Origin of the sequence: Pseudomonas sp. NPDC087342, assembly GCF_044744265.1 — a bacterium.
Taxonomy (GTDB): Bacteria; Pseudomonadota; Gammaproteobacteria; order Pseudomonadales; family Pseudomonadaceae; genus Aquipseudomonas; species Aquipseudomonas nunensis.
In genome coordinates this window covers 1-57,671 of record NZ_JBIUXZ010000006.1, presented here as the reverse complement: position 1 = coordinate 57,671, position 57,671 = coordinate 1, and the positions used below count along the sequence as shown (strand labels likewise).

Genomic DNA, 57,671 nt, shown 5'->3' with positions numbered 1-57,671 from the left:
ACGGCATAGTCGGCGTATTGCACCGCCAGCGCCGGCAGTTGGCGCGGCTGGCCGATGCTGTAACCGGCGTAGAGTTCGATCAATTCATCGACCATGACCTGCATCGACCAGCCATCGGAGACGATGTGGTGCAGGGTCAGGACCAGGACGTGATCGTCGGCGGCCAGCTTCAACAACTTGACCCGCAGCAGCGGACCTTGTTGCAGGTCGAACAGCGCCAGGGTTTCTTCGGCCACCAGCACCTTGAGGCGTTCGTCGTCGAGTTCGCCATCGAGTGTTTGCACCGCGAGGGCCAGGGGCGACGGCGCGTCGATCTGCTGCCAGGTCTGTTCGTTTTGTTGAATGAAGCGAGTGCGCAGGGATTCGTGGCGAGTGATCAGCGTGTCGAAGCTGTTCTGCAACGCCGCCAGGTCCAGGCTGCCGCGCAGACGCAACGCCGCTGGCACATGGTAAGCGCTGCTGGTCGGCTCCAGTTGCCAGAGGAACCACTGGCGTTCCTGGGCATACGACAACGCCATCGGTTGCTGGCGTGGCAGCGCGACAATGGCGGGCTCGGCGTGTGCCGGCTCGACGCCGAGCGCCGCGACGAAATCCTGCAAGGTGCTGTGCTCGAACAACGTGCGCAGCGGCACTTGAACATTCAGCGCTTGGCGCACGCGAGAAATCACCTGGGTGACCAGCAGCGAGTGGCCGCCCAGTTCGAAGAAGTTGTCGCTTAAACCGACCTGCTCCAGCTTGAGCACCGCTTGCCAGATCTCGGCCACTTTGTGCTGAGTCGCGGTTTGCGGCGCGACGTAAGTGGATTGCAGCAGGCTGGCATCCGGCGACGGCAATGCCTTGCGGTCAACCTTGCCGTTCGGCGTGAGCGGCAATTGCGTGAGGAACAACAGGTGCGCGGGCACCATATAGTCCGGCAATTCTGCCTTGAGGCTGGCCTTGAGTTCGGCGCGCAACGCGGCTTCATCCTCGACAGCCGTTGCCGCGACCACGTAACCCACCAGTTGTGGCCCGGTCGGGCCGTCCTGCGCCACCACCACGGTTTCGCGCACGCTATCGAGGGCCAGCAGGCGCGCTTCGATTTCGCCGAGTTCGATGCGGAAGCCACGGATTTTCACTTGGTGGTCGATGCGGCCGATGTACTCGATCACGCCCTCGGCGCGGTAACGGGTCAGGTCGCCGGTGCGGTACAGACGTTCGCCGCTGGACGAAAAAGGGTCCGGTACAAAGCGTTCGGCGGTCAGCGCTGGACGCTCGAAATAACCGCGTGCGAGGCCGTCGCCGCCGATCAGCAGTTCACCCGGTGCGCCGATCGGGTTGAGTTCCAGGTCACTGCCGAGGATGTACAGCGCGGTGTTGTCGATCGGTTTGCCGAGGTACGGCTTGGCGTTCTCGCGCGTTAATGGATGCAGCGCCGACCAGATCGTGGTTTCGGTCGGGCCGTAGAGGTTCCAGACCTTCGGCGACAGCGCGAGCATGCGCTCGGCCAGTTCCTGCGGCAGCGCTTCACCGCCACACAGGAAGGTACGGCCAGCCAGAATCGAGGCTTGTTCGTGGTCGAGCAACATGCGCCAGGTCGAAGGCGTGGCTTGCAACACGCTCACGCCGTGACGTTCGATCAGTTCGAGCACGGCTTGCGGGTCTTGGTGCACGTCCTTGCCGGTCAGGACTACTCGGGCGCCGGCCAGCAGTGGGCCGTAGATTTCCAGGCCGAAAATATCGAACGAGAACGTGGTCAGCGACAGCATGCGATCCTGCGGATTCAGGCCCGGTTGATCGACCATGCTTTCGACGAAATTGCACAGGGCCGCGTGGCGCACCATCACGCCTTTGGGCTTGCCAGTGGAGCCCGAGGTGTAGATCACGTAGGCGAGATGTTCGCCATTCAGCGCCACCACCGGGCAGGTCTGTGGATAAGCCGCCAGCCACTCTGATGGCTGATCGAGCAACAAGGTGTTGAGCCCGGCCGGAATCGGCAACTGTGCTTGCAGATGAGACTGAGTCAGCAGCAGTTCAAGACCGCTGTCCTCGATCATGTAAGCCAGACGATCCTCGGGATACGCCGGGTCGAGTGGCACATAAGCCCCGCCCGCCTTGAGAATCGCCAACAGGCCGACAATCATTTCCACACTGCGCTCGACGGCAATGCCCACCAGTCGATCCGGGCCGACACCCGCTTCGATCAGCTTATGCGCGAGTTGATTGGCGCGGGCGTCCAGTTGCGCATAGGTCAGGCTGTGTTCGCCGACGATCAGTGCGACGGCATCCGGCGTCTGTTCCGCCTGAGCCGCGATGCGCTGCTGCACGCACGGCGCCTGCGCAGCGTGCTCAACCACACGATGCCAATCCTGCAACAGAACGCTTTGCTCGCCGCTGTCCAGCAACGGCAGCTCACCGATGCGTTGGCTCGATTGCTCGACGATGCCTTGCAGCAGGTTTTGCCAATGCCGCGCCAGACGCTCAATGGTCGCCGGCTCGAACAAATCCGTGGCGTAGGTCAGCTCAGCCGATACGCCGTCGCTCGATTCGTAAGTGCCCAGGGTCAAATCAAACTGCGCGGTGCGCCCTTCCCAGACAATGCTTTCGACGCTCAACTGCGGCAGTTGCACCCGGCTCTGTTGCTGGGCCTGGTCATTCAGCGCCTGGTGGTTGTACATCACCTGGAACACCGGGCTGTGGCTCAGGCTGCGTTCCGGTTGCAACGCTTCGATCAGTTGTTCGAACGGCAAGTCCTGATGCGCCTGGGCCGCCATCGCCGATTGCTTGACCTGGGCCAGCAATTGATTGAACGGCAACTGCCCGTACACTTGGGCATTCAGCACCTGAGTGTTGACGAAGAAGCCGATCAGGCCTTCGGTTTCCACGCGGTTGCGGTTGGCCACCGGCACGCCGACGCGGATGTCGGGCTGGCCGCTGTAGCGATGCAGCAAGGCCTGGAACGAGGCCAGCAACACCATGAACAGGCTGGCGCTTTCGCGCTGGGCCAGTTGCTTGAGCGAAGTGGCCAGGGCTGGCGACAGGTTCAGGTCCAGCCGCGCGCCGCGAAAGCTTTGCAGCGCCGGGCGCGGATGATCAATCGGCAACTCCAGCACGGTTTGCTCACCGCCCAGCGTCGCGGTCCAGTACGCCAGTTGCCGCTCACGCTCCCCGGCTTCGAGCCAGTGGCGCTGCCAGATCGCGTAGTCGGCGTATTGCACGGTCAGCTCAGGCAGGGTCAACGGTTGACCCGAGGTCTGGGCGACATAGTGCTGGATCAATTCCTTGACCATCACTTGCATCGACCAGCCATCGGAGATGATGTGGTGCTGGATCAACGCCAGGACGTGATCGTCGTCGGCGACCTTGAGCAGCGACACCCGCAGCAGCGGCCCGTGCTGCAAATCGAAGGGCCGGTGAGTTTCCTGCTCGACAAACGCCTTGATCCGCTCGTCCAGCAGTGCCGGGGCGAGGTCAGCGTCGAGGGCTTGAATCTCGATGCTGATCGGCATCTGCGCATGGATCACCTGGACGGTTTTTTCGTCCTGCTCGATGAACGTCGTGCGCAGGCTGTCATGGCGCTGCACCAGCGCATTGAAGCTGCGTTCCAGCGCCGGCACATCCAGTTCGCCCTTGAGGCGCAACGCATTGGGAATGTGATACGCGGTGCTGTGGGGGTCCATCTGCCAGAGGAACCACTGACGTTCCTGGGCGTAGGACAGCGGGATCGATTCAAACCCGGACTTGACCTCGGGAATCGGCAAGTTCGCCGGGGACACGCCCTCTTCGAGCATCTTCTCCAGGTACAACTTACGCTTGTCCAGCGGCAGAGTGATAAAGCGCTTGGCAATCCTCAAAGCAACACTCTTGTCCATTAGACTTCCTCCATTTCGTCAAGCAGGCTTTCCAGCTTGTTCAGTTTCTGTTCGTTGATAGCCCCGCCGTCGGTGTCGAGTTGCGCGACGAAATCCCTGAGGACGGGGTACTGGAATAGCAATTGCGGGGTCAGGGTGAGGCCCAGTTCGAGGGCGACCCGCGAGACCACGTTGACGGCCAGCAGCGAGTGGCCGCCGAGCTCGAAGAAGTGGTCGTTCAAACCGATGCGTTCGACGGTCAACACGTGCTGCCAGATCGCGGCGACCTGCTGCTCAAGTTCGCTGTGTGGCGCCACATAGCTGGCCTGCAACTGGCTCGCATCCACGCTCGGCAACGCCTTGCGGTCGAGCTTGCCGTTGGGTGTCAGCGGCAGTTGTTCGATGAACAGCAGATGCGCCGGGACCATGTAGTCCGGCAGGCTGGCCTTGAGCCCGGCCTTGATTTCATCGCGCAATTGACGCTGGGCGTCAGCGGCATTCAGGTCGAGTTGCGGCACGACCACGTAGGCCACCAATTGCTGACCGCCCTGGGCTTCCTGGGCGAGTACCGCCACCTCGTGAACCCCCGGTTGTTGCAGCAACCGCGCTTCGATTTCACTCAGCTCGATGCGGAAACCGCGGATCTTCACTTGATGGTCGATGCGACCGCGATACTCGAGCACACCGTCGGCCTGATAGCGGCACAGGTCACCGGTGCGGTACAGGCGTTCGCCCGTGCTGGAGAACGGGTTCGGCACGTACTTCTCGGCGGTCATGCCCGGACGTGCCAGATAACCGCGAGTGATACCGGCGCCGGCCAGGTACAACTCCGCCGACACACCGACCGGCACCGGTTGCAGATCGGCATCCAGCAAGTAACTGGCGGTGTGTTTCAGCGCACGACCGATGTTCGCCTTGCCGCCCGCCTCGCGCCGGGTCCAGGTGGAATAGGTGGTGTCTTCCGACGGGCCATACAGGTCGAAAACATGCTCGACCGTCGCCTGCCCGTAGAGCGCATCCACCAGGCTTTGTTTGAGGGGTTCACCGGCGAGATTGATGATGCGCACGCTCGGCGGAATCTGATCGGCGCCCAGCAGTGCATTGATCGCCGACGGCACAGTGTTGATCAGACACACCTGATCCCGCGCCGGCAGTTGCGCCAGTTCCAGCGCGTTACGCGCGATGATCAGCGAGCCGCCGTTGGCCAGGGTGACAAACAGCTCCCACACCGACAGGTCGAAGCACACCGAGGTCGAGGCCAACACGCCTTGAATATCGTCGCGGCTGTAAACCGACTGCGACCAGTCGATCAGCGCCAGCACGTTGCGATGCGCGATGGACACGCCTTTCGGTTTGCCGGTGGAACCGGAGGTGTAGATCACGTAGGCCAGGTTGTCCGGCGTGACGCGGGTGACCGGCGCGGTGTGCGGATAAGCCGCCAGTTGCGCTTCGACCTGATCCATCCACAGCACTTGGGTATTGGCGCTCACCGACAGGGTCGCGGCGATGGCTTGTTCAGTCAGCAGCACCAAAGCACGGCTGTCTTCAAGCATGTAGGCGACCCGCTCGGCCGGGTAATCCGGGTCCAGCGGCACGTAGGCGCCACCGGCCTTGAGCACCGCGAGCAGTGCGACCAGCAGGCTGTCGGAACGCTGCATCGCCACGCCGACCCGCACTTCCGGGCCGACGCCCAATTCGATCAACTTGTGCGCCAGACGATTGGCCCGGGCATCGAGTTCGGCATAGGTCAGTTGCTTGTTGGCAAAGGTCACCGCCAACGCGTTCGGTTGTGCGGCCACTTGTTGATCGATCAACTGGTGAATGCACAGGTCCTGGGCGAACGCTTCGTCAACCGGATTCCAGTCCAGCAACACTTGGCGTTGTTCAGCGTCGTCGAGCAATGCCAACTCACCGAGGCAACGTTCTGGCGCGGTCATCTGGCTCAGCAGATGCTGCAAATGCGCCGCCAGTTGCTCGATGGTCGCCTGGGCAAAACTGCCGCGCTGGTAGCTCATGTGCACCGACAATTGACGGTCCAGGCTCACCAGCAATGTCAGCGGGTAGTTGGTCTGTTCGTGATTCGCCACCGGACCAAAGCGCAGGCCCTGCGGTGCGCCCTGCTCCAGGGCCTGGGAAATCGGGTAGTTCTCGAACACCATGATGCTGTCGAACAGGGCTTCGCCGCCCTGCCCGGCCCAGCGCTGGATATCGAACAACGCGGTGTGCTCGAACTCGCGCAGCGCCAGGTTCTGCGCCTGCACCGCTTGCAACCAACTGCCCAGCGACTGCTGCGCCCGTGGGCTGGCGATGACCGGCAGGGTGTTGATGAACAGACCGATCTGTTGCTCGACACCCGGCAGGTCCGCAGGCCGCCCGGCCACAGTGGCGCCGAAGGCCACGGTGTCTTTGCCGGTGTAGCGTTGCAGCAACAGCAGCCACGCGGCTTGCACCAGGGTGTTGACCGTGACTTTCGAGGCGCGGGCGAACTCGCTCAGGCGCAAGGTCTGCTCGGCATCCAGCACTTGGAAGTGATCGGCATAACCTTGTTCGTCGGCGTCCGCTGGCCGGGCCACCGCTTGGGCGAGGCGCGTTGGTTCGTCGAGGTTGCGCAGCGCCGGCAGCCAGAAGGCTTCGCTGACGGCGGCGTCCTGACGTTGCAGCCAGTTGATGTAGTCGCGATAGCGTCCGCCATGGGTCGCCTGGAACTGGCCGCTGTAGCGTTGCAGCACTTCGCCGAGCAACTGCGAGTTGCTCCAGCCGTCCATCAGGATGTGATGGTTGGTGTAGATCAGGTGATGACGGTTGTCGTCGACCCGCGCAATCACCAGACGCAGCAAGGTCGATGCGTTCAGGTCCAGGCGTTGACGCTCAATGTCGGCGAGGGTCTGCAACGCCTGTTCAAGCTGCGGCTCGTCGCGCAGGTCGTGCAGGCTGTAAGGCATCTGCACATGTTTGCTGACCACTTGCACCGGCGCGTCCAGTTCGCCCTGCCAGACGAAACGCGTGCGCAGGATGTCGTGGGCCTCCACCGCCGCTTGCCAGGCCTGATGGAAACGCTCGGGGTCGAGCCCTTCGACGTCGAGGCGCATCTGGTTGATGTAGTCGCCGGTGGCTTCTTCGTACACCGCGTGGAACAGCATGCCCTGCTGCATCGGCGACAGTGGATAAAGGTCTTCGATCAACTGTGGCGCCAACGGCAAACCGTCGAGTTGCGCCTGGCTCAAGCGCGCCAGCGGGAAGTCCGACGGCGTGACGCCGTGTTGCCCGGCCTGGCAGCAATGGGCGATCAGCGCTTGCAGTTCCAGCGCGTAATCGTCGGCCAGTTGTTGGATGGTCGCTTCGTTGAACATCTCGCGGCTGAAGGTCCAGCCGAGGTTCAATTCACCGCCGTACACCTGACCGTTGAGGGCCAGGTGGTTGGCCAGTGGTGCGCCGTCGTCGAGTTCATCGCCGGCCGCTTCACTGGACGGCACGAACAGCGCGCCGTCGGCTTCGGTGAAGCTACCGTCGAACTGTCCCAGGTAGTTGAACGTCAGACGCGGGACCGGCAATTGGCCCAGCGCCTCACGCGCGGTGTCGTCGCCCAAATGCGCCAGCGCACCAAAACCGATGCCTTTGTTCGGGATACCGCGCAGCTGTTCCTTGATCTGTTTCAGCGAGCCACCGAGGTCGGCGGTTGGCGTCAGTTTGGCCGGGTACAGGCTGGTGAACCAACCCACGGTGCGGGTCAGGTCCACGCCGTCGAACAGCTCTTCGCGGCCATGGCCTTCGAGCTGGATCAACGTGCTGTCGGCGCCGGTCCAGCGCACCATGACCCGAGCCAGCGCGGTCAGTAGCAGGTCGTTAACCTGCGTGCGGTAAGCCGCCGGAGCGTCTTGCAGCAGTTGCCGGGTCAGTGTTTTGTTCAATTGCGTGCGCACGGTCAGCGCATGGCGATTCTGTTGGCCGCCCTCTGGGTTGTCACACGGCAGGGCCACGTCGGCGCCTTGCAACTGCTGTTGCCAATAAGCCAGTTCCTGTTGCAACGGCGCACTGCGTGCATAGGTTTGCAGCTGTTCGGCCCAGGCCTTGGCGGCACTGGTCTTGGCTGGCAATTGCAGCGGTTCACCCGTCGACAATTGGCGATAGGCAGTTTGCAGATCGTCAAACAGAATCCGCCACGACACGCCGTCCACCACCAGGTGATGGATCGCCAGCAGCAAGCGTTGGCTGCCGTCGTCGAGGTTCGCCAGCACGGCACGCACCAGCGGCCCGTCTTGCAAGTTCAGGCTGCGTTGCGCTTCATTGGCCACGGCTTCCAGCCCTGCAGCATCAGCAACATCGACCGCCCAGACAATTCCACCTGCCGGTTGATTGATCGCGCGGTACTGCGCCTGCCAGCCAGCGGCCTGCTCGACAAAGCCCAAGCGCAAGCCGTCGTGATGGTTAATCAACGCGCCCAATGCCTGCTCAAGCACAGCGGCATCGAGGGTTTGCGTTGGTTTGAGCATCACCGCCTGATTCCAGTGCTGACGTTCAGGAATGGCCTGGGCGAAGAACACTTGCTGCACCGGCAACAACGCCAGTTCGCCGGTGACCGGGCCTTGATCGATAAGCTGGGCCTGTTCACCCAGGCGCGCCACCGTGGCCAAAGCCTGGATGGTCTGGTGTTGGAACAGGTCTTTCGGCGTGAAGCGAATCCCGGCCTGGCGCGCGCGGCTGACCACCTGGATCGAGATGATCGAATCGCCACCGAGTTCGAAGAAATTGTCGCTCAGGCCAACCTGATCAAGCTTCAACACGTCCTGCCAGATCGTCGCCAGTTGCTGCTCCAGTGCGCTTTGCGGCGCCACGTAGGCTTGCTGCAATTGACTGACATCCGGCTTCGGCAGGTTCTTGCGGTCGAGTTTGCCGTTCGGCGTCAGCGGCAGACGTTCGAGCAGCAGCAAATAGGCCGGGACCATGTGCGCCGGCAACGCGACTTTCAATTGCTCGCGCAGGCTCTCGGCAAAATCAACCCGCGCTGCGTTCAACGCATCCGCCACCACGTAGGCCACCAGACGCTTGCCGCTGCCGGCGGTGCCTTCCTGGGCGACCACCACCGCTTCGCGCACGCCATCGAGGGCTTGCAAACGCGCTTCGATTTCGCCGAGTTCGATACGGAAACCACGGATCTTCACCTGGTTATCGATGCGATCCAGGTAGTCGAAAGTACCGTCGGCACGCTGGCGCACCAGGTCGCCGGTGCGGTACAGCAAGCCACCGACGTTGCTGAACGGGTCCGCGACAAAGCGCTCGGCGGTCAGGCCCGGACGGTTCAGGTAACCCCGTGCCAGACCGGTGCCACCCAGGTACAACTCACCGGCCATGCCTTGGGGCAACAGGTTCAGATCAGCGTCGAGCACGTAGGCGCTGCGGTCGCCGATGCGTCTGCCGATTGGCGCGTACGCGGCGCCACACGGCACCTCGCGCCCGGCCTTCCAGATCAACGGCGTGACCACGGTTTCGGTCGGGCCATAGCCGTTGATGATGTAGTCCGGATCGAGGGCGCGCTTGACCCGTTCGAAACTCGCGGCCGGTACCGCATCGCCGCCAAAGCAGTAGATGCGCACTTTCGGCGGATGCCCTTCACGCTCGGCGTGTTCGGCCAGTTGTTGCAGGTACACCGGCGGGAATGCCACGACGGTGACACCGTGGTCGCGCATGGCGTTGTAGGTCTGTTCCGGGGTCCACAGGCTGTCATCGCGGATCAGCAGCGACGCACCGTGGGTCAGGCTGGTCAGCCAGCGTTCATGGGCACCGTCGAAGGCGAACGACATGAAGTGGAATTCGCAGTCGCTGTCGCGCATTTCATAGCGCTCGCCGATGGCCTGGCAATGCATCGCCAACGGACCGTGGGCCACGCTCACGCCTTTCGGGTTACCGGTAGAGCCGGAGGTGTAGATCACGTAGGCGAGGTTCTGCGGATCGAGTTGTACCTGCGGTGCGTCGAGTGGCTGGCCACTGAGGTCGAGGCGGTCAAGTTCCAGGACTTGGGTGGCCTCGTCGATAGGCAGTTGCGCCGAGACGCGGGAGTCGGTCAGCAGCAACGCCAGCCCGGAATCCTCGATCAAATATGCGAGGCGTTCCCGTGGATAACTGGTGTCCAGCGGCACATACGCGCCACCGGCCTTGAGCACCGCGAGCAACGCAACGATCACTTCTTCACTGCGCGGCAACGCCACGCCGACCCGGGTTTCCGCGCCGACACCGCGAGCGATCAGCGCATGGGCGAGTTGGTTGGCGCGGCGGTCGATCTCGCCATAGCTGAAGCGCTGGCCGGCAAAAATCACCGCCGTGCGCTCCGGGCCCTGGGCCGCCCATTGGGCGATGCGCTGATGCACAGCGACGTCCACCGGGTAAGGCTGCGGCTGGTTGTTGGCCAGTTGCAACGCCAGTTCTTGCGGACTGGCCAGGGCGATTTCGCCGAGGTTGCGTTCGGCGGACTCGGCAAACTGTTCCAGCAGCTGCAGCAACTGCACACTGATGCGCTCGATGGCATCGCTGGCGAACTGCGCGCGGTCGAAGCTGTAATGCAGCGCCAGTGTCTCGCCGAGGGTCACGGCGACGCTCAACGCATAGTGGGTTTGCTCAAGGCTGGTGACCTCGCCGAACACCACGCCTTGTTCCGCGCCCTGTTGCAGCGCCTGGGCAATCGGGTAGTTCTCGAACACCAGGATGTTGTCGAACAACGCTTCGCCGCCCTGCCCGGCCCAGCGCTGAATATCCGCCAGTGGCGTGTGTTCGAACTCGCGCAGGCTGAGGTTTTGCGCCTGCACGGATTGCAGCCAGGCACCGACGCTCTGGTCCGGGCGCGGTGTGCCGATGACCGGCAAGGTGTTGATGAACAGGCCGACCTGTTGCTCGATGCCCGGCAAGTCCGCTGGACGACCGGCGACGGTAGCGCCGAAAGCCACGGTTTCGTGACCGGTGTAGCGTTGCAGCAACAGCAGCCACGCCGCTTGCACCAGGGTGTTGAGGGTAACTTTCTGCTGGCGGGCAAACGCTTCCAGCGCTTGAGTGCCAGTGGCTTGCACGGTCTGGAAGTGATCGCCATGACCGCTCAAGGCTTCGTTACCGGACACCACCCGCGCCAACCGTGTCGGCTCTTGCAGGGACGCCAGTTGCTCGCCCCAGAAGTTTTCGCTCAGTTGCCCGTCCTGACGTTGCAGCCAGCCGATGTAGTCGCGATAACGCCCGGCAGCCGCCAGTGGCGCGCGACCACGATAACGCTGCAAGACTTCGCCCAGCAGCTGCGAGTTGCTCCAGCCATCCATCAGGATGTGGTGATGGGTGTAAATCAGGTGCCATTGATCGGCGGCGGTTTGCACCAGCACCAGGCGCAGCAACGGCGCCTGGGTCAGGTCAAAACCTTGTTGGCGCTCAGCGTCGGCCAGACCGTCGAGGGCGGCGGCGTCATCGCCACGGGCGCGCCAGTCGAGCACGCTAAACGGCAACTGCACGTGTTTATGGACGATTTGCAGCGGCTGTTCCAGCTCACCTTGCCAGACAAAACCGCTGCGCAGGATGTCCTGGGCATCGACGGTGGCCTGCCACGCAGCGCGGAAACGCTCGGGATCAATCCCTTGAACGTCGACCCGCAACTGATTGATGTACTCGCCCGCCGCTTGTTCGTAGAGGGTGTGGAACAGCAAGCCCTGCTGCATCGGTGACAGCGGATACAGGTCGTCGAGTTGGCCGACGGCCACCGGCAGCGCGTCGAGTTGCGCCTGGGTGATGCGCGCCAACGGGAAGTCCGACGGCGTGGCTTGCGGCGTTTCCAGCGCAGCGCAATGCTCGATCAGCGCGCGGAGTTCGGCGCCATAGCTGTCGACCAATTGCTGGATGGTCGCCGCGTCTAACATCTCGTGGCTGAAGCCCCAGCTCATGGACAACTCGCCGCCGTAGACCTGCCCTTCGACGGTCAGCCAGTTGGCCAACGGCGCCGAAGGATCCTGGGCCACGCCACTGCCGTCGGTGGACGGCACAAACAGCGCGGTTTCGTCGAACTGGCGGTCGAACTGCCCCAGATAGTTGAAGGTGATGCGTGGCGGCGCCAGGGCCGCCAGTTGTGCGCGCTGCGCCGGTTCGCCGAGGTAGCGCAACACGCCATAACCCAGGCCTTTGCCCGGGACGGCGCGCAGTTGTTCCTTGACCGTTTTGATCGAGTCCTCCAGCGTCGCCGCCGGTTGCAGGCTGACCGGGAACAGGCTGGTGAACCAGCCCACACTGCGGGTCAGGTCGAGTTCATCGAACAGGTCTTCGCGACCGTGGCCTTCAAGCTGAATCAACGCTGTTTGCTGTCCGCTCCAGCGGCAGATGACCCGCGCCAGTGCGGTCAGGAGCAAATCGTTGACTTGGGTGCGATAAGCCGCCGGCGCGCTTTGCAGCAACTGGCGGGTCAGTTCGCTGTCGAGGCGCCATTCGATTTTTTGTCCGAAACGATTGTCCAGGCGACCGTCGGGACGGTCACACGGCAAGGTTTGGGCGCTGGTTTGTTGCTGCCAGTACGCCAGCTCTTCGCTCAGCGCTGGCGCGTGCTGCTGCAGACGCTCGGCCCAGGCTTGATAAGCGCTGGTCTTGCTCGGCAGGACAATCGCCCCGCCGCTTTCCAGTTGCGTGTAAGCCTGCTGCAAATCTTCCAGCAACACGCGCCACGACACGCCGTCCACCGCCAGGTGATGGATCACCAGCAACAGACGCTGAGCGCCATCGGCCAAGGTCACCAGCATCGCCCGCAGCAGCGGACCGTTTTGCAGATCAAGGCTGCGCTGGGCTTCATCGCACAGGGCGGCCAACGCTTCGGCGCTGTCGGCCTGGTGTTGCCACAGCCCGGACTCGGTCACTTCGCCGGCATAGCTTTGCTGCCAGCCTTCGGCGCCATCGACAAAGCGCAAACGCAAGGCATCGTGATGATTGATTAAGCGTGTCAGCGCACTTTCAAGCCACTGGGCTTTTAGCGTTTCACGCGGTGCCAACAGCAACGACTGGTTCCAGTGCCCGCGTGCGGCCATCGGCTGTTCGAAGAAATAATGCTGCACCGGCGTCAGCAGCACCGCACCGCTGGCTGGGCCTTGATCGACAGTGCTCAGGTGATCGACCGTCGCCACCAGCGCCAGGCTGCGCACGGTCTGGTACTGGAACAGGTCTCGCGGGCTGAGGCGAATGCCGGCCTGACGGGCACGACTGACCACCTGGATCGAGATGATCGAATCGCCGCCCAGTTCGAAGAAGTTATCTTCCAGGCCAATGCGCTCGACACCGAGCACGTCCTGCCAGATCGCCGCGAGGGCTTTTTGCAATTCGTCCTGGGGTTCGACGAAGGCTTGCTGCACGGCCGCTTCCGGCTCGGGCAAGGCTTTGCGGTCGAGTTTGCCGTTGGCGGTCACCGGCAGTTTGGCCAGTGGCATCAGGTACGTCGGCACCATGTATTCCGGCAAGCTGCCGAGCAGCCAGGCCTTGAGGGTTTGCTGCCACTGCGCTTCAGGTTCGGCGCTTTCCAGGACCAGATAGCCGACCAGATGCTTGCCGCCCTGCACCAGCACGACCGCTTCGCGCACCAGCGGGTGTTGCATCAAACGGGTTTCGATCTCGCCCAACTCGATGCGCAAGCCGCGCAGTTTGACTTGATGATCGAGACGCCCGAGGTATTCGATCACCCCGTCCGCGCGTTGGCGAACGCGGTCGCCGGTGCGGTACAGGCGCGCGCCGTCATGGAACGGGCACGGCACGAAACGCTCGGCGGTCAGCCCCGGACGACGGTGATAGCTGCGCGCCAGACCGGCGCCACCCAGGTACAACTCACCCGCCACGCCTGCTGGCACTGGCAGCAACTGTGCGTCGAGGACATGCGTGCGCAGATTGGCAATCGGCTGGCCAATCGGCACGCTGTCGGCGCCCTCATCAACACAGGTCCAGTGGGTGACGTCGATGGCCGCTTCGGTCGGGCCATAAAGGTTGTACAACCCGGCCTTCGGCAGTTTGCTGAACACTTGCAACTGCGCGTCCAGCGGCAGCGCTTCACCGCTGCACACGATGCGCTTGAGGCTGGTGCAGACTTCGACGCCCGGCTCATGAATGAACGCCTGGAGCATCGACGGTACAAAGTGCAGCGTGCTGATTTGGTGACGGCCAATGGTCTCGATCAGGCGCGCAGGCTCGCGGTGTTCACCCGGTGCGGCGACCACCAGACGGGCGCCGGTCATCAGCGGCCAGAAAAATTCCCAGACCGATACGTCAAAGCTGAACGGGGTTTTCTGCAACACCGCGTCGCTGCCGTCGAGGCCATACGCCTGTTGCATCCAGCACAAACGGTTGACCAGCGCCGCGTGGCTGTTGCCGGCACCCTTGGGTTTGCCAGTGGAACCGGAGGTGTAGATCACGTAGGCCAGGTTCAGGCTGTGCATCGCCACGGGAACGCGGGCAGCGCTGTAGCCATCCAGCCAATTCGCCGGTTGGTCGAGGGTGATCACGTTCACGCCGTCAATCGGCAGGCGTGGCAGCAGAGAATTTTGGGTCAGCAACAACGCAATCGCGCTGTCTTCGATCATGTAGGCCAGGCGCTCCAGAGGGTATTCCGGGTCCAGCGGCACATAGGCGCCACCGGCCTTGAGAATCGCCAGCAGCCCGACCACCATTTCAATCGACCGCTCGACGGCGATGCCCACCAGCACATCCGGGCCAACACCCTGTTCGCGCAGCAGTTGCGCCAATTGGTTAGCTCGGGCGTCCAGTTGCCCGTAGTTCAAGGTCACATCGCCGAACACCAGCGCGACGTTATCTGGCGTGCGCGACGCTTGGGCTTCGATCAACTGATGGATGCACTGCTCGGTCGGATAGCTTTGTTCGGTGTGGTTCCAGTCATGGACCAGGGTCTGGTATTCGCTGGTGTCCAGCAGCGGCAGTTCACCGATCCGCTGGGTGACATCGCCGACCATGGCCTGCAACAGGCGCGTCCAGTGCCGGGCCATGCGCGCGATGGTTTCGGCGTTGAACAGGTCATTGGCGTAGGTCAGCGCGGCGTGCAGCTTGCCGGCCTTTTCGTAGGTGTCCAGGGTCAGGTCGAACTGGGTGGTGCGCCCTTCCCAGTCGATCATGCCCAGTTCCAGGCCCGAGGCCGTGGTCACCGTGGTGATGTCCGCGACTTGCGGCTGGTGGTTGTACATCACCTGGAACAACGGCGTGTGGCTCAGGCTGCGTTCCAGCTTCAAGGCTTCTACCAGGCGCTCGAACGGCAGGTCCTGATGGGCCTGGGCGCCGAGGGCGGTTTCCTTGATGCGGGCCAGCAGATCGACCACGCGAGTCTGGCCATCGAGCTGGGTACGCAGCACTTGGGTATTGACGAAGAAACCGATCAGGCCTTCGATTTCGCCACGATTACGGTTGGCGATGGGCACGCCGACGCGGATGTCGGTCTGCCCGGTGTAGCGATGCAGCAGCGCATTGAAGGCGCCGAGCAGCAGCATAAATAGAGTGATGTTGTGCTTCTGTGCGGTCGCGCGCAGTTGCTCGGCCAGTTGCGCGTCCACCGCGAATTCATGGCGCGTACCGCGATAGCTCGGCATCGCCGGGCGCGGGTGATCGATGGGCAACTCCAGCACCGGATGCTCGTCGCCCAATTGCGCTTGCCAGTATTCGAGCTGACGTGCCTGCTCTCCCGCTTCCAGCCAGCGGCGCTGCCACAGGGCGTAGTCGCTGTACTGGATCGGCAACGGCGCGAGTTGCGGTTGCGCGCCCGCATCATGGGCGTCGTAGCAACGGATGAACTCGTCGATCAACACGTTCATCGACCAGCCGTCGGAAACGATGTGGTGCAGGGTCAGCAGCAACACGTGTTCCTGCTCGGCAAGCTTGAGCAATTTGACCCGCAGCAACGGGCCGACTGCCAGGTCGAACGGCAGCAACGACTGTTGCTGGGCTGCCTGGGCGACCGCGTGTTCACGCTCGTCCACCGGCATCCCACTGAAATCGACCTGCTCGATCACCAGCGGCGCACTGGCCGGCACTTGTTGCAGGCTGTCGTCCGGCTGGCGCTGGAACACCGTGCGCAGGGTTTCATGACGCGCGACCAGGCTGGCGATTGCTTGGTCCAGTGCCGCTAGGTTCAACCGGCCTTTAAGGCGTACCGCGCCGGGCAAGTTGTAGGCACCGCTTTGCGGGTCCAGTTGCCACAGGAACCACATGCGTTGCTGGGCGTAGGACAGCGCTTGCCGGTCTTCGGCTTCAACCCCTTGAGGGATCGGGAAACGGGCGAAATCCACGCCCTCCTTGTGCAAGGCCGCAAGGAACATCTGGCGCTTTTCCAGGGGCAACCCGATAAACCGGCGAGCAAGTTTCAAGGAGTCTTCAGCATTCATTTCTTAGCATCCGGATCAGTAGGCAGGAAGCACAAAGGCACGTCGTCCCTATAAAACGAATGCAGACCGGAAAAATTAGCGATTGAGAACAAGTATCAGAAAGGAGGTAGTGGCGAGGGGGCTTGCCCCCGTTCGGCTGCGCAGCAGTCGTCAATCAAGGGGTTGTATCTGAGGGCCGAGCCGGATGGTTTTGGGGCGGCTTCGCCGCCCGACGGGGGCAAGCCCCCTCGCCACAAAAGCTCGCTTCCACAGGGGAATCGGGGTGAAGGGTCAGGCGCTGACAGCCATCGCATGCCGCCGATGGTGCACGTCCAGTTGATCCTTGATCACCCGTAGCACTTTGGCCTCGTGCTCATGAATGAAGAAGTGCCCGCCCGCCAGCATGTCCACCGAGAAGCTGCCCTGGGTTTCCTTGCTCCAGCCGATCAATTGCTCGGTGGTGGCCTTGTCGGCCTTGCCGCCGAGCACATGCACCGGGCATTTGAGCAGCGGGCGCTGCACCGGCTGGAAACGCCCGCACAACAGAAAGTCGGCGCGCAGGATCGGCAGGGTCAGGCTCATCAGCTCTTCGTTGGCCAGCACTTCTTCGCTGGTGCCATTCAAGTTGCGCAACTGGTCGATCAGCTCGGCATCGGTCTTGGGCTCGGCAAAACCGCGATCGTAATCGGCGCGCATGGTCGGCGCGGCGGTGCCAGAGGCGAACAGTGCAACCGGTTCCGGGCAACCGAGCGCACGAAAGGCGTGGGCCAGTTCACAGGCCATCAACGCACCCAGGCTGTGGCCGAACAAGGCATAGGGTGCTTTCAACGTCGGTCGCAGCTCCTTGGCCAATTGCATGGCCAGCGCACGCATATCGGTGTGCAGCGGTTCGTCGAAACGCGCGCCACGGCCCGGTAGTTCCACCGGTTGCAGTTGCAGCCACTCCGGCAACTTGCGCCGCCAGCGGCTGTAGACCATGGCACTGGCGCCGGAATACGGCAGGCACAGCAGAGTCAGCTTGGTCACCGCGGGTTCCTCAAAAAGATGTCTGTACTAAGGAACGCTTCAACGCCCGCGCAAATTAGTCGCGACGGGTTAAATTTCCCGCGCAAGTGCTCGTTCTTTCTTCAGACCAAAACCAACAAGAGTGAACGTCGTGGACCTGCAGACCATCCTGGGCAAACTGTTCGCCAATGCCGGCGCCGTCGGCATCGAAGGGGTTTTTCAATTCGTCTTCGGCCCGCACCAGGCGTACTGGTCCGAGGTCAAGGCCAGCAGCCGCACCGAAGCCGGGCGCCACGCCAGCCCCGACGTGACCATTGAAGTGGCTGAGAAAGACTTCCTCGGGATCATGGGCGGCGTGGCCAACGTCGAGGAACTGTTCGCCAGCGGCCGCTTGAAGATCGGCGGCAACATGGGCCTGGCGACGATGCTGCCGCAGATCATCGACCACGCCCGGCATGGCGCGGCGGTGGTGGAAAAGGTCGACATGAACAAGCGCTACCCGACTCCGCCGCGCTTTAGTGAACGGCTCACCGCGAGTCTGCCGACCCAGCGCACGGTCGAACGCCGGCCACGCAGCGAACTGTCGAAGCACGAATTCGATACGCAATACCTGCCCAATGGCATCCCGCTGGTCATCAGCGATGCCTTGCAGGATTGGCCACTGTTCAAGCTCAGCCGCGAAGAGTCGTTGGTGCATTTCGCCGAACTGCAAGGCATCACCCGCCATGGCGATTACGTGAAGAAGACCTTCTCCACGGAACGGGATTTTCGCTCCACGTCCATGGCCGAATTCATTGCCTCGCTGGACAGCCCGGCGGTCAAAGGCGCGAACGGCGAGCCGCCGGCGTACATGGGCAACAACATCCTGCCGGCGCAGTTGATGCAGCAGATCAAGTACCCGCCGTATTTCGATCAATCACTGTTTATCCCGCCCCGGATCTGGATCGGCCCGAAAGGTACGCTGACACCGCTGCACCGCGACGACACCGACAATCTGTTCGCCCAGGTCTGGGGCCAGAAAACCTTCACCCTCGCCGCGCCCCATCACCGCGAAGCGCTGGGCACCTGGTCCACCGCGCCCAAGGGTGGGCTGGATGGCTGCGACTTCAACCCGGACGCGCCGGACTATCAGCGTTTTCCGCAGGCGCGCGATGTGACGTTTTTAAGGGTGACTTTAGAAGCTGGGGATTTGCTGTTTTTGCCGGAGGGCTGGTTCCATCAGGTGGAATCGGTGTCGACATCGTTGTCGGTGAATTTCTGGGTTAACTCAGGAAGAGGCTGGTAACCACCAATCCCTGTGGGAGCGAGCTTGCTCGCTCCCACAGGTAAAGCATCATTTCAAATGGCGGAAGCTTTGGATGGCTGAGCCCAGCACCACCGCACCCGCGGCTATCGCCACCCAAAACCCGCTACGCGCGCCAAACGCATCCACCAGCCACCCGGAACTCGCTGCGCCAATCGCCACGCCGATGCTCAACCCGGTGATCAGCCAGGTCAGGCCTTCGGTCAGTTTGGCCGGCGTGACGATGCGTTCCACCAATGCCATCGCCACAATCAGCGTCGGCGCGAAGAACAACCCAGCCAAAAAAACTGCCAGCGCCAACCCGAAAATATTCGTCGCCAACAGCAACGGCAACGTGGTCACCGCCGTCATCACACCGCCATACAGGAACAGTCGCGGCAACGGCAGTTTCGAGCGCAACGCGCCAAACACCAACCCGGCCAGGCACGAGCCGATGGCGTACACCGACAGCACAATACTCGCCGCCGCCGGTTGGCCCTGTTGCTGGGCGAAGGCGACGCTGACCACGTCCACCACGCCGACAATCACGCCCATGGCGGTCATCAACAGCATCAGCAGGCGGATTTCACCCGAGCGAATGATCGAGCCCTGATGCTGGACTTCATGCGGGTGCACCGGCGGTTCGGTGCTGCGCTGCAAAACAAACGCGGTGACCCCGATTGCGAGCATCAGCAGCGCCGCCAACGGCCCCGCCTCGGGGAACGCGACCACGCACAACCCCACCGACAGCGGCGGACCGACGATAAAGCAGACTTCGTCCAGCACCGATTCCAGGGCATACGCGGTTTGCAGTTGCGGCTGGCCGCGATAGAGCTCGGTCCAGCGCGCCCGGACCATCGCCGACATGCTCGGCATGCACCCGGCCAAGGCGGCGAACGCGAACAGCGTCCAGTGCGGCGCCTGCAAGCGGGTGCAGAGCAACAGCATCAACAGCGCGCCCCCACCGAGCAGCGCCGACACCGGCAGGATCCGGCTCTGGCCGTAGCGATCCACCAGGCGCGAGACCTGTGGCGCACAAAATGCCGTGGCCAAGGCGAAGGTTGCCGCTACTGCGCCGGCCAAACCGTAGCCGCCCTTTAACTGCGAGAGCATGGTGATCAGGCCGATGCCGGTCATGGAAATCGGCATGCGCGCGATCATCCCGGCCAGCACGAAGGCCCCGGCGCCAGGGGCTTTGAACAGTTCGCGGTAGGGGTTTGCCATGGGGTGCGGGTCTCGATTCGGGCCTGCAAGTTGCCATAAGGCGGGTTGAGGGGAAAGCGGGGAATTGTTGGTTGAGTGTTAAGGCCCATTCGCGAGCAGGCTCGCTCCCACAGGGGACTTGTGTCTGGCACAAATGGGTGAACGACGCCGATCAATTGTGGGAGCGAGCTTGCTCGCGATGAGGCCAGCACAGACATCCCACAAATGAACTCTCTGCCCCCCAGACCAGTCAGCTATTTAGGCCCTCCCTTCAAGGCGCTAACCTGCATGCAGATTTCCCTCGAGCAACAAGTCGCGCTGGTCACCGGCGCCAGTTCCGGCATCGGTGCCGGCGCTGCCAAGGCCCTGGCCGCCGCCGGTGCTGCAGTCGTGATCAACTACAACTCCCAGGCTGAGCCTGCCGAAGCACTGGCGCGGCAGATCAATGACGGCGGCGGTCGCGCCATCGCCATTGGCGCCGATGTCTCCAAGGAAGAGGACGTCGAACGCCTGTTCGCCCAGACCCTCGATGCCTTCGGTTTCCTCGACATTCTGGTGGCCAATTCCGGGATGCAAAAAGACGCGAAAGCCGTGGACATGAGCCTCGCCGACTGGAATCAGGTGATCGGCGTCAACCTCACCGGCCAGTTTCTCTGCGCCCGCGCCGCCCTGAGAATTTTCAATCAACAAGGCATTCGCGAAGGCGTTTCCAAGGCTGCCGGCAAGATCATCCACATGAGCTCAGTGCACCAGCGCATTCCGTGGGCCGGGCATGTCAATTACGCCGCGTCCAAGGGCGGTGTCGACATGCTGATGCAGACCCTGGCCCAGGAAGTCAGCCAGCAGAAAATTCGCATCAACGGCATCGCGCCGGGGGCAATTCGCACGGCGATCAACCGCGCCGAAACCGAGGGCGACGCCGCGCAGAAACTGCTTGAACTCATCCCTTACGGCCGCATCGGTGATGTCGACGATATCGCCAGCGCCGTGGTGTTTCTTGCCTCCGATGCATCCGACTACATCGTCGGCACCACCCTGTTTATCGACGGCGGCATGAGCCTCTATCCGGAGTTCCGTGGCAATGGCTGATCATCATCCCGAACGACAAAGCGCCATCGACGCCCACGGCATCATTGGCGACATGCGCAGTGCCGCGTTGGTCAACGACAAGGGCAGCGTGGATTTCTTCTGCTGGCCGGAGTTCGACAGCCCGTCGATCTTCTGCTCGCTGCTGGACACCCCCGAAGCCGGGATCTTCCAGTTGGCCCCGGACCTGCCCGACGCCCGCCGCGAGCAAATCTACCTGCCGGACACCAACGTGCTGCAAACCCGCTGGCTGAGCGATAGCGCCGTGGTCGAAGTCACCGACCTGCTGCCCATCGGTGACAGCGAAGATGACCTGCCGATGCTGATGCGCCGGGTGCGCGTGGTCAGCGGCACCGCGACGATGCGCATGCGCTGCGCGGTACGGCATGACTACGCCCGGGCCAAGACCCGCGCGCGCATGGATGAAAAAGAGGTGGCCTTCGAGGCGGCGGATCAGCCGTCCCTGCGCCTGTCTTCGGATCAGGCACTGAGCCTCGATGGCAACGCCGCCGTCGCCGAATTCACCCTCAAACAGGGTGAAAGCGCGGCGTTTTTGCTGGGTGCCATCGACGACCCGCGCTTCAAGGAAGGCGCCGCCGAGATGTGCATGGAGCGCACCCTGAAGTTCTGGCGCGACTGGATCGGCCAGTCCAACTATCGCGGGCGCTGGCGGGAAATGGTCAACCGCTCGGCCCTCGCGCTGAAGCTGCTGACCTCGCGCAAACACGGTGCGATTCTCGCCGCCGCGACCTTCGGCCTGCCGGAAACTCCCGGCGGCGAGCGCAACTGGGATTACCGCTACACCTGGATCCGCGACGCCTCGTTCACCGTCTACGCGTTTATGCGCCTGGGCTTTGTCGAGGAAGCCAACGCCTACATGAAATGGATGCGCCATCGGGTCAGCGATTGCCACGGCCAGTCGATGAAAATCAACATCCTCTACGCCATCGACGGTCGCCAGGAATTGCCGGAAACCGAACTCACGCACCTGGCCGGCCACGGCGGCGCACAACCGGTGCGCATTGGTAATGGCGCCTACAACCAGATCCAGCTCGACATCTTCGGCGAGCTGATGGACGCCGTTTATCTCGTCAACAAGTACGGCGAAGCCATCTCCCATGAAGGCTGGAAACATACCGTGGAAGTGGTCGATCAGGTCTGCGAAACCTGGCAGACCGAAGACGTCGGCATCTGGGAAATGCGCGGCGAACAGCATCACTTTTTACACTCGCGATTGATGTGCTGGGTCGCGGTGGACCGCGCGATTCGCCTGGCCTCTAAACGCTCCCTGCCTGCACCGTTCGCCCGTTGGGATGAGACGCGCCAGGCGATTTACGCAGACATTTGGGAAAACTTCTGGAACGAAGAGCGCGGGCATTTCGTGCAGCATATCGGCGGCACCGCCCTCGATGGCTCGATGCTGCTGATGCCGCTGGTGCGCTTCGTCAGCGCCAAGGACCCGCGCTGGCTCTCGACCCTGGAAGCGATCCAGAAAACCCTGGTGCGCGACGGTATGGTCTACCGCTATCGCAACGAAGACAGCCAGATCGACGGCCTGTCCGGCACCGAAGGCGCGTTCGCCGCGTGCTCATTCTGGTACGTCGAATGCCTGGCCCGGGCGGGTCAGGTTGAGAAAGCGCATCTGGAGTTTGAACAGTTGCTGCGCTATGCCAACCCGTTGGGGTTATATGCCGAGGAGTTCGACAGCCATGCGCGACATCTGGGGAATACACCGCAGGCGCTGACGCATCTGGCGTTGATCAGTGCGGCGAGTTTTCTTGATCGGAAATTGAGTGGGGAAAAGAATTACTGGCAGCCTTGAGACTGGGTCGTCCGCATTCGCGAGCAGGCTCGCTCCCACATTTTGGAATGCATTCCCCTGTGGGAGCGAGCTTGCTCGCGAAGAGGCCATCAGCCAAAACGCAAAACCAGCGACTTGAACCCGTCATCCAGAACCGACAGCGCTCGTGGGAAATATTCCTTTTCCAGCACAGTCATTAAACAAAACTCGCCCTTACTGAACACCAAACATCCCCTGTGGCGAGGGGGCTTGCCCCCGTTGGGTCGCGCAGCGCGCCCCCTCCAACCTGTCACCTTATCGCGCCAGAAGTACCGCATTGCTGGTTCTACGGCTGCTACGCAGCCGAACGGGGGCAAGCCCCCTCGCCACAGAGGTGTGTAGGCCTGGGACCTACGACAGCCAAACAAACCTCATCGACTAACCTTCCCGCACATGTTTCCTACGGCCGAAAATACCTTGTTGCCAGCTGTTACATCCGCACCTACCATCCACCGTCAACGGGTACAGCGGAGCTGTCCAACAAAACCCGAATTCAAGGATCCAGAATGACCCAGCGCATCCACCGCACCATCGACGCCCCACTGCGCTCCGGCCTGAACCGGGATGCACTGTGGGAAGCCCACGACAAGGGCCTGATCAAATGCTGGGAAATCGGCCGCCAACGCGCCACCCGATTCCCCGACCTCGCCCAACAGTGCCTCGCCGACGAACTGCCGGTGCTGGGCTGGAAAGGTGGCGTGAGCCGCAGCCTGAAAAAACTCGAAAAGTACGGATCCCTCAAATACCTGGCGCAATGGCAGGGATTGCGCGGGGAAGATCTGGATATTGATTTGGCGGTGGAGCGGGCGTTGACCTGTTCGCGAACGAAGATGGTGGTGACGTTTACGCCGGATCGGACGAAGTATTTTAATCAGGTGGCGGAAGTTGAGGCCTCGGACTGACATAGATCCTGTGGCGAGGGAGCTTGCTCCCGCTGGAGCGCGAAGCGGTCCCTTCAGCCTACGCGACTGCTGCGCAGCCGAGCGGGAGCAAGCCCCCTCGCCACAGGTTTAGCGCTCGGCTTCAATTTCCAGTGTTATCGAATGCTAATGCTCAGGAGTTCTCTCGTGACCCAGCCACCTGTCATTCACGCTGTTGAAACCCCAGCCCTGAAAATCGCCTACGAACAACACGGCCCCACCACCGGCGCGCCAGTCATCCTGCTCCACGGCTTCCCCTACTCCCCCCGCGCCTACGACGAAATCGCCCCGGCCCTCGCTGCACAAGGCTATCGCGTCATCGTCCCGTATCTGCGTGGTTACGGCCCGACCTGTTTCAACAGCCCCGATACCCTGCGCTCCGGCCAGCAAGCCGCGCTCGCCCAGGATCTGCTGGACCTGATGGATGCTCTCGCCATTCCACAAGCCACGCTCTGCGGTTATGACTGGGGCGGTCGGGCGGCGTGCATTGTGGCGGCGTTGTGGCCGGAGCGGGTTCGCGGCCTGGTCACCGGTGATGGCTACAACTTGCAGAACATTCCGGGCTCGATCCAGCCGTTGGACCCGGAAACCGAGCATCGCCTCTGGTATCAGTATTATTTCCACACCCCGCGCGGTGTTGAAGGCTTGACGCAAAATCGCCGAGAGCTGTGCGAATTGCTCTGGCTCCTGTGGTCGCCGACCTGGGCCAGGAATGCCGAGCGTTATCCCCTGAGTGCGCCGGCCTTCGATAACCCGGATTTTGTCGAGGTGGTGATTCACTCGTATCGGCATCGGTTCATGTATGTGGCGGGCGATCCTGCGCTGGAATGGATGGAAGAAGCCCTGGCTAAACAACCACCGATCAGCGTGCCGACGATTTCCCTGTGCGGTGCAGACGATGGCGTGGGGCCGGCGCCGGAAGCCGACGAAGACGTCGAGCATTTCACTGGCCGTTACGAGCGCCGTGTGCTGGCAGGCGTCGGGCATAACATTCCCGAAGAGGCGCCGGAAGCGACGATTAAGGCACTGCTGGATCTACTGAAAGCGGATCTACTGCAAGGCTGACGCTGAAGCGTTCGCGATAGGCTTGCGGCGTCACTCCAATGGCCCGCAGGAAGCTGCGGCGCAGGGTTTCTTCGCTGCCAAAACCGCATTGCACCGCGACCCGCTTTATCGGTACGCCGGTGTCGCTGAGCAGCCGCCGCGCGGTTTCGACCCGGATCAGTTCGATGGCCCGGGCCGGGGTCTGGCCGGTGTCGGTGCGGTAGTGGCGGATGAAGCTGCGTTCGCTCATGCCGGCTTGCAGGGCCAGGGTCGAGACGCCAAGGTCCTTGGTGAGGTTTTCGCTGATCCAGGCATGAAGTTCGTCGAAACGGTTGCCTTCCTGTTGCAGGGACAAGGTCACGCTAAACTGAGATTGGCCGCCCGGACGTTTGAGAAACACCACCAATTGCCGGGCGACGTCTAATGCCATGGCACGACCGAGGTCTTCTTCGACCATGGCCAGCGCCAGGTCGATGCCAGCGGTGACGCCCGCCGAGGTCCACACCGGGCCGTCATTGATGAAGATCGGGTTGGGCTCGACGTGCAGGCGCGGATGCTTTTGCGCCAACTCCTCACAACGGGTCCAGTGGGTTACTACGCGCCGACCGTCGAGCCAGCCGCTGGCCGCCAGCAGAAATGCGCCGGTGCAAACTGAAGAAACGCGGCGACAACCGGTTGCGTGTTCGCGCACCCACTCCACCAGCTGCGCGTCTTCGGCCGCCGAGTAAACGCCCCAACCGCCAGCGATGATCAACGTATCGCTGGGGTCCGGGGGCAATGGCTCGGCTAACAACGCCAGGCCCGCCGACGACATCACCGCCCCGCCACCGCTGGCAATCACCGACGGCGCATAGGGCGCGGGTAAACCCTGTTGCCGGGCAATGTCGTTGGCCGAGGCAAACACCTGCAACGGCCCGGTGACGTCGAGCACCTGGACGTTGGCAAACGCGAGCACATGAATGGATTTCGGCATGATTGGCGTAATTCGTGGGGTTATTGGCGGATACGCCAGATCCTACGAGCCTACAGTGAAGCCGTCCACCCCACCCAGGAGAATAAACGCCATGACGTTGCAGATCGGTTTTCTGTTGTTTCCACAGGTTCAACAACTGGACCTGACCGGCCCTTATGACGTGTTGGCCTCGCTGCCGGACGTGCAGGTGCATCTGATCTGGAAGGACCTGGTGCCGGTCACCGCCAGCACCGGCTTGGTGTTGAAACCGACCACCACCTTCGAAGACTGCCCGGCGCTGGATGTGATTTGCATCCCGGGTGGCGCCGGTGTCGGGCCGTTGATGGAAGATGAGCAAACCCTGGCCTTCATCAAGGCTCAAGCGGCCAATGCGCGCTATGTCACTTCGGTGTGCACCGGTGCGCTGGTGCTCGGTGCGGCGGGTCTGCTCCAGGGCAAACGCGCCACCACTCACTGGGCTTATCACGATTTGCTCGGCACATTGGGCGCGATCCCGGTGAAAGACCGGGTGGTGCGCGACGGCAATCTGTTTACCGGTGGCGGGATAACGGCGGGCATCGACTTCGCCCTGACCTTGGCCGCCGAGCTGTTCGGCAAGGACACCGCGCAAGTGGTGCAGCTGCAGCTCGAATATGCGCCAGCTCCACCGTTCCAGGCCGGCAGCCCTGAAACCGCGCCGCAGAGCATTGTGGAAGAGGCGCAACGGCGGGCGGCGCCGTCGTATGTACAGCGCAAGCTGATCACTGAGCGGGCGGCGGCCAGGTTGAACCTTCAGTAATGATCGTGGCGGCGAGGGTTAATGCCCTTGCCGCCACGGGCTTTCGGAAAAACTTTTCCATCGCCCATAAAAAAACCCGCCGAAGCGGGTTTCTCAAGACCATTGCGACATCCTGTCGGCAGCCATCCTGGCTAATGGTCGATCATCCGTGATCCTGAGCACTTCCTGTGCTTCAGTTGATGGATCCAGAATATGCGCATCGCCGAAGCATAAATAGACGACATACCCGCGAGCGCGTGTAAGCGATTGACCATCCGTGATCAGAATCGGTGCTCAATTCCTGTGGGAGCGAGCTTGCTCGCGATGGCGGCGGGTCATCCAATATCTATTTTGAATGTGACGGCCTCATCGCGAGCAAGCTCGCTCCCACAGGGAATCTGAGTTCGGCGCGGTATTGGCGTATGGCAACGATCGAAGGTGGGAGCGGGCTTGCTCGCGAAGACGGCGGCACATCCAACATTGATGTCACTGACAGACCGCATTCGCGATCAGGCTCGCTCCCACAGGGGTTCTGAGTTCGGCGCGGTATTGGTGAATGGCTGGGATCAATTGTGGGAGCGAGCCTGCTCGCGATGGCGGCGGATCAGCCAACATCTATTTTGAATGTGATGGCCTCATCGCGAGCAAGCTCGCTCCCACAAGGGATATGGACTTGATGCGGGACAGCCCACTTTCCGAAAGGCAAAAAAAACCCGCCGAAGCGGGTTTTTCCAAGACCATGTCGACTCCCTGTCGGCAGCGAATCCTTGCTTATGGTCGATCATCCGTGATCCTGAGCACTTCCTGTGCTTCAGTTGATGAGGCTAGATTACGCTTCGGATCCAATGTGCAATAGACGACATAGCTACTACCGCGTGTAAGACATTCGCTATACCACCCCTTCCGAAAACCCTTAGATGCCTCAGGCATCCAGCATGGAAGCCGCGAGTTTAGCGACTTGCAGCTGCCCTTCCGCCGCCAGGGCTGCGTCATCCTCCAGAAACCAGGCCGCCGACAATCCGGCAAACGCCAGCACCCATTGCAGCAAGCGCTGGCGATCAAGCCCTGCCGCTTTGGCCACAATCTTGATTTGTCGCGCAAAGCGCAGCGGGTCGGTCGCCGTGGGCAGTTCAGGGTTGCAAATCAGGTTGGCGTAATCGAAACCGCGCTCGCCGATCACCCGCTTGGGGTCGATGGCCAGCCAGCCTCGCGGGCCTAAATCGAGGATATTGTCGTGGTGGATGTCGCCATGCAGAACGACCACGTCTTGTGGCGTCGCCAGCAAAGCTTCTGCAGTCGCCAGACTGAGGGAGTAGAGGCCGCCGTGTTGCGCGGCTGCCAGGTGCAACGAGGTGAACCATTGCGCCAACGGCACCAGCGGCGGCAAGGGCGAAAGGCGCGGTGCATGTAAGCGCGCCACCGCTGCACACATAATCTGGCTGGCTTCATCGTCCTGGCCGTTGAGCGCCATGTTCATCAGTGAACGCCGGCCCATGGCCCGTTCCATCAACAAGCCGTCGCCGTGATGGGCAAACACCTGGGCGGCGCCCTCGCCGTCCCACCAGGTCATCAGCAGATTGCCGAACTTCTCCTCGGCGTCCACCGCCACCTTCAACATCGCCGGCACTTCGCCCATCCGTACCGGCAGCAAACGACTGCCGGGCGTGATGATCGGCTCGCCGTCGGGCACCAGCGCCCAGCGCTTCAACCAGGGTTCAAACATTCACTCGCCCTGATGTTCGCGGGCCTTTTCGCTGACTTTCAGAAACTCTTCGATATTGCTCATCTGCTCATCCCAGCCACGACTGTCCATGCGGAACGCCTTGAGCCGGCGGGATTGGGGAATGTGATCGAAACCGGACTCGACAACCGTCAACAACGTGCCTTCGTCCATGTCCTGGAGTTCGAATTTCACCAGGGTGGTCGGCTCTTGGGAATAATCCACGTCCGGCTCCACGGCATACGGGTGCCAGCGAAATGAAAACACCCGCTCCGGCTCGACCCGCTCCACCAGCACATTCCACAGCAAGTGCTCATAACCGGGGTAAGTGATCTGCCCCTGGGTCCACTCACCCGCAACAAAGCGCTTGCCCTCAAGCGCCACGCCAAACCACTGGCCAAACGCCTCGGCATTGGCCAACACGCGCCAGACATGCGAACGCGGCGCCTTGAGCAAAATCTTTCTTTCGATGCGATCTGATGCTGGATTCATAAGTCACCTCCTGTACTGAACAGTAGGCCTGTAAGACCACAAGACCAACCCTAAAGTTGTATCAAGCCAGTGCGACTATCAACATAGTCTGAAATATTAGGCTGTATTTAGGACCTTCGGTTCTGGATTAAGGACGAGAGTTGGCTAGCCCCACTGGAGAACACTATGAATAGCCTGCGCGGAAGCTGCCTGTGCAAAACCATCGAGTACCAGCTCGACAGCCTCGACATGCCGATCAGTCATTGTCATTGCCAGACCTGCCGCAAGGCCCACGCTGCGGCGTTCGCCTCGACCGCCGGGGTGATGCGCGAGCATTTTCGCTGGACCAAGGGGCAGGATCGGTTGGGCAGTTATGAATCGTCGCCGGGCAAGCTGCGGCATTTCTGTTCGGTATGTGGCTCGCAGTTGATGGCGGAGCGCTTGGCTCAGCCGCATGTGATTGTGCGGGTGGCGACGCTGGATGATGATCCGGGGTTGAGGCCGCAGGCGCATATCTGGACGGCGCATGATGTGCCTTGGCTTGAATATGAATCGAATGAAAAGTGTCTGGAGTGGCAGACATAGATTTATCAGGCCACAAAAATCCCTGTGGGAGCGGGCTTGCTCGCGAAGAGGGAGTGTCAGTCGACATTGATGTTGCCTGACACACCGCTTTCGCGAGCAAGCCCGCTCCCACAGGAATAGTGGTGAGTCGCAGATTCGCTACACTGCCCCCTAACATTTCCAATGTCATCGTGAGAATCCCTTATGCCCCCTCGCTTTCTCCTGGCGCTGATGCCGCTGCTCTTCACCAACGTCGCGCTTGCCGTGGACTGTGACAATGCCACTAACCAGGGCGATATGAATCAGTGCGCCGCCCAGCAATTCAAAGCGGCGGATAAAGAGCTAAATGCGCTTTATCAGCAGATCACTCAGCGGTTGAAAGACAGTCCCGATACCAAAAAACTGTTGGTCAGCGCGCAGCGGAGTTGGGTGGCGTTTCGGGATGCGGAGTGCAAGTTCTCCGCTTCCGGGGTGGACGGTGGCAGTGTGTATCCGCTGATCTACAGCAACTGCACCACCGGGCTGACCAAGGCGCGGGTCGAGGCGTTCAAGACTTACTTGAAGTGCGAGGAAGGTGATTTGAGTTGTCCGGTGCCTGGGGCTTGATGCTGCGGTGTCAGTGAGGGCCTCTTCGCGGGCGAGCCTCGCTCCTACAGGGGTTTGCGTCGATCACAAATCCCTTGTAGGAGCGAGGCTTGCCCGCGAAGGCGTCCGGTCAGGCGCTGCCGTTACCGAACAAATATCTGCGCCGTGGTGATCGCCATATCCCCACCTGGCAACTTGATATTCCCAATCTGCTTCATGCTCTCCGGATCAAAGATCGCCACGTCATTGAACGTCCCCGCCAGATAGATCTTGCTGCCGTCCTTGTTGAAGGAAATGCAGTAGTAAGAGTGATCCAGCGTTGCTGCCTGGAGCATTTTCTTCTGCTTGATGTCGTACTTGGCCAAGCGGTTGAGCACGCCGAACATCAGGTTCGGGTCCTTGGGCGAGCGCATGCCGCTGAAGTAGATCTCCGTCAACGGGCCGAAATCGGTGGTTTCGGTCTTGCCGGTTTTCAGGTCGATGCTGAACAGCCCGTAGAGGTACTCGGCGGTCAATGGGTCCTGCTTCTTGTCCTTGAATTTCGCCGCCGTGTAGAGCAGCGAGAAGTCGTGCCGATAGGTCTGCTGGTTCCACACATACAGCACGTCCGGAGCGCTGTAGTTCTCGCGTTTCCAGTGACGGCTGGGGATCAACACGGAGAACTTGCCGGTCTTCACATCCACCTTGTAGACGTCCGCGCCCGCCACATACAGCGTGCCATCGTCGCCACTTTGCATGATGGTCAGTTGCCGTGGCGCAGGGAAACTGCGCACCGGTTTGGCATCCATGCCGGCGTCGGTTGGATAGACGTCGAGCCGTGGCTGTTGCACTTCATAGCGATCATTGAGCATCAAAGTCGGGTTGGCGATGGCGAACAATTCCTTGCCGTCATGGCTCAGGGTGAAGGCGAACATCGACTTGGCTTTCTCCCCCGGCTTCTGGGTGATGCTGGCGTGGAACACCTGCTTGCAGCTGTCCAGTTCGACGCCGTAGATGTCCGCGTAATGATTGTTCAGCACATACGCAGTCTTGCGATCCGGCGACAGCTGCACGGTGCCCGGGCCGAAGGCGTCCGGCATCTTGCAGGTCTTGAACAAGGTGTCGCTGGCCAGGTCGATCACGTGCAGGTTGTTCGGGTAATTGGTGGTCAACATGTACTCGTGACCGTCTTGCAACGCGGTGTTTTCATCGGCCAGAACGTTGAGCGAACAAGCACCCAGGACGGCGAATGCGGCCAGGCCGCAGGCTTTGATACGAAGCATGCTGGAATCCTTCTCTCTGTCCGATTATTTGTCTTTTGGAAAGACAGTCCCGAGGTTGCGCCAGTTGTCGTTGGAGGCCTGCGCGTCCTTGTTCCAGTCCGGGTAGGTGCTCATCATGTCGGGCACCTGGGCCGGCCACCAGCAAGGGTCGGAGCAGCCGTAAAGGTCCGCTTCCATCGGTTGGCACAACGACGACACACCGCCAAACGCGTCGATTTCCCAGCCCGGGTCAGTGGTCGAGGCGCAGCCGGCAACGGAGCTCATCGCCACCACTTCTTCGATGCGGTTTTCCTCCGCGGCCTTGTCCATTTTCAGCGCTTTGTTATTGATTGCCTTGAGATGTTTCATATCAGTGAGCCTTGCGCGGAGTGATGTAGCTGCTGATAAACGCAGGGTTGTGGGCCATGATCCGGGTGTAGACCTCGATGCCGAAGTCGACCCAGTCACGCATCAGTTCGCAGTAGTGATAGGTCGGGTGGGTCGGGTCGCCGTAACGGGCATAGCTTTCGTGATAGCAGCCGCCGGAGCACAGGTTGCGGATCTGACAGTCCTCGCAACCGGTGTTGGTGCGGTCCAGGCGTTGGGACAGGAAGTCGTTCAATTCGACTTGCTTAACGCCGCTGTGGACGTTGCCAAACGTCGGCAGTGACGAACCGGTAAAGCGGTGGCAAAGGTTAAGCTCACCCTTGTGATCCACCGCCAGCATCTTCAGGCCCGCGCCGCACGGCAGGGCTTTTTTGTGGCCTTCGTGGATGTCGGTGATCAACTGGTGCAGGTTGGAAAAACCGATGTTGCGATGTTCCAGCGCCGCTTCCAGATATCGTCGACCGAGCTTCTTCATGTTGGCGAAGACTTCGATCAACTCGTCGCTGGACAGGTTGAAAGTGCTGATATCGCCCGACGTCACCGGGGCAAAACCGACTTCGGCAAACCCCAGTTCGTTGAACAAGTGATCCCAGATGGTTTCCACGTCGGTGACGCCCGTGGTCAGGGTCACCCGAGCGCCCACCGGACGGCTGTTGTAGCGCGACAGCAGCATCTCGGCCTTGCGCCGCACCACGTCATACGTACCCTGCCCGCCGACGGTAATGCGGTTGCGGTCGTGCACGGTTTTCGGCCCGTCGATACTCACCGACAGCCCGAAACGGTGGGCGTTGAGGTAGTCCACGGTGTCTTCGGTGAGCAGCGTCGCGTTGGTGGTCATGACGAACTCGACGAACTTGCCCGCCTCGGCAAACCGTTTTTCGCAATAGTCGACCATGTACTCGATCAGCTTGCGATTGCTCAGCGGCTCGCCACCGAAAAACACCACGGTGAAACGCTCTTCATCCGGGGATTCGCGCAGCAACATTTCTACCGAAGCGACCGCCGTTTCGATGTCCATTTTCTTGCCCGCCGACGGCTTGTCGAGGTCTTCCTTGTAGCAGTAGGTGCAACTCAGGTTGCAACCGGTGTTGACGTTGAGCACCACGGTGTTGATCGCGGTGCGCTCGACGCGTTTGGTGCCGATGTCCGGGGTCAGGGGCGAGCCGTCGCTGACCAGTTCCAGGGCCATCAGCTCGCGCAGGGTTTCGGTTATTTCTTCACCGTTAAAACGCGCGGCCAAGCGCTGGATCAGGTCGTCCGAAGAACAACCAGGACCGCGCAAGGTGTCAATGATGGTGCCCGTCAGTTCATCGCTGGCGAACAGCGAACTGCTGGGAATGTGAAACAGCATGCGGTCGGCATCGACGTGCACTTCGTGCAGATTCCGTTCGACCAGATTCAAAATAGCGCCCATTGCAACCTCCTGTGCAAACCCCGCTTGGCGGGGCCTGCGATCATTCCGAAAAGTGTCTGAAACCGTGAGAAATCAGCCAACTCATGGAATAGGTGGATTGTTCCAGCGTTGCACGGTGACGATCATGTGGCCCTCGCCGGTCAGGGATTTTCCTGCGTCGTCGACGGCGGCAATCACTTTGAGGTTGCCGGCATTGTTGGTAGACATTTTGCGTTGCGGGTTCGGCCCGGCATCGCCTGGGGTGAACACGCCGCTGTCGGCCTGCATGGTGCCGGCGAACTTGACGTCTTCGTCTTCCTTGGCGCGGTCGTCGAAGGCTTCGACCTTCCACTGCGCCGGGAACACGCCGATGCGATACGGCTTGCCATCGGCGCCCTTGCCCCAGGCTTCGGCGTCGAAACGGCCCTGGATTTTCGGCGTCGAACCACCGCCCTCGCCGATCCGCGCCACGGAGAATTCCGGCACGACTTTGACCGAAGCGATTTTGCTGTAGACCGAAAGAGTCGGGCCTTTCAGCGTGCCGACAGTGACGTTGCGCAGACCCGGTTGGGCGTTCGCCGCCGCCTTGAGTTTGACCCTGATCCGCTCAGGGCTTTGCTCGACAACGGAGACCACTTCCACACCTTTGCCGAAGTTCGGTTTACCGGTGAGACCGCTGCCGACCAACGTCACTTCGGTTTCAATACCCGCCTTCAGGTAACCCGGCTGCACCGCCAGCAAACGACTGCTGCCCTGCTTCGCCGCAATAAAATCCAGACCTCGCTCATCGTGCTCAGCCTCGAACATCCGGCCTTGCATCGCATTGCCTTGGGCGGCGAATACCTGACGCATGGTCACGCCATCAATCGTCACGTTGCCGCGCCATTCGTAGCCGCTGTAGAGAATCGCGCTGCCGTCGCCATTGAACGGGCTGCCATCGGCGTATTGGCCTTTGACGCTGACCTTGAAGGTGTCGCTGCCATCGGCGGTGACGCTCATCACCCCGGCCAATTCACCTTTGCCCGGCAAGTGACCGCTGAAGCTCCAGTCGCCGACCAGCGCATCGCTTTTCGGCGCAGTGCTCAGCCATTTTTTCCAGGCCGGGTTGTCCAGCGGATAACGCTTGGCCAACAGCGGCACCATGTCTTTGCGGGCGATATCGAACCAGTCGCGATCCCGGGACAGGGCTTGGTATTCGAGGGACGGCCATTGGCCGAGGTGGAAGTTGACCAGGCGTTCCCATTCTTGAGCGGGACGGCGTTGCAGGGCGACCCGCGCACCGGAGTGGCAGCGGCCGCACATCTGGCTGGTCTGGTCGTCGAATTTTTCGACGGTGTTCAGGCGACGTTCCAGCGCATAACGCACGCCATCGGTTTCGCTCGGCGCCAGGCCTTGGGTGTCGGCCAGGTATTTGACCAGGGTGCGGCGGTCGTCATCGCTGATCTGCAAACCGTGCATGGTCTGCATCCGCGCGATGCTCATCAGCCAGCCTTCCGGGGTCTTGCGCTGGTGGCTGATGCGGCTCAGGGCATTATCGGCCTCGGGGGTGTGACAGCCCTGGCAGGTTTCCTTGAGGATGGTCTGGGCGTCGCGGGCTGCCAGGCTGTAAGGCGAATGCAGCGCCACACAAGCGGCCACGGCCAGCAGACTGGCGCTCAGGCCTGATCGGAGTCTTCTCTTCATCAACGTCGAACCTCGCACGGTGCTTTCTTATTGTTGTGGCTTATCGTTTTTATGGTTTCTGCCGCCGGCGGCGCACCGCTGACGGAGGCAAGAGAAACGTCTGCGATGAGCAATACACGGAGCGTGCCAGCTTACCGATATCCTTTTTTATCAAGTAGTTGCGTGAAGAAGAAGGCCCGAAGCCCGGTCTGGACGCGATCACCTGCGTCTAATATCGCGACAGCTGTTGCAGTCTGAGACAAGCGTAGCTGCCTCGATGCAATCGCTGGGGTTGTGCGGAAAATAGCGGTCTTGGTGTTCGGCGACATGCCGCCCCGGCCTGAGGGGCGGCATGTCGTCTGTTCAGATGTAAAAGGTGGGGTGAACGCCTTTGTGAACCTCGATTTCCTGCCGCATGTCCGCCACCAGCGAGGCGATGGCGTGGGGACTGTCCAGCGTCCAGAGGGGGACGTGGGTCGCCACCATGTCGACTTTGCCGGTCATGCAATCGCAGACCCGAATCGTCAGGGACTGGTCGGCCTCCATGTTGCAGGTGCAAACCGACGGCAGAAAGCTGCGTTCAATGATGTTTTGAATTTCCAGGGTTGAAAGGAACATCGTGACCTCCCTTACGCCAGGTGAGTGGCCGGGCGAAGGCTCCCTCGTTTCGCCCGTCGAGCCTGAAAATTCTAGTCCTCAAAAGTCAGTGTCTCAAGGGCGCAACACGGCTGCTCGTCGTCTCAGCGCCTGTCGCAATTTGCGAAAAAATCCCGAGCGGCGTCATCTTCAACATCCAGTGAAACCCCGCCGATAAAGGCCCATCCGGCCCTCCCCGATACTTGGCACAGCCATTGCGAAAGCCCTGATCTCACGAACAACAAGAGATCTCGCCATGTCCCTTCCTTATCTGCTTCCCGCCACGTCGGCATTCATCCAGCGCGCGCCGCGCATGTTGATCGGCGGTGACTGGGTCGAGGCCTCCGACGGCCAGACCATGCCCCTGCACAACCCGGCCACCGGTGAAGTGCTGTGCGTGGTGCCGCGCGCCACGCCCGAGGACATGGACCGCGCCGTGCTCGCGGCGCGTCGGGCCTTCGACGATTCGCCCTGGACCCGCACCCGCCCGCGTGAACGGCAAAACCTGCTGTGGAAACTCGCCGACCTGATGGAACGCGACGCCGAGCTGCTGGCGCAACTGGAATGCCTGAACAATGGTAAAAGCGCGGCGGTGGCCCAGGTGATGGACGTGCAACTGTCCATCGATTTTCTGCGCTACATGGCCGGTTGGGCGACCAAGATTGAAGGCTCCAGCGTCGAGGTGTCGTTGCCGCTGATGCCCAATGATCAATTCCACAGCTTTATCCGTCGCGAAGCGGTGGGCGTGGTCGGCGCCATCGTTGCCTGGAACTTCCCGCTGCTTCTGGCTTGCTGGAAACTTGGCCCCGCCCTGGCCACCGGTTGCACCGTGGTGCTCAAACCCGCCGACGAAACCCCGCTGAGCGCGCTGAAACTGGCGGAACTGGTGCTGGAAGCCGGGTATCCCGAAGGCGTGTTCAACGTGGTCACCGGCACCGGCATCACGGCGGGTTCGGCGCTGACTCACAACCCGTTGGTCGATAAGCTGACCTTCACCGGCTCGACCGCCGTGGGTAAGCAGATCGGCAAAATCGCCATGGAATCCATGACCCGGGTGACCCTGGAGCTGGGCGGCAAATCGCCGACCATCGTCATGGGCGATGCTGATTTGAAGTCCGCCGCAGCCGGTGCCGCCAGTGCGATTTTCTTCAACCAGGGCCAGGTCTGCTGCGCCGGTTCGCGGCTGTATGTGCAGCGCAAGCACTTCGACAATGTAGTGGCGGACATCGCCAGCATCGCCAACGCCATGAAACTCGGCAACGGCATGGACCCGACGGTCGAGATGGGGCCATTGATCTCCAAGCGTCAGCAGGAGCGGGTCTACGGCTACATCGAACAGGGCCGGGAAAGCGGCGCGACCATTGCGTGCGGTGGCGAGCAGTTCGGGCCGGGGTTCTTCGTCAAACCGACGGTGATAGTCGATGTCGATCAGAAGCATTCATTGGTGCAGGAAGAGATTTTCGGCCCGGTGCTGGTGGCGATTCCGTTTGATGACGAGGCCGATGCGTTGCGCATGGCCAATGACAGTCCTTATGGGCTGGGGGCGAGCATTTGGTCGAATGATCTGGCGGCGGTGCACCGGATGATTCCGCGGATCAAGTCGGGGTCGGTGTGGGTCAATTGCCACAGTGCGCTGGACCCGGCGCTGCCGTTTGGTGGGTACAAAATGTCCGGGGTTGGACGCGAGATGGGGTATGCGGCGATTGAGCATTACACCGAGTTGAAGTCGGTGTTGATCAAGTTGTAATTAGCGGCGCTCTTGAGGCCGCCTTCGCGGGCAAGCCTCGCTCCTACAGGGAATCGCGTTCCCCTGTGGGAGCGGGCTTGCTCGCGAAGGGGCCAGCCCGGTCACCGCTTATATCCCTGGGTCAACAACCAACTGCGAACCACCCGCCCCTGCTCCGTGCTCAACCCCGCCAACGCCTGCTCCGCCGGTTCACTCCACAACCGTCGCACCAACGGCGCCAACTCAACCCCTTGCACATGCCAGATCCCCAGCGGCTGATCCGCCGTGATCACCACCTCCGCCTCATCGACAAACCCGTCCCGCAACACCGGCGCGCGCTCAATGCGCAACGACGCGAAATCCGCCTCGGCATGCGCCACTTCAGCATCCGGCCACTGCCGCCGAGCCTGCCAGAATGGCTGCTCCAGCCAGCGCTGCTCATCGGCATAAAAATCCCGGCCGATCCGGGCAAAGCGCAAAAACAACTGTTCCACCCGCTGCTGATGAAAACGCTGGGCCAACGCCGCTCGCTCGGGTTTGCGCAACAGGGTGTTGATCACCGTCGGCGCCTGTAACGCCGAGGACAACGACTGAAAAATCCCATTGCCCGACAACGGGTCTACAGCCATCGCCGCGTCACCCACCCGAATCCAGTTATCGCCGCACACTTGCGGGCTCAAGATCGCGGTGCTGCTGCGGGCGTGAAGTTGCAGATCGGTTTCCAACCCATCACCGAAAAACGCCTGGGCCACCTCAGAAGCGTGGCGGCGCTGACGGCAGTAATCGAGCAACTGCGCCTTGCCCGGTAACGCAGCACTGGCCACGTCCACGGTCCATTGCCAATAACACTGACCATCGGCCCGCCGCGCCATCCACGCCCAGCCATCCTCAAGGCTTTCCACGGCGCTGGTGGTGTCGCCCGGCTCTGCCTGCCAGCGATTGAGCAGGCTGACCGTCTCCGGCCCGCGCAGGCCTTTGCCGAGGGCCGGCGCCGAACGTCCGCGCGCTTCCACCAAGAAATCCGCGACCACGGTTTCGCGCCCTTCGATCTCGACCCGATGCCCGGCCTCTGAACTCTGCACCGTCAGCACCCGCCCTTCGATCAACTCGACCCCAGCCGCACGCAAATCCTCGCGCAAGCCGCGATCAAAACTCGGTCTGTCCAGCAAGTATTCGATGTTCTGCGCATGCTGCTGACCGTTCCACGACACTTGCCGTTGGGAAGGCAACGCCGCGTCCGCCAACGCATGGTTCAGCCCCGCGCCACGCAACGCGTCGAGCACCCGCACGGAAACCCCTTCCAGCGCGGCAAAGCGCCGCCATTCGCTGACCAGCGTCACCGGATAACCGAGCCGACGCAGCCCCAAGGCCACCGCTGCCCCGGCCGGCCCGGCACCAAGGATCAGAATCACGGTGCGAAACGCCGTTCAGGACCGCGATAACGGGCGTGATCCCGCAGCCATTCGATGACATGTTGATTGCTCGCCTCCGGATGCGCGACGAGGAAACCGGCAATGTGCCCGCTCAACGCGGCACAGCCCAGACTGGCCCCCGACTGGCCCGGATAAGTCCCGTGCACACACGCCGCGAAATCCGCCTGGGCGCTGTTGAGCCACGACCATTCGTTTTCCGCGCAACGGGCATCGCCGGTGACCCGCAGCACCTGTGGATAATTCGCCGGATACACGCCCTCACCCTGGGCCGGACTCGATGCGCAAAGCAACACACCCCGCGCCACCGCCGCCGCACAGGCTTCGCGCAACAGGCTGCGATCCTGGCGCAAGCCGAGGCTCAGATTGATCAGCCGCACGTCCTGCGTCACCAGCCAGTCAATCGCCGTGGCAATCTGCAACGCACTGGTCACGCCACGCTGATCAAACACCTGAGCCACACAAAACACCGCTGCCGGTGCACGCCGACCGATGGCCTCGATCACTGCGCTGCCATGGCCAAGTGGGTCGTCGCGCAAATCGCTTTCCGCCAGACCATCCTCCAGCAGCGAAAACCGGCGCCCCGCGACCACCTGCACCCGTTGCGCCGCCGAGTGACCGCTGTCCACCACGCCAATCCGCAGTTCAGGCTTCATGCAACACCGTTTTCGAAATGAGCACGCCGTCGAGCAATTCGAAGCGCAGATCGGCGTCCGCCAGGGTCGAGGGACGATGGCTGATCAGGATGCGCGTGCGCCCGGCGAACAATCGGTCGATGGCTTCGATCACTTCACGCTCGGTGGCTTCATCCACTGCTGAAGTGGCTTCGTCGAGCACCAAAATCAACGGGTCCTGCAACAAGGCACGGGCAATCGCGATGCGCTGTTTCTGCCCGCCGGACAACTGCTGGCCGCGCTCGCCCAACGGACTGTCGAGGCCTTCGGGTAAGGACGCGATCAGGCTGTCGAGTTGCGCCAACCGCGCCACTTCGGCTATCGCCTCGCGACTGGCGTCCGGCACCGCGTAAGCCAGGTTGTCCGCGAGGCTGCCGCGAAACAGTACGATGTCCTGGCTGACGATGGCAATCCGTCTGCGCAGCTCGAACAGGTCTAGCTCTCGCAAATCCACTTCACCTAACAACACCCGGCCGGATTGCGGATCGTGGTGCCGTTGCAACAGGTCGATCAAGGTCGATTTGCCCACACCAGAGCCGCCGCTCAGGGCGACTTTCAAGCCGTAGGGTATGCGCGCGTCGATCCCGCTCAGCGTGCTCGGACGCCCCGGATGACTGAAATGCACATTGTCGAAACGCAGTTCTCCAGAGGCCGGCATTTGCTGCGGTGCGACCGGTGTGAGCACGGTCGGTTCTTCGCCACGTAACTCCATCACCCGCCCGAGGCTGACGGTCATGCGCTGGATCGCCACATACAGCCCGAGCAAACTCTGAACCGGCCCCACCGCCATCCCGAGGTAGGTGGAAAACGCGATCAGCGCACCGAGTTGCCAGGTGCCCTGCACCACCCAATAACCGCCGATCAAAAACGCACAGGCCCGGGACAACGACGTCAGCGTGCCCGGCACGGCCTGGGTGAAAAACTCGGTGACTTGCAGGCGCAGCAACTGGCTCATATAGCCTTGGCCCAGGCTCTCCAGCCGCCGCGCTTCACGCTGTTGCTGGCCGGCGGACTGGATGAATTTCATCACCGGCAAGGTCTCGACCATGAACGACGACATGTCCGCCGAGCGCTCACGCAACTGCCGCACATCGCGCTCGACCTTGCGCCGCATCCAGCGCAGCCACAGTACGTCGAGAGGGATCAGCACCAACGCCAGCAGCGAGAGTTTCCAGGACAAGGTCAGCAGCATCGCGATGGAGAAGACCAGGCCGATCACGCTCGACACCGCCGAGAACAGCGAGTCCACGGCAAAGCGCTGGATCTCCGCGACATCACCGTCGAGGCGCGACATCAAGTCGCCGATGCGCCGCTGGCCGTAGAAGCTCGGCGACAAGGTTTGCAAGTGCCGATACAGGTCATCACGCAGGGCAAACAGAATCCGCCCGGACAACCGCGTGTGCAGGTAACGGTTGATCCCCGACAGCGCAGTGCCGAGCAGACCGGCGATGATCATCAACCCGGCGATCAGCACCAGCACCGGAAAATTGCGCCCCAGCAGGCCATCGTCGATCAGCAGTTTGGTCAGCCACGGTTGCACCAACACCAGCAACGACGCGCAGACCGACAAACCGAGCAACCCGGCAATCGCCAGTCGATGCGGGCGCACGAAACTGTACAGCCAGCGCAACGCCGCTTGCAGGGCTTGCGGGTTCGGGCTGTCGATCAGCCGCACGATCAGACGCTGCATCACAGGCGCAGCTGTTTGAGTTTGCGGTACAGGGTCGCGCGGCTGATGCCGAGGGCGTCGGCGGCGGCGGAGACGTTGCCCTGGTGCGCGTCCAGGGATTGGCGGATCAGCTCCAGTTCGTTTTCGCGAATGCTGCCGGCCTGGGGGCGCTCGGTGGCGGTCAGGTCGTCGAGCATGCTGTCGGGCAAATGGTCGAGGGTGAGCACGCTATCGCCCGCCTCGCGCATCGCCAGCGCAGTGCGCAGGACCATCTCCAATTGGCGGATGTTGCCCGGCCAGTGATAGCCGCCGAGCAGTTTGCTTAGGTCCTCATGCAGGGTGACCGTCGGTGCGTCGAGCTTGGCCAGCAAGCGACCGACCAGACCGCTGAAATCCTCGCGTTCGCGCAGGGCCGGGAGCATCACGCTGATGCCGTTGACCCGGTAGAACAAGTCTTCGCGAAAGTGTTTGTCCTCCACCAAGCGCTTTAGATCGCGGTGGGTGGCGCAGATCAGCGCGACGTCGATGTCCTGCTCTTCGCCGGCGCCCAGTGGCGCGACTTTGCGGTCCTGCAACACGCGCAACAACCGCGCCTGCAAGGCCAGCGGCATGTCGCCGATTTCATCGAGGAACAAGGTGCCGCCATGGGCCTGTTGCAGGCGTCCGACCATGCCGCCACGGCGCGAACCGGTGAACGCGCCTTCGCGGTAGCCGAACAGTTCGGACTCGATCAGACCTTCAGGAATCGCCGCGCAGTTCACCGCGACGAAGGGTTTATCGCAGCGGGTGCCGGCCATGTGCAGGGCGCGGGCAATCACCTCTTTACCGGTGCCAGTTTCGCCGAGCAGCAACACTGGCAGTTCATTGGCCAGACCTTGGCGGGCCATGCGCAAGGCGCGGGCGTAACGCACATTACTGCCGGCCAGGGATTCGAGATCCGGTTGCGGTTTGGCCGGTTTCGCGATTGGGCGTGGCGTGGTGCCGACGTTGATCGAACGCTGGGGCGCGCGCAGGGTTTTGTAGAAGAATTCGCCCTTGGCGGTTTGCAGGCTGCCGACGCCACCCTGTTGCAGCCGTGCCAGCAATTGCAAGCCATCGACCCCGAGAAACTCTTCGCAGCGATGCCCGACCAATGCCGAACGCTCGGCGCGCAGCAACTGACAGGCCTGGGCGCTGACGGCCAGAATTTGTCCGCCGAGGCTTACCGCCAACAGGCCTTGCCACGGCGATTCGAGGTATTGCCGACGACTGTGAAACGCGAGGACGATCTGGTCTGGATAGCTGGCGTTGAACACCCGGCTTTCAATCTGGCTGACCGCCATGGCCAGCAACGCGGTGCTGTCGTGGACGCGGCCGAGCGGGCCTTCGCGGGTCAGGTCGAGGACGCCGAGGATATCGCCTTGCGGGCAGTGAATCGGCACCGAAGTGCAGGAGAAATCGCTCAGGCGATCCAAATAGTGTTCGCCGCAATCGATCAGGGTCGGCCGGGCTTCCACCAGTGCGGTGCCGAGGGCATTGGTGCCGCGCGCGGCTTCGCTCCAGCAGGCGCCGAGGGTGATGTCTTGCAGGCCGGAGCCTTTGAGACGATCGGCGCGGCCTTCGACGGCGAGGATGGTCGCGTCGGAGTTGGCGAGGATGATCAGGCCTTCTTTGCCTTGGCGTTCGGCCAGGTAATCGATGGCCGGCATCGCGGCGTCGATCAGCAAGCGGTTGCTCGTCAGCAGCACCTCAAGGCTGGCGCTCGATTCCAGGGTCAGCTCGTGCTTGCCGTTGAAATGCACGCCATGGCTGAGGCTGCGCCGCCATGAGGCGTCGATTTCCGCACGCAATACGCCATCGGGGACTTCGCCTTCGAGGTGAAGTTTTTCCCGGGCCAGCCGGGCTTCCTGATGCGGTTTGGGGTGTGTTGTTTTTATGAGTGTCATCAAGCGCTCCGCAGCGGTCCGCTTTGCGCTTTATGAAATCAGCGCCGTGGCGTCAATCTTTACGTTAACGTCAGGGCGATGGCAAGAGCCGTAGGGCGCTTGTGTTGTATCTGGGGGACCGCGTTATCGTTCTTCGCGGGCAAGCCTCGCTCCTACGGGGATTGAGCGGGGCGGGGATTCGCGCTTCGCCGGTAGACCGCGTTATCGTTCTTCGCGAGCAGGCTCGCTCCCACATTGGACCGCATTCCCCTGGGAGAACTCGGTCACTTGTGGGAGCGAGCCTGCTCGCGAAAGCTATGTACCAGACACCGTCAATCTCAGAGCTGCCACACCTCGGCATTCACAAAAAACGCCCGGGCATTATCTTCAAGGCTCTCCAGGTGATACCCGCCCTCCTGCACGATCAGGCACGGCAACCCGAGGCTGCGAATCCGCTCGCCCAGCAGCGCGAAGCCTTCCCGGGTCACCGCGACTTTGCTCTGCGGGTCCAGTTCGAAAATATCGAAGCCCAGGGACAACACCAGCACCTCGGCGCCGAAGTCCTTCACCCCCGCCAACGCTATTTCAAGTTGCCCGAGGAAATCCGCTTCGCTGGCGCCATGGGCCATCGGCAGATTCAGGTTGAAACCCTCCCCCGCGCCGACGCCGCGCTCATCGGCAAACCCGGCAACACCGGGATAGAAGTTGGTCGGATCGCCATGCACCGAGACGTACAGCACGTCATCGCGGTCGTAGAAAATTTCCTGAATTCCCTGGCCGTGATGCATGTCGGTATCCAGCACCGCCACTCGCGCAAAACCGTCGCATAATACCTGAGCCGCCACCGCCGCGTTGTTCACATAGCAGAAACCACCGGCCGCCTCGGCTCGGGCATGGTGACCCGGTGGACGGCACAAGGCATACGCCGCCGGTTCGCCATCGAGCAACGCCTGGGCGCCGGCAATCGCGCTTTGCGCCGACCAATAGGCCGAACGCCAGGTCTGTTCGCCTACCGGGCAACTGCCGTCCGCCAGATAGCGGGCGGCCTGGGCGAGAATCCCGCGCAAGGCATTGGGTTCGCGGACGAAGATGTTCGACATGACTTCATCGCCCCAATCCTCGGGGATTTCCTTCCAGCGCTGATGGGCTTCCTGCAGGAACGTCAGGTACGGCGCGCCGTGGACTGCGAGCAATGGCGCGAGTCCGGCATCGGTCGGTTGCTCGACGTGGAAGCCCAGGGAATGTGAGGCCTGTACCAGACGCTGGGCGCGCTCGGGGACTTCCTGCGGCGTGCGCATCTGCCCGCGGGAGTAGTAACTGCGAGGATGGTGGAGCAATTGTTCGGGGTGGAAAAAACTGCGCATGGGATAAATTCCTGTACTTGGAGCTGGTGCGCACTCCTGTAGGAGCGAGGCTTGCCCGCGAAGGCGGTGTGTCGGGCAACGTTGATGTTGAATGTACTGACGCCTTCGCGGGCAAGCCTCGCTCCTACAGGGGTTGGGTTTATTCAGTGATTTCGGCGCGGGCCAGGACGGCGTTGAGCAACACGTCCGTGCCCTGGCGCACATCCTCCGGCAACACATCTTCCGCTTCGTTATGGCTCAACCCGCCCACGCACGGGATAAACACCATCGCCGTCGGGCAGTACCGCGCCAAGTGGATCGCGTCGTGCCCGGCGCCGCTGACAATCGACTGCTGAGCGTAGCCCAGCGCATCCACCGCGTGCTGCACCGCCGCCACGCACTCGGCGTCGAACGGCGTGGCCGGGCTGATCCAGTGCGGGGTGATGGTCAAGTTCAAGCCGCGACCGTCGGCAATCGCTTGAAGGCGTGCGCGGACTTGCTGCTCCATCGCCTCGATGGCTTCGTCGCGGTGATGGCGCAAGTCGACGGTGAAATTCACCAGCCCCGGAATGGTGTTGCGCGAGGACTTGTTGATGCTCAACTCGCCCACCGTGGTCAGGCCTTCGGGGGCGAAATCCGTGGCCAACGCTTCAATGGCCTGGATCATCCGCGCCACGCCGTAGAGGGCGTCCTTGCGCAGCGGCATCGGCGTGGTGCCGGCGTGGGCGGCCATTCCTTCGACCCGCACGTCGAGCCAGCGAATCGCCTGGCCGCCGGTGACCACGCCGATGCTCTTGGCGTTATCTTCAAGAATCGGGCCTTGCTCGATGTGCGCTTCAAAGTACGCATCCACCGCACCGCCCAGCGCTCGCTCGCCGGCATAACCGGTGCGTTGCAGGGCCTCGGCGACGCTGATGCCGTCGATGTCACGCACCGCCAACGCGGCGTCCAGCTGCATGATCCCGGTGAACACCGCCGAGCCGAACATCGCCGGGGTGAAGCGCGCGCCTTCTTCGTTGGTCCACACCGCCACTTCCAGCGGTTTGCGGGTCTGAATGCCGAGGTCGTTGAGGCAACGCACCACTTCCAGACCGGCGAGCACGCCGTAGACGCCATCGAAGCGGCCGCCTTCCGGTTGAGTGTCGAGGTGGCTGCCCATCATCACCGGCGCAGCGTCCGGATCGGTGCCTTCGCGACGGGCGAACAGGTTGCCGATGGCGTCCACGCTCAGGCTCATGCTGGCTTCGCGGCACCAGTGGGAAAACAGTTCGCGACCGGCCTTGTCTTCATCGCTCAGGGCCAACCGGCAGCTGCCGCCGCGCGCCGTGGCGCCGATTTCGGCCATGGCCATCAGGCTTGCCCACAGGCGTTCACCATTGATTTTCAACATACGTTACTCCTGGAAATCGGGGATTAAGCGTTGGCCAATTCGACGCGCTCAGCGCTGGCATGACGACGCGCAAGGGACAAGACGCAGATCAGCGAAGTGGCGGCGATCAGGCTGTAGAACACCGCCAGCGGCCACCACTGACCGGCGAACTTGTGCGCCAGCATCGTGCCGATCAGCGGCGTCAGGCCACCGGCCACGGCACCGCAAATCTGATAAGCGAGGGAGATCGCGGTGTAGCGCACCCGCGTCTCGAACATGCCGCTGACGTAACCGGCGATCACTGCGTAGAACGAGGCCATGCACACCACCGCCAGGGCGATGCCGAGGATGATCAGCGGCGCTTGAGCCGAGCTGACCAACACGAACATCGGGTACGGCGAGGCCATCGCCAGCAGCGACATCAGGCACAGGAAACGCGTCGCGCCGATCTTCTCCGCGACCCACGCCGCCAGCGGCTGAATGCAGAACTGAATGATCGCCACCACAAACAGGCACTCGAGGATCAGCGAGCGCGGCAACCCCAGTTGCTGGGTGGTGTAGGCAATCATGAAGGTGTTAGTGAAATACACCCCGGCGATCCCCAGGGTATTGGCGCCGATGCACAGCAGCAGTGGACGCCACGCTGTACGCAGCACTTCCATCACCGGCGCCTGTTCCTTGCGTGTGCTTTTGCTGGCGAGTTCGCGGCTGGCGAGGAATTCCGGGGATTCATTCACACCGAGGCGAATCGCCAGGCCCACGATCAGCAACAGCGAACTGGCGAGGAACGGCAGGCGCCAGCCCCAGCTCATCAAGTCAGCTTCCGGCAAACGAGTGACGGCGCTGAAGGCCAGCAGCGACAGGATCAAACCGGCCGGGCTGCCCAGTTGCGCAAACGATGCGAAGAAATTGCGTCGACCTTTCGGCGCATGCTCACCCGCCATCAACACCGCCCCGCCCCACTCGCCACCGACGGCGATGCCCTGGACGATGCGCAGCAGAATCAACAACACCGGCGCGGCGACGCCGATTTGTGCGTAGGTCGGCAGCAAACCGATGCACACAGTGACTACGCCCATCATCAGCAAGGTGATGATCAGCGACTTCTTGCGCCCGATGCGGTCGCCGATATGGCCGAAGATAATCCCGCCCAACGGCCGCGCGAAGAAGCCCACGGCGAAGGTGCCGAACGCGGCCATGGTGCTGAACAGTTTGTCGTCGGAGGGGAAGAACAGCGCGCCGAACACCAACGCCGCGGCGGTGGCGTAGATGTAAAAGTCGTACCACTCGATCATGGTGCCGATGAAGGCTGCGGCTGCCGCACGGCGCGGCTGGGACGAAGCTTGGGGCTTCATAGGTCGGGCTCCTTTGATTGTTTTTTTGGCAGGAGGAAATCGGATGCATCAAGGCACTCTGGCGGCGCCTGTCTTGGAGGTGATTTATCGTCCCGGGGCTATGATTAGTCAATTTTCTATTTATTATGCGGACTATTACGCGAGCTTATAATCGAGAGTCCCCATGGCCGAACGCGAAGTGCAACGCCTGCTCAATGACCGCCTCGACTGGAATCTGCTGCGCACCTTCCGGGTAATCGGCCAGGAGCTGAGCATCAGCCGCGCCGCCGCGCGCCTGCACCTGACGCAACCGGCGGTGAGCCAGGCGTTGAAGCGCCTGGAAGAGCAACTGGGCCGGCAACTGATCGCCCGACGCGGGCCACGCTTTGCCCTGACCGAAGTCGGCGAGCAGATCTTCGAACTGGCCGGGGAAATCTACGGGCAGATGTCGCAGGTCAGTAGCGTGCTGGAGCAACCGGCTGATGAAGTGATCGGCAAGGTGCGCTTGCTGATCATCAGCCGGATCTTCTCCGAGCGCTTCGATGACTTCCTCGCCGACTTTCATCGCCAGCATCCGCGGGTGGATCTGGAGGTCGATGTGATGCGCAGTTCCGACATCGTCAGCGCCTTGCAGGAGAAAACCGCGACCCTCGGCTTGAGCCTCAATCGCCGGCCGCAACCGCGCCTGGTACAACGATTGTTCCTGCGTCAGCGCTACGCGTTTTTCTGCGGCAAGCACCATGCGTTGTTCGGGCAGCAGGACGTCGCCGAAGGGGATTTGCAGCGGGAGAATTTCGTCAGTTTCACCAGCGACCAGATCGGCGGCATGCTTTCGCCGCTGACGATTTTTCGCGATCAGCAAGGGTTCAGCGGACGCATTGTGGCGTCGTCGCCGAGCCTGGAAGAAGTCCGGCGACTGGTGATCGCCGGGTTCGGTATCGGTTGTCTGCCCGAGCACGTGGTGGCGGCCGATGTCGACGCCGGATTGCTCTGGCGCCTGCCGCCCCACGAAGGGATTGCCGATGTGGACATTCATTTGCTGTGGAACCGCGAGCAGCGCATGAGCCGCGCGGAGACGCTGTTCATCGAGAGTTTGCAGGCGTGCCTGACTGCTTAAACCTTTAATACCTGCGCAACCGGCTCGCCTGAACGCAATCGCTCAAGCAGGCGGGGTTCGGCGCGATCGGAGGCCAAGGCTTGTTCGATCACAGAAGCCGCCGTCGGCCAGTCGAGGAACAGCACGCCGTTGTCGTCCGCCAGCACCAGATCCCCGGGGTTTACCGTGACGCCAGCGCAGTGGATCGGCTGATTGATCTGGCTGTCGCCGCGACCGTGCAGCTTGGTCGTCAGCAAGCTAGTGCCGCGAGCGAACACCGGCAGCCCGGCTTCGCGCAGTTCCAACAGGTCGGTGACCGCGCCGTCCACCACAATGCCCACGGCACCGGCGCAGTTCGCCGCGCAACTGGTCACCGCGCCGACCGGGGCGTGTCGCCAATCGCCATCGGTGTCGATTACCAGCACATCGCCGGGCTTGATCAGCGCCAAAGCCTGGTTGACTGCGATGGCGTCGGCGCCGACCAGTTTCAGGGTCAATGCGCGGCCGACCACTTTCACATTCGGCACCATGGCCCGCAGTTGCGAATCGGCGAAGCCTTCCTCCAGAAAATGCCCGAGGGTTGGAAAGCTCACTTCTTTGAGCTGCCCGATCAGTGTCGACTCATCCATGCTGCTGCTCCTTCGCGATCAACTCGGCGACACAATCAATTTCCAGCGACACGCCCCACAACGCCACGCACACCGTGGTGCGTGCTGGCGGCGCATGGCCGAGGCATTCGCGATACACGGCATTGAACGGTTCGAGCTGCGCCGGATCGGTGAGGTAGGCGTTGACCTTGATCACATGGCTGAAATCGGACCCGGCTTCAATCAGGATCGCTTCCAGATTGCGCAAGGTTTGCCGCACTTGTTCGGTGAAATCGGCGGGTTGATCATTAAGGTCGCTTTGAGCCGGAATCTGCCCGGCGGTGAACACCAGATGACCACTGACCACCGCTTGGGAGTAAGGCCCGACCGGGCCGATAAAACCCGGGGCGGAGTTAATTCTGCGCATGCTGTTGAGCTCCTTTCAGGCTGCAGCGGATTTGAAGGATTTGTTCGGCGTGTCAGCGGCTTTTTCAACCGGGATTTCGCTGATGTCGCGCTTGAAGGTCTCGGTCAGCAGCAACAGCGCCAGCAACGAAATCAACGCCGCGCCGATCATGTACCAGGCCACCGACGAACCTTTGCCGGTCGCCGCCAGCAATGCCGTGGTGACGATCGGTGTCGCCGCACTGCCGAGCAAACCGGACAACATGTAGCTGATCGACAGCCCCGAATAGCGCACCCGCGTGCCGAACAACTCGGCGAGGAAGGTCGCGATCGGCCCGTAATTGGCGGCGAACGCGGTCATCAACAACAGGTAGCCGAAGATCACCAACGGCAGCTCTTTGGTGTCCATCAACCAGAACATCGGGAACGCCACCAGGGCTTCCGCGACGATGCCGGCGACGATGATCGGCTTGCGTCCGTAGCGATCCGACAACGCGCCGAACACCGGCAACATGACGATGCACCAGGCGCAGGACAGCAACACCACGCCGAGCATGGTGCTGCGGCTGAAGCCCAGATTCTGCGTGCCGTAGGTCAGGCCGAACGCGACGATGATGTTGAACGAAGCCCCGGTCGACATCGTGGCAATACCGCCCAACACCACTTGCTTCCAGTACTTGCGAAAGACTTCTGCCAAGGGCATTTTCACCTGCACTTCGGCTTCCTTGACCTTGTTGAACGCCGGGGTCTCGGCGATGTTCAAGCGGATGTACAAACCCACGGCGATCAGCAGCACGCTGGCCAGGAACGGGATACGCCAGCCCCAGGCCAACAGGTCTTCCGGGGACAGGTACGCGGCGATCAACAGGAAGGCCAGGTTGGCAATCATGGTCCCGGCCGGCACGCCGATCTGTACCCACGAACCATACAAGCCGCGCTTGTTGGCCGGTGCATGCTCCACCGCCATCAACACCGCCCCGCCCCACTCGCCGCCCAGCGCCAAACCTTGAATCACCCTGAGCAACAGCAACAGGATCGGCGCCCAGATGCCGATGGCCGCGTAGTTGGGCAACAGGCCGATGGCGAACGTCGCGGCGCCCATGGTCAGCAGCGAAATCAGCAACATCGACTTGCGTCCCAGCTTGTCGCCGAAATGCCCGAACAATGCCGCGCCGACGATTCGCGCCAGATAGGCCGAGGCGAACGTGCCGAACGCCAGCAACGTGCCGATCAACGGCACGAAGTCCGGGAAGAACACTTTGTTGAACACCAGCGCCGAAGCCGTGGCGAAAACAAATAAGTCGTACCATTCCACGGTGGTGCCGATGACACTGGCCACGGCGACTTTTTTCATGCTGATTGCCACTTCCGGCGGTGCGCCGGACTTTTCTGCGGACGATAGATCGCTCATCACTGACTCCAGGAATTTGTTTAATTGTTTTTTACTGGCAGTAAATCGTTTGAGAGTGAGGGATTGTTGTTATGCCTCGCCCAACTTGGTGGGCGAGTTTGTTGTTAGTAACCGAGTGTTCGGTCGGCGCAATTCAGTAGCGGTTCATCGGCATTTAAACGGCGGAAGTTCTCCGCGACTTGCTCGGCGATACAGTCATGGGAAGCGGCCGAGGCCATGTGTGGCGTGATGGTGACGCCAGGCATTGTCCAGAGACGATGATCGGTTGGCAGCGGTTCCTGTTCGAACACATCCAGTAGAGCGCCGCGCAGTTTTCCTGTTTGCAGGGCCTGTTCGAGGTCGTCGATATTCAGATGACCACCGCGCCCGCAGTTGACCAGCGCGGCGCCATTCGCCAGATGTTCAAAAGTGCTATTCCCGAGAATGCCGCGAGTCTCGCTAGTCAGCGGCAACAGGTTGATCAGCAACTCGACACCATCAAGAAACGGGGTCAGTTGTTCTGCTCCGGCAAAGGTCTGGACGCCGTCCAAATCCTTGCGACGGCGCGCCCAACCACGAACGTCGTAACCGGCGGCAGCCAGGTCTTGGGCAATCGCGCTGCCCAACGATCCAAGCCCCATCACCCCAACCTTGAACTGCCCCGCCGCCCGTTGCAGTGGTCGCTCCCAGTGTTGTTGCCGCTGGTGCTGCAGCACCTGATCGAAGCCACGGTGATAGTGAATCACCGCCCAGCGCACGTACTCGGTCATGCCCTGGCGGTGGCCGGGATCAACCACTCGACACACCGGCAAGTCCGGGCACGACGGGTCGTGTTCCAGATGATCAATACCGGCGGCGACCGAGTGGATCACTTGCAGGTTCGGCAACGCACCGAGACTGCCCGGCAACGGAAACCAGCACGCGGCGATTTGCGCATTTCTGGCCCGAGGATCGTCGGCCAGCACCGTGGTGAGCTGCGGCGCGCTGCGGGCAAACGCGGCTTGCAGTTGTTTGAGCAACAGGGTGTCGCGGGACAGCAGGACCACGGTGTTCATGACAGATAGGACTCGCGCTGGGATTCGATCAGGGTCAGAGCGGCCTCCCAGGCCAAGTCGATGATGTTGTCCTGTTCATCACGGTCAAACTGTTCGGCGGTGTGCGCACAGACTTCCGGCGACGGGTAATGCAATGCCGAACCACCGGCCAGCGCGGCCACTTGCGCCTGACAGGCACGCTCCAGAAAGTGGATTTCCTGGAACGCCTGGGCCACGCCGGAACCGCCGACCAGCAAGCCGTGATTGCGCAGGATCATCGCCCGGTGCGGCCCCAGGTCGGCGATCAAACGCTCGCGCTCATCCAGCGACAACGCGATGCCTTCGTAGGTGTGATACGCCAATTTGCCGTAGAACTTCAGCGCGTGTTGGCTGATCGGCAGCAAGCCCTGCTTCTGCGCTGCCACCGCCATACCCGCTGCGGTGTGGGTGTGGATTACGCAGTTCAGATCGGGACGCGCCATGTGGATCGCCGAGTGAATGACGAAGCCTGCGGCGTTAACCCGATGCCCCGCATATTCGGGATCGACATTGCGCCCGTCTTGATCGATGCGCACCAGGTCCGAAGCGCGCATGCGGTCGAAAATCACCCCGTAACGGTTGATCAGGAAGTGATGCTCAGGCCCGGGAATGCGCAGGGTGATGTGGGTGTCGATCAGGTCGGTCATGCGAAAGTGCGCGACCAGCCGATACAGCGCCGCCAGTTCGCAACGGGCTTTCCATTCAACCGGGTCGATGTGTGCAGGTTTACTCACGAATACACCTCTTTAGCAGCGTGGGTGACGACCGGGTTGGCGCGCAGGCGGGCCAGGCCGCAAACACCGATCAGGGACAGGGCCGAGAGCAAGGTGAAGAACACCGCCAGCGGCCACCATTGTCCGGAAAACTTGCTCGCCAGCAGCGTGCCGATCAGCGGCGTGGTGCCGCCGGCCAGGGCGCAGCTCAACTGGTAAGCGATGGAAATCCCCGAGTAGCGCAGGTGCACCGGGAACGCCTGGGTCATGTACCCGGCAATCACCGCGTACAGCGCCGAGAGGATCACCACCGCCAACGCAATGCCGACGGTCATCAGCACAATGTTTTGCGTGCCGACCAGCAAGAACATCGGGTACGGCGTGACCATGCACAGCAGCGCGACGAGTTTGAGGAAACGGCCTTCGCCGATGCGTTCGGCCAGCAGTGCCGAGAGCGGTTGCGAGAGCAACTGAATGACGGTCACCAGAAACAGGCAATCGAGGATCGTCGAGCGCGCGATGCCCTGGTATTGGGTGACGTAGGTGATCATGAACGTGTTGGTGAAGAAGAACCCGGCGGAACCGATGGTCACGGCGGCAGCGGCGAACAGAATCTGCCGCCAGCAGGTGCGGATCACGTCCTTCACCGGGTATTTGGCGGTTTCGTTGTTGTCCCGGGCCTTGGCGAATTCCGGCGATTCGTGGACCCCGGAACGGATCATCAGGCCGACCATCATCAGCACGCCACTGGCGAGGAACGGTAGGCGCCAGCCCCAGGCGAGGAAGTCTTCCGGCTCAAGGGACGTCACCAGACGAAAAGCAATCAAGGCCAACAGCAAACCCGCTGGGCTGCCGAGTTGAGCGAACGAGGCGTAAAAAGTTTTGCGCTTGGCTGGGGCGTGCTCGCTGGCCATCAGCACCGCCCCGCCCCACTCGCCACCGACGGAGATCCCCTGGATCAATCGCAACACGATCAAACCGACCGGCGCCCAGATGCCGACGCTGGCGTAGCTCGGCAACAGACCGATGCCGGCGGTGGCCAGGCCCATCAGCGCCATGGTCACCAGCAGCATTTTCTTGCGGCCCAGGCGATCCCCCAAGTGACCGAAGACCATGCCGGCCATGGGGCGGGCGATGAAGCCGACGGCGAAACTGCCGAACGCGGCCAGGGTGCTCATCACCGGGTCACTGCTGGGAAAGAACACTTGCCCGAGCACCAGCGCCGCCGCAGTGGCGTAGATGTAGAAGTCGTAGAACTCGATGGTCGTGCCAATGAAGGCAGCGGCCGCGGCGCGTCGCGGTTGAGGGGTGGTGTGCATGCAAGGACCCTGTGTATTTATAGTTTTGGGCAGGTACTGAAGGCTGTTTACGGTTGCACTCTGTGGCGCTTGTGGGCTTTATCGCTTTCGTGCCAGGATTAGTCAATTTTCAAATTCTTATCTTTACTATTAGCTGTGCTACTACCTGGATACTTATGCCCACCACTTCGAATCCTTGGGTCGGTCGTCGTTTCCTCAATGACCGTCTCGACTGGAACCTGCTGCGCACCTACCTGGTCATCGGCCAGGAAGGCAGCATGAGCCGCGCCGCTGCGCGTTTGCACATCACTCAGTCGGCGGTGAGCCAGGCGCTGAAACGCCTGGAAGAACAATTGGAATGTGTGTTGATTGCTCGCAGCGGGCGACGGTTTGATCTGACGGAAACCGGGGAAGAAGTCCTGCGTATCGCGGCGGATATCTACGGCGATATTTCCCGTTTGGGCACGGTGGTAGAAAGTCGTCACGACGATGTGGTGGGCAAGATCCGCATCCTCACCGTCAGCGGCGTGCAGGCGCGGCACTACGATGAATTCCTCGCCGACTTCCATGAAACCCACCCGAAAATCGAGCTGGAAGTCGAGGTGATGGGCAGTTCGAACATCATCAGTTCGTTGCTGCAAAAGACTGCGACGATTGGCGTCGGCCTGTGCCGTTTACCCCAGCCACGGCTGGAGCAGCGGGTGCTGTTTCGCGAGCGTTATGCGTATTTTTGCGGCCAGCGTCATCGGCTGTTCGGGCAGGAAAACTTGACCCTGGAACAGCTCGCGGCGGAGAACTTCGTGAGCTTCACCAGCGATCAATTGGGCGGCAATCTTTCGCCCCTGACGCTGTTTCGCGACGAGCAAGGCTTTACCGGCAAGATCGTCGCCTCCTCCACCAGTTTCGAAGAGATTTACCGCTTGATCTGCGCAGGGTTCGGGATTGGCTGCTTGCCGGTGCACTTGGTGCGGCGGGATGTTGAGCAGGGCTTGCTCTGGCGTTTGCCGCCGGAGGACGGCGTGGTGGATTTCGATATCCAGCTGCTGTGGAATCGCGAACAGAAGATGACTCAGGCCGAAACCGTGTTCCTGGAAAGCTTCCAGCACATGCTCAGCATCCGTGAGCCTGTGCTGTGAAGCCTCTCAGGTTTAGACGTGGGGATCGCCCGGTGGTTTGGCGGGCGTGGCGTATTGCGGCTTGAGATGGCCGTCCTGATCGAGTAGCCAGGCGTCCATGATCTGCCGCACCACAGGCCCGGCGACGCGACCACCGGCCTCGCCGTTTTCGATCATCACCGAGATCACAATCTTCGGATGCTCGGCCGGGGCGAAACCGACGAACAAGGCGTTGTCGCGGTTACGCTCCAGGGTTTTCGCCCGGTTGTAACGTTCGCCCTGCTTGATCGCGACCACCTGCGCGGTACCACTCTTGCCGGCGATGCGGTATTGGGCACCCACCGCCGCTGCCCGGGCAATCCCGCGCGCGTCGTGCATCACCATTTGCATACCGTGGTTGACCTGCTCCCAATCACGCGGATCCTTGAGCAGGATGTTCGGCATCGGGTTCTCATCCACCGGCGCCACACCGTCGACGGTCTTGGCCAGGTGCGGTCGGTTCCACACACCTTTGTTGGCGATTAACGCGGTGGCCTGGGCCAGTTGCAGTGGCGTGACCTGCATGTAGCCCTGGCCGATACCGAGGATCACGGTTTCACCCGGGAACCATGGCTGGCGGCGCGTCGCGCGTTTCCAGGCCTGGGACGGCATCAGGCCGGCAGACTCTTCGAACATGTCCAGGGAGACTTTCTCACCGAGCCCGAACATGGCCATGTAGTCGTGCAGACGGTCGATGCCCAGTTTGTGCGCCAGGTCGTAGAAATAGGTGTCGTTGGAACGCATGATCGCCGCGTCCATGTCCACCCAGCCGTCGCCGCTGTGGTTCCAGTTGCGGTATTTGTGATCGAAGTCTGGCAGTTGGTAGTAACCAGGGTCGAAGACACGGGTCTGTGGGGTGACCACGCCGGAATCGAGGCCAGCGATGGCCACTTCCGGCTTGATGGTCGAGCCCGGCGCGTAGAGGCCGCGCAGGACGCGGTTGAACAGCGGCCGGTCGATGGAATCGTGCAGCGCCGCGTATTCCTTGAAGCTGATCCCGGTCACGAACATGTTCGGGTCGAAGCTTGGCTTGCTGACCATGGCCAACACTTCGCCGGTCGACGGGTCGAGGGCAACCACCGAGCCACGGCGATCTCCCAGGGCATCCTCGGCAGCTTCCTGGAGATGGACGTCCAGGCTCAGGACGATGTTTTTACCAGGGGTCGGATCGGTGTGCTTGAGTACGCGCAGCACGCGGCCCTGAGCGTTGGTCTCGACTTCTTCGTAACCGACGTGGCCGTGTAACTCGGACTCGTAGAATTTTTCGATTCCGGTCTTGCCGATGGATTGGGTGCCGCGGTACTCCACCCCATCCAGCGTCTTGGATTCTTTCTCGTTGATACGACCGACGTAACCGATCGAGTGAGCGAAGTGCGCGCCCATCGGGTAATGACGGACGAACTGCGGCTCGACATCCAGCCCCGGCAGACGGAATTCGTTGACTGCGAGAACGGCGATCTGCTGTTCGGTGAGTTCGTAGAACAAGGTCACCGGGACGAACGGGTGCCGTGCCTGTTTCATGGCCTTGTCGAACAACGTGCGATCTTCGGCCGGCAAGTGCAGGAGATTGACCACCTCATCCAGCTCTTCCTTGACGTCGGAGGCGCGTTCGCGGGTGATGGTCAGGTTGAAGCTGGGCCGGTTGTCCGCCAAGACCACGCCATTGCGGTCATAGATCAGCCCGCGAGTCGGGGTGATCGGCAAAACGTGGACGCGGTTGTTTTCGGAGATGGTCGAGTGGTAATCGAATTCAACCACTTGCAGCACGTACATGCGCACTACCAGCGCACAAGTGATGGCGACCACAAACAAGGCGCAGGCCATCAGTCTTTTATTGACCAGGCGCGTCTCTTTTTCGTGATCCTTGATCGGTATCGGTTCGGGCATTTCTGCAGCAGCTCTTTGACGATGAAGGGGGTGCCGATCCTCAGGCTTGAAATCAGTCCGTTAAAAAACGAGCTGCACCATACCAAAAATGACGACGGCACTTTAGCGCGATTTCCTCGAACGGTTGTCCTTGAGGGCCAAAACGACGGTCGGACGTGTTGGGTGATGTGATTTACTCGTGCGTTTTACTCAAGATTGATATTCCCATTCATGCATTTTTCTTGCAGATAGGCCTGTGGATACTGGGTGCATGTCATTCCCTTTTTGGAGTTTTTCATGCACTCACGATTTCAACGATTACTGGGCTCGAACGGGTTTTCCATCGGGCTTGAATTGCCGCTGGATAACGACTGGTCCAGCGATGGCCAACGGCTTCGCATGGTTGAGGACAGGCCTTTTGGGGTTCCCGACCTGAAGCAACATGCGGCTATGGCGCGTTTGGCCGATACATCAGGGTTTCGGGCGCTGTGGGTGCGCGATGTGCCGGTGTATGACCCGAATTTTGGCGATGCAGCCCAAGTATTTGAAGCGTTTTCCTACTTGGGATATCTGGCGGGGATCACTGACAACATCATGTTGGGTACGGCGGCAATTGTACTGCCGTTGCGTCAGCCGTGGCTGACACTCAAGGCTGCTAATAGCGTCGATGAACTGAGTGACGGACGCTTACTCCTTGGCGTGGCCAGTGGCGACCGTCCGATGGAGTATCCGTTGTTTGGCGTGGATTACGCTCAGCGCGGCGAGATCTTTCGCGATACGGTTGAGTTGTTGCGTAGCCAGGGTGAAGGTCGTTTACCTGAGGGTGCGCGGTTGCTGCCGGAGCGTGATCAGGCGGTGCCGCTGCTGGTGGCGGGGCTTGGTCAGCAGTCTCCGGCCTGGATTGGTGAGCATATGGACGGTTGGCTCGCCTACCCTGGTACGCCGGATGAGCATCGTCGTCGAGTGGGGTTATGGAGAGAAGTCGGTGGTGATAAGCCTTACATCAGCTTTATTCATCTGGATCTGGAAGCCAATCCGTATGCGCCGATGCGGCGTGTGCGTTTCGGTGGCAGTTGCGGGCGGCTAGCGTTGATTGATGAGCTGCAAGCGTTGCGTGACGCCGGTGTGCAGCATGTGGGCCTGCATATGCGTCGTAGCGAACGGCCGGTAGCGGAAGTGATTGAGGAGATCGCGGAACACGTTCTGCCGATGTTTCACTGACATTGCGGTGTGTGGCAATCAGGGACAGCCAATGAGCTGTTCCTTTTTCTTTGCGCCACTTTCCTGCGGGCAAAACAAAACCCCTACCTGCATACGCAGATAGGGGTTTCGGAATTTAATCTTGACGATGACCTACTCTCACATGGGGAAACCCCACACTACCATCGGCGATGCATCGTTTCACTGCTGAGTTCGGGATGGGATCAGGTGGTTCCAATGCTCTATGGTCGTCAAGAAATTCGGGAGCCAGGTCGTTTGCCCTTGCGGGTTTACGCTCCAGCGAATGGGTATGTGATAGATCTCGGTGTTTTGTGAGCAGTTTCGAACTTTCGGTTCGTTTCGTCTTCACACACCGCAATCTGGTGCTCTTTTGCTTTTCAGCTCGAAGCAAGCAAATTGCTTGGGTGTTATATGGTCAAGCCTCACGGGCAATTAGTATTGGTTAGCTCAACGCCTCACAGCGCTTACAC

38 protein-coding genes and 1 rRNA gene (1 of these 39 running past the window's edge) are annotated in these 57,671 nt (G+C 61.6%); 12 read left to right on the top strand and 27 right to left on the bottom strand.

Annotated elements, in window-relative coordinates; translation table 11 throughout:
- From ACIOYV_RS15630 to ACIOYV_RS15620, 3 genes are all read right to left on the bottom strand, one after another.
- Positions 1-3,848, bottom strand: partial view of a non-ribosomal peptide synthase/polyketide synthase gene (locus tag ACIOYV_RS15630; protein WP_401324844.1) — the beginning only. 9,694 nt of this gene lie to the left of the window's left edge; 3,848 of the gene's 13,542 nt are visible here — the first part of the coding sequence; it begins with the start codon at positions 3,846-3,848; the stop codon falls past the left edge of the window.
- Entirely contained in the window at positions 3,848-16,201 is a 12,354-nt protein-coding gene (locus ACIOYV_RS15625; RefSeq protein WP_401324841.1) for a non-ribosomal peptide synthase/polyketide synthase, read from the bottom strand. Before ACIOYV_RS15625 ends, ACIOYV_RS15630 begins: the two co-directional genes overlap by 1 nt.
- Before the next feature lie 270 nt (positions 16,202-16,471).
- Positions 16,472-17,206: a thioesterase II family protein gene (locus ACIOYV_RS15620; RefSeq protein ID WP_401324839.1), complete on the bottom strand. Its 735-nt coding sequence runs from the start codon at positions 17,204-17,206 to the stop codon at positions 16,472-16,474.
- A 130-nt stretch (positions 17,207-17,336) separates the two neighbouring features.
- Here ACIOYV_RS15620 and ACIOYV_RS15615 point away from each other — a divergent pair, with 130 nt between their 5' ends.
- Positions 17,337-18,470 carry a cupin-like domain-containing protein gene (locus ACIOYV_RS15615; RefSeq protein WP_290028679.1) on the top strand — a complete coding sequence of 378 codons (1,134 nt, stop codon included), beginning with the start codon at positions 17,337-17,339 and terminating at the stop codon, positions 18,468-18,470.
- A gap of 48 nt (positions 18,471-18,518) precedes the next feature.
- Here the strand turns inward: ACIOYV_RS15615 and ACIOYV_RS15610 are convergent, their stop codons facing one another.
- Positions 18,519-19,691, bottom strand: coding sequence for an MFS transporter (locus tag ACIOYV_RS15610; RefSeq protein WP_401324836.1), 1,173 nt, complete (start codon positions 19,689-19,691; stop codon positions 18,519-18,521).
- Positions 19,692-19,958: 267 nt separating this feature from the next.
- Between ACIOYV_RS15610 and ACIOYV_RS15605 the strand changes: the two genes are divergently transcribed.
- The 4 genes from ACIOYV_RS15605 (at position 19,959) to ACIOYV_RS15590 (ending at position 24,581) form a co-directional block, all read left to right on the top strand.
- Positions 19,959-20,759 (top strand): glucose 1-dehydrogenase, encoded by an 801-nt coding sequence (locus ACIOYV_RS15605; RefSeq protein WP_401324833.1) that lies wholly within the window; start codon positions 19,959-19,961, stop codon positions 20,757-20,759.
- Positions 20,752-22,578 carry a glycoside hydrolase family 15 protein gene (locus tag ACIOYV_RS15600; RefSeq protein ID WP_401324831.1) on the top strand — a complete coding sequence of 609 codons (1,827 nt, stop codon included), beginning with the start codon at positions 20,752-20,754 and terminating at the stop codon, positions 22,576-22,578. The genes ACIOYV_RS15605 and ACIOYV_RS15600 overlap by 8 nt, the downstream gene beginning before the upstream one ends.
- 524 nt (positions 22,579-23,102) lie before the next feature.
- A complete protein-coding gene (locus tag ACIOYV_RS15595) occupies positions 23,103-23,498 on the top strand; it encodes a hypothetical protein (protein ID WP_401324830.1) in 396 nt (131 codons plus the stop codon).
- Positions 23,499-23,663: 165 nt separating this feature from the next.
- Positions 23,664-24,581: an alpha/beta fold hydrolase gene (locus ACIOYV_RS15590; RefSeq protein WP_401324827.1), complete on the top strand. Its 918-nt coding sequence runs from the start codon at positions 23,664-23,666 to the stop codon at positions 24,579-24,581.
- On the opposite strand, the gene ACIOYV_RS15585 is transcribed toward ACIOYV_RS15590, so the two are convergent.
- Complete coding sequence (locus ACIOYV_RS15585; RefSeq protein WP_401324824.1) at positions 24,535-25,533, bottom strand: GlxA family transcriptional regulator; 999 nt, start codon at positions 25,531-25,533, stop codon at positions 24,535-24,537. The two genes, ACIOYV_RS15590 and ACIOYV_RS15585, sit on opposite strands and share 47 nt — an antisense overlap.
- 91 nt (positions 25,534-25,624) lie before the next feature.
- Between ACIOYV_RS15585 and inhA the strand changes: the two genes are divergently transcribed.
- A complete protein-coding gene (gene inhA, locus ACIOYV_RS15580) occupies positions 25,625-26,311 on the top strand; it encodes an isonitrile hydratase (RefSeq protein ID WP_401324821.1) in 687 nt (228 codons plus the stop codon).
- A 901-nt stretch (positions 26,312-27,212) separates the two neighbouring features.
- Here inhA and ACIOYV_RS15575 read toward each other — a convergent pair.
- Together ACIOYV_RS15575 and ACIOYV_RS15570 are read right to left on the bottom strand one after the other, a co-directional pair.
- Positions 27,213-28,013: an aminoglycoside phosphotransferase family protein gene (locus tag ACIOYV_RS15575; RefSeq protein WP_401324819.1), complete on the bottom strand. Its 801-nt coding sequence runs from the start codon at positions 28,011-28,013 to the stop codon at positions 27,213-27,215.
- The gene (locus ACIOYV_RS15570; RefSeq protein WP_054617365.1) at positions 28,014-28,502 is read right to left on the bottom strand and encodes an SRPBCC family protein; all 489 of its coding nucleotides are present in this window, start codon (positions 28,500-28,502) and stop codon (positions 28,014-28,016) included.
- Between the two features lie 165 nt (positions 28,503-28,667).
- On the opposite strand from ACIOYV_RS15570, the gene ACIOYV_RS15565 reads away from it, so the two are divergent.
- Together ACIOYV_RS15565 and ACIOYV_RS15560 are read left to right on the top strand one after the other, a co-directional pair.
- Positions 28,668-29,066, top strand: a complete 399-nt coding sequence (locus tag ACIOYV_RS15565) for a GFA family protein (protein WP_401324817.1) — start codon at positions 28,668-28,670, stop codon at positions 29,064-29,066.
- Between the two features lie 183 nt (positions 29,067-29,249).
- Entirely contained in the window at positions 29,250-29,651 is a 402-nt protein-coding gene (locus tag ACIOYV_RS15560) for a lysozyme inhibitor LprI family protein (protein WP_401324815.1), read from the top strand.
- A gap of 122 nt (positions 29,652-29,773) precedes the next feature.
- Here ACIOYV_RS15560 and peaD read toward each other — a convergent pair whose 3' ends face one another.
- The 5 genes from peaD to ACIOYV_RS15535 all read right to left on the bottom strand — a co-directional run bounded on the left by peaD (position 29,774) and on the right by ACIOYV_RS15535 (position 34,931).
- Positions 29,774-30,892 (bottom strand): quinohemoprotein amine dehydrogenase subunit beta, encoded by a 1,119-nt coding sequence (gene peaD / locus ACIOYV_RS15555; RefSeq protein WP_401324813.1) that lies wholly within the window; start codon positions 30,890-30,892, stop codon positions 29,774-29,776.
- A 24-nt stretch (positions 30,893-30,916) separates the two neighbouring features.
- A complete protein-coding gene (gene qhpC / locus ACIOYV_RS15550) occupies positions 30,917-31,240 on the bottom strand; it encodes a quinohemoprotein amine dehydrogenase subunit gamma (protein WP_054053439.1) in 324 nt (107 codons plus the stop codon).
- Between the two features lies 1 nt (position 31,241).
- On the bottom strand, positions 31,242-32,672 hold the full coding sequence (gene peaB / locus ACIOYV_RS15545; RefSeq protein WP_163913374.1) for a quinohemoprotein amine dehydrogenase maturation protein: 1,431 nt from the start codon (positions 32,670-32,672) through the stop codon (positions 31,242-31,244).
- Positions 32,673-32,753: 81 nt separating this feature from the next.
- The gene (gene peaA / locus ACIOYV_RS15540) at positions 32,754-34,334 is read right to left on the bottom strand and encodes a quinohemoprotein amine dehydrogenase subunit alpha (RefSeq protein ID WP_401324811.1); all 1,581 of its coding nucleotides are present in this window, start codon (positions 34,332-34,334) and stop codon (positions 32,754-32,756) included.
- Positions 34,335-34,676: 342 nt separating this feature from the next.
- The gene (locus ACIOYV_RS15535; protein WP_054053445.1) at positions 34,677-34,931 is read right to left on the bottom strand and encodes a DUF1652 domain-containing protein; all 255 of its coding nucleotides are present in this window, start codon (positions 34,929-34,931) and stop codon (positions 34,677-34,679) included.
- Positions 34,932-35,205: 274 nt separating this feature from the next.
- Here ACIOYV_RS15535 and ACIOYV_RS15530 point away from each other — a divergent pair, with 274 nt between their 5' ends.
- Positions 35,206-36,696, top strand: coding sequence for an aldehyde dehydrogenase family protein (locus ACIOYV_RS15530; protein WP_401324809.1), 1,491 nt, complete (start codon positions 35,206-35,208; stop codon positions 36,694-36,696).
- Between the two features lie 101 nt (positions 36,697-36,797).
- Here ACIOYV_RS15530 and ACIOYV_RS15525 read toward each other — a convergent pair whose 3' ends face one another.
- The 7 genes from ACIOYV_RS15525 to ACIOYV_RS15495 form a co-directional block, all read right to left on the bottom strand.
- Complete coding sequence (locus ACIOYV_RS15525; RefSeq protein ID WP_401324807.1) at positions 36,798-38,087, bottom strand: FAD-dependent monooxygenase; 1,290 nt, start codon at positions 38,085-38,087, stop codon at positions 36,798-36,800.
- Complete coding sequence (locus tag ACIOYV_RS15520; protein WP_401324806.1) at positions 38,084-38,761, bottom strand: S8 family serine peptidase; 678 nt, start codon at positions 38,759-38,761, stop codon at positions 38,084-38,086. The genes ACIOYV_RS15525 and ACIOYV_RS15520 overlap by 4 nt, the downstream gene beginning before the upstream one ends.
- On the bottom strand, positions 38,751-40,469 hold the full coding sequence (locus tag ACIOYV_RS15515) for an ABC transporter ATP-binding protein (protein WP_401324805.1): 1,719 nt from the start codon (positions 40,467-40,469) through the stop codon (positions 38,751-38,753). Before ACIOYV_RS15515 ends, ACIOYV_RS15520 begins: the two co-directional genes overlap by 11 nt.
- A complete protein-coding gene (locus tag ACIOYV_RS15510; RefSeq protein ID WP_401324804.1) occupies positions 40,469-42,373 on the bottom strand; it encodes a sigma-54-dependent Fis family transcriptional regulator in 1,905 nt (634 codons plus the stop codon). The genes ACIOYV_RS15515 and ACIOYV_RS15510 overlap by 1 nt, the downstream gene beginning before the upstream one ends.
- 317 nt (positions 42,374-42,690) lie before the next feature.
- Positions 42,691-43,716 carry a histone deacetylase family protein gene (locus ACIOYV_RS15505; protein ID WP_401324802.1) on the bottom strand — a complete coding sequence of 342 codons (1,026 nt, stop codon included), beginning with the start codon at positions 43,714-43,716 and terminating at the stop codon, positions 42,691-42,693.
- Between the two features lie 139 nt (positions 43,717-43,855).
- Complete coding sequence (locus tag ACIOYV_RS15500; protein WP_401324801.1) at positions 43,856-45,085, bottom strand: Zn-dependent hydrolase; 1,230 nt, start codon at positions 45,083-45,085, stop codon at positions 43,856-43,858.
- A 23-nt stretch (positions 45,086-45,108) separates the two neighbouring features.
- Positions 45,109-46,419 carry an MFS transporter gene (locus ACIOYV_RS15495; RefSeq protein WP_401324799.1) on the bottom strand — a complete coding sequence of 437 codons (1,311 nt, stop codon included), beginning with the start codon at positions 46,417-46,419 and terminating at the stop codon, positions 45,109-45,111.
- 163 nt (positions 46,420-46,582) lie between these two features.
- Here ACIOYV_RS15495 and ACIOYV_RS15490 point away from each other — a divergent pair, with 163 nt between their 5' ends.
- The gene (locus ACIOYV_RS15490; RefSeq protein ID WP_401324798.1) at positions 46,583-47,515 is read left to right on the top strand and encodes a LysR family transcriptional regulator; all 933 of its coding nucleotides are present in this window, start codon (positions 46,583-46,585) and stop codon (positions 47,513-47,515) included.
- On the opposite strand, the gene ACIOYV_RS15485 is transcribed toward ACIOYV_RS15490, so the two are convergent.
- From ACIOYV_RS15485 to ACIOYV_RS15460, 6 genes are all read right to left on the bottom strand, one after another.
- Positions 47,512-48,123, bottom strand: a complete 612-nt coding sequence (locus tag ACIOYV_RS15485; RefSeq protein ID WP_401324796.1) for an RraA family protein — start codon at positions 48,121-48,123, stop codon at positions 47,512-47,514. The two genes, ACIOYV_RS15490 and ACIOYV_RS15485, sit on opposite strands and share 4 nt — an antisense overlap.
- Entirely contained in the window at positions 48,116-48,508 is a 393-nt protein-coding gene (locus ACIOYV_RS15480; protein ID WP_401324794.1) for a RidA family protein, read from the bottom strand. The genes ACIOYV_RS15485 and ACIOYV_RS15480 overlap by 8 nt, the downstream gene beginning before the upstream one ends.
- Positions 48,509-48,523: 15 nt before the next feature.
- On the bottom strand, positions 48,524-49,897 hold the full coding sequence (locus ACIOYV_RS15475; RefSeq protein WP_163913347.1) for an MFS transporter: 1,374 nt from the start codon (positions 49,895-49,897) through the stop codon (positions 48,524-48,526).
- Between the two features lie 104 nt (positions 49,898-50,001).
- On the bottom strand, positions 50,002-50,931 hold the full coding sequence (locus ACIOYV_RS15470; protein ID WP_401324792.1) for a 2-hydroxyacid dehydrogenase: 930 nt from the start codon (positions 50,929-50,931) through the stop codon (positions 50,002-50,004).
- On the bottom strand, positions 50,928-51,683 hold the full coding sequence (locus tag ACIOYV_RS15465) for a class II aldolase/adducin family protein (RefSeq protein ID WP_401324790.1): 756 nt from the start codon (positions 51,681-51,683) through the stop codon (positions 50,928-50,930). Before ACIOYV_RS15465 ends, ACIOYV_RS15470 begins: the two co-directional genes overlap by 4 nt.
- A complete protein-coding gene (locus tag ACIOYV_RS15460) occupies positions 51,680-52,981 on the bottom strand; it encodes an MFS transporter (RefSeq protein ID WP_163913342.1) in 1,302 nt (433 codons plus the stop codon). The genes ACIOYV_RS15465 and ACIOYV_RS15460 overlap by 4 nt, the downstream gene beginning before the upstream one ends.
- A 155-nt stretch (positions 52,982-53,136) precedes the next feature.
- On the opposite strand from ACIOYV_RS15460, the gene ACIOYV_RS15455 reads away from it, so the two are divergent.
- On the top strand, positions 53,137-54,096 hold the full coding sequence (locus ACIOYV_RS15455) for a LysR family transcriptional regulator (RefSeq protein ID WP_401324788.1): 960 nt from the start codon (positions 53,137-53,139) through the stop codon (positions 54,094-54,096).
- A 12-nt stretch (positions 54,097-54,108) separates the two neighbouring features.
- On the opposite strand, the gene mrdA is transcribed toward ACIOYV_RS15455, so the two are convergent.
- Positions 54,109-56,001, bottom strand: coding sequence for a penicillin-binding protein 2 (gene mrdA, locus ACIOYV_RS15450; protein WP_054617393.1), 1,893 nt, complete (start codon positions 55,999-56,001; stop codon positions 54,109-54,111).
- Positions 56,002-56,277: 276 nt separating this feature from the next.
- On the opposite strand from mrdA, the gene ACIOYV_RS15445 reads away from it, so the two are divergent.
- Complete coding sequence (locus ACIOYV_RS15445) at positions 56,278-57,201, top strand: TIGR03571 family LLM class oxidoreductase (protein WP_401324785.1); 924 nt, start codon at positions 56,278-56,280, stop codon at positions 57,199-57,201.
- Positions 57,202-57,320: 119 nt separating this feature from the next.
- Here the strand turns inward: ACIOYV_RS15445 and rrf are convergent.
- Positions 57,321-57,436, bottom strand: a 5S ribosomal RNA gene (gene rrf / locus ACIOYV_RS15440).
- Positions 57,437-57,671 lie beyond the last annotated feature (235 nt).

Bases quoted from the DNA above. Each gene is read 5' to 3' on its own strand.
- ACIOYV_RS15625 (WP_401324841.1), bottom strand. From the start codon at position 16,201: ATGAATGCTGAAGACTCCTTGAAACTTGCTCGCCGGTTTATCGGGTTG.
- ACIOYV_RS15610 (WP_401324836.1), bottom strand. From the start codon at position 19,691: ATGGCAAACCCCTACCGCGAACTGTTCAAAGCCCCTGGCGCCGGGGCC.
- ACIOYV_RS15605 (WP_401324833.1), top strand. From the start codon at position 19,959: ATGCAGATTTCCCTCGAGCAACAAGTCGCGCTGGTCACCGGCGCCAGT.
- ACIOYV_RS15600 (WP_401324831.1), top strand. From the start codon at position 20,752: ATGGCTGATCATCATCCCGAACGACAAAGCGCCATCGACGCCCACGGC.
- ACIOYV_RS15595 (WP_401324830.1), top strand. From the start codon at position 23,103: ATGACCCAGCGCATCCACCGCACCATCGACGCCCCACTGCGCTCCGGC.
- ACIOYV_RS15585 (WP_401324824.1), bottom strand. From the start codon at position 25,533: ATGCCGAAATCCATTCATGTGCTCGCGTTTGCCAACGTCCAGGTGCTC.
- inhA (WP_401324821.1), top strand. From the start codon at position 25,625: ATGACGTTGCAGATCGGTTTTCTGTTGTTTCCACAGGTTCAACAACTG.
- ACIOYV_RS15575 (WP_401324819.1), bottom strand. From the start codon at position 28,013: ATGTTTGAACCCTGGTTGAAGCGCTGGGCGCTGGTGCCCGACGGCGAG.
- ACIOYV_RS15570 (WP_054617365.1), bottom strand. From the start codon at position 28,502: ATGAATCCAGCATCAGATCGCATCGAAAGAAAGATTTTGCTCAAGGCG.
- ACIOYV_RS15565 (WP_401324817.1), top strand. From the start codon at position 28,668: ATGAATAGCCTGCGCGGAAGCTGCCTGTGCAAAACCATCGAGTACCAG.
- ACIOYV_RS15560 (WP_401324815.1), top strand. From the start codon at position 29,250: ATGCCCCCTCGCTTTCTCCTGGCGCTGATGCCGCTGCTCTTCACCAAC.
- peaD (WP_401324813.1), bottom strand. From the start codon at position 30,892: ATGCTTCGTATCAAAGCCTGCGGCCTGGCCGCATTCGCCGTCCTGGGT.
- qhpC (WP_054053439.1), bottom strand. From the start codon at position 31,240: ATGAAACATCTCAAGGCAATCAATAACAAAGCGCTGAAAATGGACAAG.
- peaB (WP_163913374.1), bottom strand. From the start codon at position 32,672: ATGGGCGCTATTTTGAATCTGGTCGAACGGAATCTGCACGAAGTGCAC.
- peaA (WP_401324811.1), bottom strand. From the start codon at position 34,334: ATGAAGAGAAGACTCCGATCAGGCCTGAGCGCCAGTCTGCTGGCCGTG.
- ACIOYV_RS15535 (WP_054053445.1), bottom strand. From the start codon at position 34,931: ATGTTCCTTTCAACCCTGGAAATTCAAAACATCATTGAACGCAGCTTT.
- ACIOYV_RS15530 (WP_401324809.1), top strand. From the start codon at position 35,206: ATGTCCCTTCCTTATCTGCTTCCCGCCACGTCGGCATTCATCCAGCGC.
- ACIOYV_RS15520 (WP_401324806.1), bottom strand. From the start codon at position 38,761: ATGAAGCCTGAACTGCGGATTGGCGTGGTGGACAGCGGTCACTCGGCG.
- ACIOYV_RS15515 (WP_401324805.1), bottom strand. From the start codon at position 40,469: ATGCAGCGTCTGATCGTGCGGCTGATCGACAGCCCGAACCCGCAAGCC.
- ACIOYV_RS15510 (WP_401324804.1), bottom strand. From the start codon at position 42,373: ATGACACTCATAAAAACAACACACCCCAAACCGCATCAGGAAGCCCGG.
- ACIOYV_RS15505 (WP_401324802.1), bottom strand. From the start codon at position 43,716: ATGCGCAGTTTTTTCCACCCCGAACAATTGCTCCACCATCCTCGCAGT.
- ACIOYV_RS15500 (WP_401324801.1), bottom strand. From the start codon at position 45,085: ATGTTGAAAATCAATGGTGAACGCCTGTGGGCAAGCCTGATGGCCATG.
- ACIOYV_RS15495 (WP_401324799.1), bottom strand. From the start codon at position 46,419: ATGAAGCCCCAAGCTTCGTCCCAGCCGCGCCGTGCGGCAGCCGCAGCC.
- ACIOYV_RS15490 (WP_401324798.1), top strand. From the start codon at position 46,583: ATGGCCGAACGCGAAGTGCAACGCCTGCTCAATGACCGCCTCGACTGG.
- ACIOYV_RS15485 (WP_401324796.1), bottom strand. From the start codon at position 48,123: ATGGATGAGTCGACACTGATCGGGCAGCTCAAAGAAGTGAGCTTTCCA.
- ACIOYV_RS15480 (WP_401324794.1), bottom strand. From the start codon at position 48,508: ATGCGCAGAATTAACTCCGCCCCGGGTTTTATCGGCCCGGTCGGGCCT.
- ACIOYV_RS15475 (WP_163913347.1), bottom strand. From the start codon at position 49,897: ATGAGCGATCTATCGTCCGCAGAAAAGTCCGGCGCACCGCCGGAAGTG.
- ACIOYV_RS15470 (WP_401324792.1), bottom strand. From the start codon at position 50,931: ATGAACACCGTGGTCCTGCTGTCCCGCGACACCCTGTTGCTCAAACAA.
- ACIOYV_RS15460 (WP_163913342.1), bottom strand. From the start codon at position 52,981: ATGCACACCACCCCTCAACCGCGACGCGCCGCGGCCGCTGCCTTCATT.
- ACIOYV_RS15455 (WP_401324788.1), top strand. From the start codon at position 53,137: ATGCCCACCACTTCGAATCCTTGGGTCGGTCGTCGTTTCCTCAATGAC.
- mrdA (WP_054617393.1), bottom strand. From the start codon at position 56,001: ATGCCCGAACCGATACCGATCAAGGATCACGAAAAAGAGACGCGCCTG.
- ACIOYV_RS15445 (WP_401324785.1), top strand. From the start codon at position 56,278: ATGCACTCACGATTTCAACGATTACTGGGCTCGAACGGGTTTTCCATC.